General features: G+C 72.8%; 50 protein-coding genes. 35 read left to right on the top strand and 15 right to left on the bottom strand.

Features of this window, described 5'->3' with window-relative positions:
- Positions 1-105: 105 nt before the first annotated feature.
- From ACZ5WK_RS31335 to ACZ5WK_RS31315, 5 genes are all read left to right on the top strand, one after another.
- Entirely contained in the window at positions 106-942 is an 837-nt protein-coding gene (locus ACZ5WK_RS31335; RefSeq protein ID WP_465552423.1) for a class I SAM-dependent methyltransferase, read from the top strand.
- Positions 943-1,537: 595 nt separating this feature from the next.
- Complete coding sequence (locus tag ACZ5WK_RS31330; protein ID WP_465552421.1) at positions 1,538-2,326, top strand: class I fructose-bisphosphate aldolase; 789 nt, start codon at positions 1,538-1,540, stop codon at positions 2,324-2,326.
- Positions 2,319-3,590, top strand: coding sequence for a nucleotide sugar dehydrogenase (locus ACZ5WK_RS31325; RefSeq protein ID WP_465552486.1), 1,272 nt, complete (start codon positions 2,319-2,321; stop codon positions 3,588-3,590). Before ACZ5WK_RS31330 ends, ACZ5WK_RS31325 begins: the two co-directional genes overlap by 8 nt.
- Positions 3,591-3,614: 24 nt before the next feature.
- The gene (locus ACZ5WK_RS31320) at positions 3,615-4,661 is read left to right on the top strand and encodes an NAD-dependent epimerase/dehydratase family protein (RefSeq protein WP_465552419.1); all 1,047 of its coding nucleotides are present in this window, start codon (positions 3,615-3,617) and stop codon (positions 4,659-4,661) included.
- Entirely contained in the window at positions 4,658-5,707 is a 1,050-nt protein-coding gene (locus ACZ5WK_RS31315) for a zinc-dependent alcohol dehydrogenase (RefSeq protein ID WP_465552417.1), read from the top strand. The genes ACZ5WK_RS31320 and ACZ5WK_RS31315 overlap by 4 nt, the downstream gene beginning before the upstream one ends.
- 149 nt (positions 5,708-5,856) lie before the next feature.
- Here ACZ5WK_RS31315 and ACZ5WK_RS31310 read toward each other — a convergent pair whose 3' ends face one another.
- Positions 5,857-7,410, bottom strand: coding sequence for an amino acid adenylation domain-containing protein (locus tag ACZ5WK_RS31310; protein ID WP_465552415.1), 1,554 nt, complete (start codon positions 7,408-7,410; stop codon positions 5,857-5,859).
- A gap of 54 nt (positions 7,411-7,464) precedes the next feature.
- Positions 7,465-8,175: a hypothetical protein gene (locus tag ACZ5WK_RS31305; protein ID WP_465552413.1), complete on the bottom strand. Its 711-nt coding sequence runs from the start codon at positions 8,173-8,175 to the stop codon at positions 7,465-7,467.
- Between the two features lie 445 nt (positions 8,176-8,620).
- Between ACZ5WK_RS31305 and ACZ5WK_RS31300 the strand changes: the two genes are divergently transcribed.
- From ACZ5WK_RS31300 to ACZ5WK_RS31240, 13 genes are all read left to right on the top strand, one after another.
- Positions 8,621-9,619: a zinc-binding dehydrogenase gene (locus ACZ5WK_RS31300; RefSeq protein ID WP_465552411.1), complete on the top strand. Its 999-nt coding sequence runs from the start codon at positions 8,621-8,623 to the stop codon at positions 9,617-9,619.
- Between the two features lie 101 nt (positions 9,620-9,720).
- On the top strand, positions 9,721-10,764 hold the full coding sequence (locus ACZ5WK_RS31295; RefSeq protein ID WP_465552409.1) for a Gfo/Idh/MocA family protein: 1,044 nt from the start codon (positions 9,721-9,723) through the stop codon (positions 10,762-10,764).
- Entirely contained in the window at positions 10,761-11,519 is a 759-nt protein-coding gene (locus ACZ5WK_RS31290; protein ID WP_465552407.1) for a sugar phosphate isomerase/epimerase family protein, read from the top strand. Before ACZ5WK_RS31295 ends, ACZ5WK_RS31290 begins: the two co-directional genes overlap by 4 nt.
- On the top strand, positions 11,516-12,925 hold the full coding sequence (locus ACZ5WK_RS31285; protein WP_465552405.1) for a polysaccharide deacetylase family protein: 1,410 nt from the start codon (positions 11,516-11,518) through the stop codon (positions 12,923-12,925). The genes ACZ5WK_RS31290 and ACZ5WK_RS31285 overlap by 4 nt, the downstream gene beginning before the upstream one ends.
- Positions 12,922-13,950 (top strand): alpha/beta fold hydrolase, encoded by a 1,029-nt coding sequence (locus ACZ5WK_RS31280; RefSeq protein ID WP_465552403.1) that lies wholly within the window; start codon positions 12,922-12,924, stop codon positions 13,948-13,950. Before ACZ5WK_RS31285 ends, ACZ5WK_RS31280 begins: the two co-directional genes overlap by 4 nt.
- A gap of 54 nt (positions 13,951-14,004) precedes the next feature.
- On the top strand, positions 14,005-15,225 hold the full coding sequence (locus ACZ5WK_RS31275) for a glycosyltransferase family protein (protein WP_465552401.1): 1,221 nt from the start codon (positions 14,005-14,007) through the stop codon (positions 15,223-15,225).
- Entirely contained in the window at positions 15,222-16,406 is a 1,185-nt protein-coding gene (locus ACZ5WK_RS31270; RefSeq protein ID WP_465552399.1) for an N-acetylglucosamine-6-phosphate deacetylase, read from the top strand. The genes ACZ5WK_RS31275 and ACZ5WK_RS31270 overlap by 4 nt, the downstream gene beginning before the upstream one ends.
- Positions 16,406-17,506, top strand: coding sequence for a Gfo/Idh/MocA family protein (locus ACZ5WK_RS31265; RefSeq protein ID WP_465552397.1), 1,101 nt, complete (start codon positions 16,406-16,408; stop codon positions 17,504-17,506). The genes ACZ5WK_RS31270 and ACZ5WK_RS31265 overlap by 1 nt, the downstream gene beginning before the upstream one ends.
- Positions 17,503-18,252 carry a 5-deoxy-glucuronate isomerase gene (locus tag ACZ5WK_RS31260; RefSeq protein ID WP_465552395.1) on the top strand — a complete coding sequence of 250 codons (750 nt, stop codon included), beginning with the start codon at positions 17,503-17,505 and terminating at the stop codon, positions 18,250-18,252. Before ACZ5WK_RS31265 ends, ACZ5WK_RS31260 begins: the two co-directional genes overlap by 4 nt.
- A gap of 40 nt (positions 18,253-18,292) precedes the next feature.
- Positions 18,293-19,459, top strand: a complete 1,167-nt coding sequence (locus ACZ5WK_RS31255) for a glycosyltransferase (protein ID WP_465552393.1) — start codon at positions 18,293-18,295, stop codon at positions 19,457-19,459.
- 70 nt (positions 19,460-19,529) lie between these two features.
- Positions 19,530-20,600, top strand: a complete 1,071-nt coding sequence (locus ACZ5WK_RS31250) for a phosphotransferase enzyme family protein (protein ID WP_465552391.1) — start codon at positions 19,530-19,532, stop codon at positions 20,598-20,600.
- Positions 20,495-21,892 (top strand): condensation domain-containing protein, encoded by a 1,398-nt coding sequence (locus ACZ5WK_RS31245; RefSeq protein WP_465552389.1) that lies wholly within the window; start codon positions 20,495-20,497, stop codon positions 21,890-21,892. The genes ACZ5WK_RS31250 and ACZ5WK_RS31245 overlap by 106 nt, the downstream gene beginning before the upstream one ends.
- Positions 21,889-23,733, top strand: coding sequence for an AfsR/SARP family transcriptional regulator (locus tag ACZ5WK_RS31240; protein WP_465552387.1), 1,845 nt, complete (start codon positions 21,889-21,891; stop codon positions 23,731-23,733). The genes ACZ5WK_RS31245 and ACZ5WK_RS31240 overlap by 4 nt, the downstream gene beginning before the upstream one ends.
- On the opposite strand, the gene ACZ5WK_RS31235 is transcribed toward ACZ5WK_RS31240, so the two are convergent.
- On the bottom strand, positions 23,688-26,039 hold the full coding sequence (locus ACZ5WK_RS31235; protein ID WP_465552385.1) for a lantibiotic dehydratase: 2,352 nt from the start codon (positions 26,037-26,039) through the stop codon (positions 23,688-23,690). The genes ACZ5WK_RS31240 and ACZ5WK_RS31235 overlap by 46 nt on opposite strands.
- Positions 26,040-26,254: 215 nt before the next feature.
- Here ACZ5WK_RS31235 and ACZ5WK_RS31230 point away from each other — a divergent pair, with 215 nt between their 5' ends.
- From ACZ5WK_RS31230 to ACZ5WK_RS31200, 7 genes are all read left to right on the top strand, one after another.
- Positions 26,255-26,512, top strand: a complete 258-nt coding sequence (locus ACZ5WK_RS31230) for an acyl carrier protein (RefSeq protein WP_465552383.1) — start codon at positions 26,255-26,257, stop codon at positions 26,510-26,512.
- Positions 26,513-26,600: 88 nt separating this feature from the next.
- Entirely contained in the window at positions 26,601-27,812 is a 1,212-nt protein-coding gene (locus tag ACZ5WK_RS31225) for an MFS transporter (RefSeq protein WP_465552381.1), read from the top strand.
- Between the two features lie 210 nt (positions 27,813-28,022).
- A complete protein-coding gene (locus ACZ5WK_RS31220; protein WP_396325209.1) occupies positions 28,023-28,439 on the top strand; it encodes a hypothetical protein in 417 nt (138 codons plus the stop codon).
- 41 nt (positions 28,440-28,480) lie between these two features.
- On the top strand, positions 28,481-31,291 hold the full coding sequence (locus tag ACZ5WK_RS31215) for an NACHT domain-containing protein (RefSeq protein WP_465552379.1): 2,811 nt from the start codon (positions 28,481-28,483) through the stop codon (positions 31,289-31,291).
- A gap of 279 nt (positions 31,292-31,570) precedes the next feature.
- Entirely contained in the window at positions 31,571-32,239 is a 669-nt protein-coding gene (locus tag ACZ5WK_RS31210; protein WP_465552377.1) for a DedA family protein, read from the top strand.
- An 82-nt stretch (positions 32,240-32,321) separates the two neighbouring features.
- Positions 32,322-32,999, top strand: coding sequence for an O-methyltransferase (locus tag ACZ5WK_RS31205; protein WP_465552375.1), 678 nt, complete (start codon positions 32,322-32,324; stop codon positions 32,997-32,999).
- A gap of 82 nt (positions 33,000-33,081) precedes the next feature.
- Complete coding sequence (locus ACZ5WK_RS31200) at positions 33,082-33,981, top strand: Gfo/Idh/MocA family protein (RefSeq protein WP_465552373.1); 900 nt, start codon at positions 33,082-33,084, stop codon at positions 33,979-33,981.
- A gap of 107 nt (positions 33,982-34,088) precedes the next feature.
- On the opposite strand, the gene ACZ5WK_RS31195 is transcribed toward ACZ5WK_RS31200, so the two are convergent.
- Positions 34,089-35,186 (bottom strand): hypothetical protein, encoded by a 1,098-nt coding sequence (locus tag ACZ5WK_RS31195; protein WP_465552371.1) that lies wholly within the window; start codon positions 35,184-35,186, stop codon positions 34,089-34,091.
- 158 nt (positions 35,187-35,344) lie between these two features.
- Here ACZ5WK_RS31195 and ACZ5WK_RS31190 point away from each other — a divergent pair, with 158 nt between their 5' ends.
- From ACZ5WK_RS31190 to ACZ5WK_RS31180, 3 genes are all read left to right on the top strand, one after another.
- Positions 35,345-36,373 carry a phosphotransferase family protein gene (locus tag ACZ5WK_RS31190; protein WP_465552369.1) on the top strand — a complete coding sequence of 343 codons (1,029 nt, stop codon included), beginning with the start codon at positions 35,345-35,347 and terminating at the stop codon, positions 36,371-36,373.
- Positions 36,373-37,602 carry an acyl-CoA dehydrogenase family protein gene (locus ACZ5WK_RS31185; RefSeq protein ID WP_465552367.1) on the top strand — a complete coding sequence of 410 codons (1,230 nt, stop codon included), beginning with the start codon at positions 36,373-36,375 and terminating at the stop codon, positions 37,600-37,602. Before ACZ5WK_RS31190 ends, ACZ5WK_RS31185 begins: the two co-directional genes overlap by 1 nt.
- A 130-nt stretch (positions 37,603-37,732) precedes the next feature.
- Positions 37,733-39,040: an alpha/beta hydrolase family protein gene (locus tag ACZ5WK_RS31180; RefSeq protein ID WP_465552365.1), complete on the top strand. Its 1,308-nt coding sequence runs from the start codon at positions 37,733-37,735 to the stop codon at positions 39,038-39,040.
- Between the two features lie 59 nt (positions 39,041-39,099).
- Here the strand turns inward: ACZ5WK_RS31180 and ACZ5WK_RS31175 are convergent, their stop codons facing one another.
- The gene (locus ACZ5WK_RS31175) at positions 39,100-39,513 is read right to left on the bottom strand and encodes a winged helix-turn-helix transcriptional regulator (RefSeq protein WP_465552363.1); all 414 of its coding nucleotides are present in this window, start codon (positions 39,511-39,513) and stop codon (positions 39,100-39,102) included.
- Positions 39,514-39,612: 99 nt separating this feature from the next.
- Here ACZ5WK_RS31175 and ACZ5WK_RS31170 point away from each other — a divergent pair, with 99 nt between their 5' ends.
- Complete coding sequence (locus ACZ5WK_RS31170; RefSeq protein WP_465552361.1) at positions 39,613-40,479, top strand: NAD(P)H-binding protein; 867 nt, start codon at positions 39,613-39,615, stop codon at positions 40,477-40,479.
- Between the two features lie 151 nt (positions 40,480-40,630).
- Here the strand turns inward: ACZ5WK_RS31170 and ACZ5WK_RS31165 are convergent, their stop codons facing one another.
- Genes ACZ5WK_RS31165 through ACZ5WK_RS31155 form a run of 3 tightly spaced genes read right to left on the bottom strand, consistent with a single transcriptional unit; the run spans position 40,631 to position 43,154 of the window.
- On the bottom strand, positions 40,631-41,602 hold the full coding sequence (locus ACZ5WK_RS31165; protein WP_465552359.1) for an NADPH:quinone oxidoreductase family protein: 972 nt from the start codon (positions 41,600-41,602) through the stop codon (positions 40,631-40,633).
- The gene (locus ACZ5WK_RS31160; protein ID WP_465552357.1) at positions 41,599-42,399 is read right to left on the bottom strand and encodes an SDR family oxidoreductase; all 801 of its coding nucleotides are present in this window, start codon (positions 42,397-42,399) and stop codon (positions 41,599-41,601) included. The genes ACZ5WK_RS31165 and ACZ5WK_RS31160 overlap by 4 nt, the downstream gene beginning before the upstream one ends.
- The gene (locus ACZ5WK_RS31155; protein ID WP_396325222.1) at positions 42,396-43,154 is read right to left on the bottom strand and encodes an SDR family oxidoreductase; all 759 of its coding nucleotides are present in this window, start codon (positions 43,152-43,154) and stop codon (positions 42,396-42,398) included. Before ACZ5WK_RS31155 ends, ACZ5WK_RS31160 begins: the two co-directional genes overlap by 4 nt.
- A gap of 256 nt (positions 43,155-43,410) precedes the next feature.
- Here ACZ5WK_RS31155 and ACZ5WK_RS31150 point away from each other — a divergent pair, with 256 nt between their 5' ends.
- Positions 43,411-44,040 (top strand): TetR/AcrR family transcriptional regulator, encoded by a 630-nt coding sequence (locus ACZ5WK_RS31150; protein ID WP_465552355.1) that lies wholly within the window; start codon positions 43,411-43,413, stop codon positions 44,038-44,040.
- A gap of 62 nt (positions 44,041-44,102) precedes the next feature.
- Here the strand turns inward: ACZ5WK_RS31150 and ACZ5WK_RS31145 are convergent, their stop codons facing one another.
- The gene (locus tag ACZ5WK_RS31145) at positions 44,103-44,948 is read right to left on the bottom strand and encodes a class I SAM-dependent methyltransferase (protein ID WP_465552484.1); all 846 of its coding nucleotides are present in this window, start codon (positions 44,946-44,948) and stop codon (positions 44,103-44,105) included.
- Positions 44,949-45,348: 400 nt separating this feature from the next.
- Here ACZ5WK_RS31145 and ACZ5WK_RS31140 point away from each other — a divergent pair, with 400 nt between their 5' ends.
- From ACZ5WK_RS31140 to ACZ5WK_RS31130, 3 genes are read left to right on the top strand one after another with little or no spacing between them, the layout of a single operon-like run.
- The gene (locus ACZ5WK_RS31140) at positions 45,349-45,612 is read left to right on the top strand and encodes an ABC transporter permease (protein ID WP_465552353.1); all 264 of its coding nucleotides are present in this window, start codon (positions 45,349-45,351) and stop codon (positions 45,610-45,612) included.
- A 27-nt stretch (positions 45,613-45,639) separates the two neighbouring features.
- Entirely contained in the window at positions 45,640-46,431 is a 792-nt protein-coding gene (locus ACZ5WK_RS31135) for a hypothetical protein (protein ID WP_465552351.1), read from the top strand.
- Between the two features lie 6 nt (positions 46,432-46,437).
- The gene (locus ACZ5WK_RS31130; RefSeq protein WP_465552349.1) at positions 46,438-47,847 is read left to right on the top strand and encodes a hypothetical protein; all 1,410 of its coding nucleotides are present in this window, start codon (positions 46,438-46,440) and stop codon (positions 47,845-47,847) included.
- Positions 47,848-47,980: 133 nt separating this feature from the next.
- Here ACZ5WK_RS31130 and ACZ5WK_RS31125 read toward each other — a convergent pair whose 3' ends face one another.
- The 4 genes from ACZ5WK_RS31125 to ACZ5WK_RS31110 form a co-directional block, all read right to left on the bottom strand.
- Positions 47,981-49,048, bottom strand: coding sequence for a M14 family metallopeptidase (locus ACZ5WK_RS31125; RefSeq protein WP_465552348.1), 1,068 nt, complete (start codon positions 49,046-49,048; stop codon positions 47,981-47,983).
- 6 nt (positions 49,049-49,054) lie between these two features.
- A complete protein-coding gene (locus ACZ5WK_RS31120; RefSeq protein WP_465552346.1) occupies positions 49,055-49,369 on the bottom strand; it encodes a hypothetical protein in 315 nt (104 codons plus the stop codon).
- A 95-nt stretch (positions 49,370-49,464) separates the two neighbouring features.
- Positions 49,465-50,208 carry a TetR/AcrR family transcriptional regulator gene (locus ACZ5WK_RS31115; RefSeq protein WP_465552344.1) on the bottom strand — a complete coding sequence of 248 codons (744 nt, stop codon included), beginning with the start codon at positions 50,206-50,208 and terminating at the stop codon, positions 49,465-49,467.
- A gap of 97 nt (positions 50,209-50,305) precedes the next feature.
- Entirely contained in the window at positions 50,306-51,103 is a 798-nt protein-coding gene (locus ACZ5WK_RS31110) for an SAM-dependent methyltransferase (protein WP_465552342.1), read from the bottom strand.
- Positions 51,104-51,297: 194 nt separating this feature from the next.
- Between ACZ5WK_RS31110 and ACZ5WK_RS31105 the strand changes: the two genes are divergently transcribed.
- A complete protein-coding gene (locus tag ACZ5WK_RS31105; RefSeq protein WP_465552340.1) occupies positions 51,298-52,926 on the top strand; it encodes a purple acid phosphatase family protein in 1,629 nt (542 codons plus the stop codon).
- Positions 52,927-53,082: 156 nt separating this feature from the next.
- Here ACZ5WK_RS31105 and ACZ5WK_RS31100 read toward each other — a convergent pair whose 3' ends face one another.
- Complete coding sequence (locus ACZ5WK_RS31100) at positions 53,083-53,478, bottom strand: guanyl-specific ribonuclease (protein WP_465552338.1); 396 nt, start codon at positions 53,476-53,478, stop codon at positions 53,083-53,085.
- A 267-nt stretch (positions 53,479-53,745) separates the two neighbouring features.
- Here ACZ5WK_RS31100 and ACZ5WK_RS31095 point away from each other — a divergent pair, with 267 nt between their 5' ends.
- Positions 53,746-54,645 (top strand): aminoglycoside phosphotransferase family protein, encoded by a 900-nt coding sequence (locus tag ACZ5WK_RS31095; protein ID WP_465552336.1) that lies wholly within the window; start codon positions 53,746-53,748, stop codon positions 54,643-54,645.
- Between the two features lie 89 nt (positions 54,646-54,734).
- On the opposite strand, the gene rox is transcribed toward ACZ5WK_RS31095, so the two are convergent.
- Positions 54,735-56,201: a rifampin monooxygenase gene (rox, locus tag ACZ5WK_RS31090; protein ID WP_465552334.1), complete on the bottom strand. Its 1,467-nt coding sequence runs from the start codon at positions 56,199-56,201 to the stop codon at positions 54,735-54,737.
- Between the last annotated feature and the right edge of the window lie 376 nt (positions 56,202-56,577).

Genomic DNA, 56,577 nt, shown 5'->3' with positions numbered 1-56,577 from the left:
CCGCTGCCCACCGGCGCGCCGGTGCGTCGCGCGCCCGGTTCGGACGCCCCCGAGTGTCAGAATCGGCGGGTCCATGCCGGGAGAGCAGGTCCGAGGGAGCGCGTGATGAGCAGCGGCGAGCGGCCCGAGCTGGGAGAGGTACCGGAGACGGCGCTGTGGACGCTCTGGCACCGGGCGGTGGAGGCGCGCCGGCCGGACGGGCTGCTGCGCGATCCCAAGGCGGTCGAACTGGTCGACCGGATCGACTACCCCTTTGCCGAGCGGTTCGGTACGAGCGACACCCAGTCGCAGTTGCAAGCACTCCGCGTGGGGTGCTTCGACCGCGAGGTGGCCGACTTCCTGGCCCGCGAGCCGAGCGGCACGGTCGTCTGCCTGGGGGAGGGGCTGGAGACGCAGTACTGGCGGGTCGACAACGGCCGCGCCCACTGGCTCTCCGTCGACGTCCCGGAGGCGATGGCGCTGCGCGAGCGGCTGCTGCCGCCCGGTCCGCGCCAGCGCTACCTGGCGGCCGATGCCACTGACGTGTCGTGGACCGACGAGGTGGACCGCGACCGGGGGGTGTGCGTCACAGCGCAAGGCTTGTGCATGTATCTCCCGCCCGCCCAGGTGAAGGCGCTGATCGCCGGCTGCGCCGAGCGGTTCCCGGGAGGCTCGCTGGTCCTCGACGCCGTGCCGCGCTGGTTCGCCCGCCTCACCGTGAGCGGAAAGATCCGCACCCAGGGCTACCGGGCACCTGCCATGCCGTGGGCGATGGACGCCGGTGAGCGCGACAAGCTGCGCACCGCGAGCCCGGCGGTGGCAGCCGTCCGCGACGTCCGCCCGACCGGCGGCCGTGGCCTCCTGGGCGTTCTCCTGCCACTCGCCCTGACAATCCCGGCGCTGGCAGCCCGCCGCCCCTCCGTCACCGTCCTGGACTTCGCCGCGCGGCGCGGGCCGTCGTAGACGGCGCGGACGAGGCGGGCGCCGACGAGCAGGGCGGCGGCGGCCGCGGCCACAGCACCTCGGGGTGCAGCAGCGCGTCGGTTGCCCGCGGCGGGGCCCACGGGCCGCCACCGAACCGGGAGTTGGCAGTCCGGCCCTCGACACCCCAACGTCACCCTGACAAGCCGTCGTCCGCATGCACGGCGTCGTCGTCCGGGATCCGGCGGAGAGTCGAACCGCTTCCCCGATGCCTCGTCGCGTCACGGCATCACATGCACGAACGCCCGGTGATGGCCGGCGGAACTGACCGGAAAGGCAGTCGAAACTGTCCGGAAAGGCAGCCGACGCTGACCCGACCGGTGCCCTGACACCTGTTCTTGCCACCCCTTGGCTCGGTCAAAATCTAGTGGCGACCCTCACCGGGCATCAGGGCCGAACGGCCGTGACCCGCCGTCCGAATGCCGTGCAGAACACACGCATTCCGAGCCTGACCGACCAAGGTCCCGAGACCGACCAAGTTTCTCGAGACCGACCACGTACTCGAGACCGACCAAGTTCTCGAATCGGCCGCACCGCACACGGATACGGCTTGCGGCCGGGAAGGAGCGATCAGCTGATGAACTCAGCGATAACGACCACGAGCCAGCCGGTCTTCAGCGGGCGCGACATTCGCATGCGCAGGATTCTTTCTCCGGCCACGGGACGCACCCTCGTCGTCCCCTTGGACCACGCCATCACCATGGGGCCGGCGAATGGGCTGGAGAGCCCTGGGGCCATCATCTCCGCCGCGGCCCGGGGCGGGGCGGACGCCGTGATGCTGCGTCCTGGGCTCACCGGGTGTCTCTCGGTGCCGGGGGCCGAGAAGCTCGGCGTGATCATGGCTCTCACCGGCCGGCTCGCCACGGGCGTGGACCACGTGCAGCTCAACACCGTCGAGCACGCGGCGGCGCTCGGCGCGGACGCGGTGTGCGGCGAGTTCAAGTTCGGGTCGAGCGGCGACCTGGAGAACGCGCGCGTCGTCGCGCTGCTCGCCGAACGCGCGCACGAGCTGGGCATGCCCGTGATGGTGACCGTGTACACGCGTCCGGAGGCGGAGGCCGCCCTCGGTAAGGGCGCTTACGCCCACGCCTGCCGGATCGCGCAGGAGATCGGCGCCGACATCGTGAAGACGTCGCTTCCGGATGACGAGGAGATCATCCGCTCCTGTGTGGAGGCCACCTCGGTGCCCATCGTTCTCGCCGGCGGCCCCTCGGGCTCGGAAACAGCGCTCCACGACTTCCTCCGGTCCACCGCGCGTCTCGGCGTCCGCGGCGGCGCCATCGGGCGACGCGCGTGGGGCGCGGCGGACCCGGTCGCCGAGATCCGCCGCCTGGCCGCGGCGGTGCACGGGGGCGATGATGAGTGACGAACTCGCCTACGACCTCCTGGTCGTCGGGCTCGGCTACGTGGGCCTCCCCCTCGCCCGCGAGGCCTTACGCGCCGGCTTGCGGGTGTGCGGATACGACACGAACCCCCGCGTGGCGCTCCGGCTGAACGCCGGAGCCTCCCACGTCGACGGTGTGAGTGACGACGACGTCGTCGAGATGCTGGCGGCCGGATTCCACGCCGGCGGGGACGGGGAGGCGGTTCGCGCCGCCGATGTCATGGTGCTGTGCGTGCCCACCCCCCTGACCGCCGACGGGGTGCCCGATCTGACGAGCGTCGTCACGGCCGCACGGCTGGCGGCGCGCCGGCTGCGGCCGGGGATGCTGGTCGTCCTCGAGTCCACGACCTATCCCGGCACCACGGATGACGTGGTGCGGCCCATCCTCGAAGAATCCGGGCTGGTGGCGGGGGAGGACTTCGCCCTCGCCTTCGCCCCCGAGCGCATCGACCCCGGCAATGCCGAATTCGGGATAGGCAACACCCCGCGGATCGTGGGCGGCCACACCCCGGGGTGCACGCGGCGCGCGCTGGATTTCTACGGTGCCTTCGTCAAGGAGGTCGTGCCGGCCAAGGGCACCCGAGAAGCCGAGATGGCCAAGATCCTCGAGAACACCTACCGGCAGGTGAACATCGCGCTGGTCAACGAGCTCGCCATGGTGAGCCACAGCCTGGGCGTCGACGTGTGGGACGTGATCGCCTGCGCCCGGACGAAGCCGTTCGGGTTCGCCAGCTTCATGCCCGGTCCCGGGGTCGGCGGCCACTGCATCCCGGTCGATCCGCTCTACCTGTCCTACAAGGCCAGGGAGCTCGGCGTCACGACCCGGATGATCGACCTGGCGCAACAGATCAACGACGGCATGCCGGAGTACGTCGTCCAGCGCGCCGCCGCCCTGCTCGCCCGCGCCAACGGCGACCTCGCGCGGGCCGACGTGCTCCTCCTCGGCGTCACCTACAAGGCGGACGTGGCGGACCGGCGGGAGTCCCCCGCCGACGACGTGGTGCGGCAACTCAGGAGCCGGGGTGCGGCCGTCCGGTACCACGACCCCTTCGTCGACTCCTGGTCCGTCGACGGCCGGGTGGTCGACCGCGTCGACGGGCTGGAGGCTGCGCTGCGCGCCGCCGACGTCACGATCCTGCTCCAGTGGCACGCGCAGTACCGTGCGCAGTTCGACGAGAACGCACCGCGGCTGCTCTTCGACACCCGGGGCAGGCTGGGCGGCCGTCCCGGTGTCGCAGTGCTCTGACCTGCCCCGTCGATTGGGAGACCCATGTCTACTCTTCAGCTGTCACCCCGACAGCGCGCCACGCTGCCGGACACCTGGCTGGTCACCGGCGTGGCCGGATTCATCGGATCGCACCTGCTCGAAACCCTGCTCGGTGCCGACCGCCGGGTCGTGGGACTCGACAACTTCGTCACCGGTACGACGGCGAACCTCGAAGACGTCAGGGCGCGCGTCCTGCCCGAGCAGTGGGACCGGTTCCGGCTGGTCGAAGGCGACCTGAGGTCGCTCGAGAACTGCCGGGACGCCGTGCAGGGCGTGGATGTCGTGCTGCACCAGGCGGCGTTGAACTCCGTGCCCCGTTCGCTGCACGAGCCCGACAAGGTGATCGACGTCAACATCGGCGGTTCCGCGAACCTCTTCCGGGCCGCCGGGGACGCCGGGGTCGCCCGTGTCGTGTACGCCAGCTCCAGTTCCGTCTACGGCGACGTCTCCACCGCGACGCGCCGCGAGGACGTGCTCGGCAACGCCATGTCGCCGTACGCCGTCAGCAAGCGGGCGATGGAACAGCTCGCAGCCGTCTACCAGGGGATCTACGGCATCCCGATGACCGGACTGCGTTACTTCAACGTGTTCGGGCCGCGCCAGAACCCCGACGGACCGTACGCGGCGGTGATCCCGCGCTGGATCCGGACGCTCCTGGCCGGCGACGCCCCGGTGATCTACGGCGACGGCACCCAGTCGCGGGACTTCACCTATGTCGAGAACGTCGTGCGCGCCAACATCCTGGCAGCCACCCGGGCCTCGGAGACATCCGGTGCCCCCGCGCCCGGCGTCTTCAACGTCGGCACCGGGCAGGGCACGCCCATCAGGACGCTGTTCACGCTCCTGCGCGGCCTCCTCGCCGACCACGCCGGCGTTTCCGCCATCGAGGCGGAGACGGCGGCACCCAGACAGGGCGACGTGGCATCGGCGCTCGCGGACCTCGGTCTCGTCACCGAAGCTCTGGCCTACCGGCCCCTGGTCGGGTTCGACGAGGGCTTGCACCGCACGGTCGAATGGTTCACCGGATCGCTCGTCGGGCGCGGGGCATGACATACGAGGTGCCGCCGCGGATGCGGGCCGCCGTCTGGTCCGGACCAGGCCTCCCGCTCACCGTCGAGACCGTGCCGACTCCGGAGATCGAGCACCCCGAGGACGTCCTGGTCCGGGTCCGAGCGGCGATGTTCGGCGCCGCGATCGCGCGGGCGGTGACCGTGGGCCATCCCAGGATCGCCCCGCCCGCGGTCCTCGGAACCCTGGTCGCGGGCGAGGTCGTCCGGGTCGGGTCGGCGGTGGCGCATGTCCGCCGAGGCCAGCCGGTCACGTTCGACCCGCATCCGCCGTGCGGTACGTGTGCCGAGTGCCGCGACGGCCAGCAGGCGCTGTGCGGCGCCAGGCCCGTGGTCGAGCCGGGTGCGCACGCCGAGTTCGTGCGGATCCGGCCTTCACCGACCACGCACGTCACGCCGGTGCCCACCGGCGTGCCCCTCCCCGCCGCGATGCTGACCGAGATCGTCGCATGCGTCCTGGACGCCACTCACACCGCCGGGATCGGGCCGGGCCAGGACGTGGCGGTCATCGGGTGCGGCCCGGTGGCCCTGATCCAGATCCAGCTGGCACGGTTGCGAGGGGCACGCCGGGTGTTCTGTTCGGTGAACCACGCCGACCGCAGCGCCCTCGTCGCCGAGTTCGGCGGCATACCGGTCCCGGCGGACGACCGGTTCCAGGAGCGGATCGCCGAGCTCACCGACGGGCGGGGGGTGCACGTCGTGGTCGAGGCCGTCGGCACGGCCGCCACCTACCGGACGGCGTTCGACGTGGTCCGGACAGGCGGAACGGTCGTCGGCTTCGGCGGCTGCCCGCCGGGGACCGAGATCCGCCTCGACCCCAACGAGGTCCACTACCGCCGGCTCACGTTCGTCGGGAGCTACCACTACCGGCCGGGGGCGTTCGAGGAGGCGCTCGGGCTGGTGGCGTCCGGCCGGCTCCGCCTGGAGCCGCTGATCACCCACCGGGTCGGTCTCTCCCGGATCAACGAGGCGGTTCGGATCAGCGCTCAGCCGGACTGCCTGGTCCTGGTCGTCGAACCGGGGCGCTGAACGCCGTACACCGAGCGGCCCGGCCCGGTGGGGTTCCCTGGGTCCGCCCACGCAAGACGCTCGGCTGGGAGACCCCGGCCGAGCGTCTGTCCGAACGGCTCGCGGCTCGACCCACCGACCACGGGTGGCGACGACCGCTGGAACCGCCTTCAGCGTGCGGGCCCCCCGGCCGGGTGCGCGAGACCGGTGAGGGTGAACGAGTCGGCTGCGACGCCCAGGTCCTGGGCGAGCCGTCGCCGGTCGACCTTGCCGGCCACGGTCATCGGGAGGAGGTCCCGGATGACGATCCGACTGGGGACCATGTAGCCGGGGAGGAGGCCGGTCACGTGGGCACGCACCGCGTTGCGGTCTATGCCGGCTCCGGCGCACACGCCGACCAGCAGTGAGGCAGCCGCCGTGTCCCGGTCGACCAGGCACACCGCGTCCTGTACCCCCGGGACGGCGCGGAGCGCTCTTTCGACCTCGCCGAGCTCCACGCGGTTGCCGTGGACCTTGACCTGGTCGTCCTCGCGGCCGACGAGCACGATGCCGTCCGGAGTCACCACGGCCACGTCGCCGGTCCGGTACATCCGGGTCGAGCCGCCGGCGAACGGATCCGGGAGGAACACCTTCTCGGTCAGGGCCGGGTCGTTCCAGTATCCGGCCGCCACCTGCCGGCCTCCGATCCACAGCATGCCGGTCCCACCGGGATCGACCGGCTCCAGGCGCTCGTCGAGCACCCGGAGGACGTTCCCCTCGCTGGGCGCGCCCACGCTGACCGGGCCGGTCGCCCCGGGGGCGACGTCGCACCGCGACACCCAGACGGTCGCCTCGGTCGGCCCGTACACGTTCACCAGTCGTGGGCCCCCGGAGCCCGTTCTCAGGCTCGGGACCAGGTCGAGCGGGAAGGACTCGCCGCCGATGAGCAGCGTCTGCGCCGTGCGGAGCCGTTCGTCGGCGCCGGGCTCGGAGAGCAGGAGGCGAAGCAGCGTCGGTGCGCACTGCATGTGGGTTATCCGCCGCGTCGGGTCCAGCACCTCGTCCACGAGTTCGGGGAACGTGTTGCCCCCGAGCCGGACGAGATGCCCGCTGACCGCGGGCCACAGGATCTCGCCGACGCTCGAGTCGAACGTCACGCTGCTGGCCGCGAGCCACACTTGGTCCCGGCTCTCCCCGATCTCGCGGTCCATCGCCTGGAAGTATGCGCGGAGCCCCTCGTGGGTGACCGCGACTCCCTTGGGGCGTCCGGTGGTGCCGGAGGTGTACGTGACATAGGCGAGGCCGCGGCACCGCATCGTGCGCGTGGCCGTCCGGCCGACCACATCGCCGGTGTCGAGCAGGAGCGCCGCCGTCCCGGACGGAAGCCGGTCGACGAGGTCCGACGTGGTCACGACGAGGTCGGGCGCGGCTGAGGCCAGCACCGTCGCGAGACGCTCGTCGGGGTGGGACGTGTCGAGCGGCAGGTAGGCGCCGCCGCAGTGGTGGACGGCGAGCACGGACGCCACGAAGTCGCGCCCCCGGTGGCACAGCACTGCGACGAGGGCGTGCTGCCCGGCGAGATCGCCGATCCTCGCGGCGAGAGTCCGCACGCGGCTGCGCAGTTCCGCGCGGGTCACCAAGCCCGCGCCGTCGTCGAGACATGGCCGGTCGCCGGCCCCGTACGCGGGGCCGAGAAGCCGGCGGACGGTCTCGGGAGCGGCCGATCGCTCGCTGGCAGAGATCATCGTGCCTCCTGCAGTCGACGGATGAATGGCGGGTGAACGGTCGCGGGTACGGTGTCACCGCAGCGCGGCGACGAGGTCCGAGCCGCAGAGCGCCGAGAAGAACTCGGACGCGGGGACGTCGAGACGGTCCACGCCGTCCGACAGGGGGATGAAGCGGGAGCCCTGAACGTCGCGGCTGAAGACCGAGCGCAGGTCGACGTCCAGCCGCGGCAGGCCGGCGGTCGCGGACGCCAGGACGAAGCCGAACCACGACGTGTTCATCCGGAGCAGTTCCGCCCGCGCCGCGTCCGGCAGGCTCGCCAGTGTCTCGTCGAGCCTGGTCCTGAGATGGGCGGTACCCAGTGAGAACGCCTGGTCGACGGGGACGTCCCGGATGTCCGGGGCGTCGGGGTCGGTGTCGCGTCCGCCGGCGAGCCGGTTCAGGACGATCTGGCACTGCTCCCGGCTCAGCTCGGCCGGATCGAGGAGGACCACCTTGGTGACGGGAATCCGGCAGGACACGGCCTCGGCCAGTGCGAGGGCGAAGCCGGCGCCCAGGCAGTAGCCCATCACCGTGCACTCCTCGTCGTCCGGGCCGACGAGTTCGTCGGCGTAACACGACGCCAGATCGGCCAGCGTGAGCAGCCGCTCCGCCAACGCCGGCGCCCGAAGCGGGTCGACCTTGACCGGCGTCCCCCAGACCGGACTCGAGTCGAACGCCCGGTACGTCTTCCGTGGCATATCGGCGGTGAACTCGACCTGAATATTCAGCGCTCTATTCGACACGCGGACAGCGTCCTTTCGCGGCGAGGCAGGCCGCAATGAGTCAGGGAATCCCCAGCGGGTGGTGCGGCTTTCAACGGCGGAATTGGGCCGGATTTCTCGGGGCTCGGACCCGGACACTGCGACCCGGCGGCGCCGTAACCCGGTGGTGCGATGCGGCCGGCCGGGCCGTGATCCGCTGATGGACCCAGACCGTACAACGCCGTGCTTTCGCGAGCAAGGTTCTTGGACGAACGCGCAGGTCGAGTCGGTGGAACCGGCGGCGCTGCCTGAAAGGGCAATCGGCGCTGCCCCGGATGGTGCCCCGGCGGCTGTTTCGGCGCCGTCCGGCAAGCGCAAAGTTTCTCTGCGGAACACATTCGGCGAGAAAGGAAGACATTAGAGTGGAAGCGTCTATCCAGCCGACCGGAAACCGGGTGACCAGGGAAAACAGGGGTCGGACATGGAGGTGACCACGACGAGCCGCGCCGTCATCACCGAGCCGCGGCAGGTGGAGATGCGATCGGTCCCGCTGCCCGCGGTGGGCCCGCACGACGTCCTGGTGAGGGCGCGGAAGTCGCTCCTGAGTTCCGGCACGGACCGCGTGTGCTTCCGCGGCGACTACGCGCCGGGCACTCACTGGGCGCAGTGGATCACCTACCCGTTCACGCCGGGATACAGCATGGTCGGCGAGGTGATCGCGACAGGATCGGCGGTGCGGTCACTCGCGGTGGGCGACCGTGTGGCGACCCGGGCCGGCTACCAGACGTACGCCGTCGCGGAGGAGTCGAGGTCGTACCGGATCCCGGACGAGGTGTCCGACGAGGACGCGGTGTGGTTCGCGTTGTCGGCGATCGCCCAGCACGCCGTGCGCCGCGGCGAACCGGGGCTCGGCGACCACGCCGCGGTCGTCGGCCTCGGGCCGCTCGGCCAGCTGGTGGCCCGGTACGCGGCCGTGGCCGGGGCGGCGACGGTATGGTGCGTCGGAGGCGACGAGACGCGGTTGGCCGCGGCCCGCCGCGCAGGTGCCGCCACGGTCACGGCCGCGGAGGCCCGCGACCGGATCCTCGGGGCCACCGGCGGCGTTGACGTCGTCTACGACGTGACGGGATCGCCGTCCGTCCTGGCGGCGGCGTCCGAGTACACCGCCGTCGGCGGCACCATCGTCCTGGTCGGCGACACGCCCTTCCCGGCTCAGCAGGTCATCGGCGGCGAGGTGCTGCGACGCAGCCAGACCGTCGTCGGGGTGCACGACAGTCACATCCAGCGTGCGGAGCGGACGCCGGTCGTGCGCTGGCCGTTCCGCCGCAACGTGGATCTGTTCTTCGATCTCGTCGCCCAGCGGCGGCTCGACCTGGCCGGGCTGGTGACCCACCGCTTCGCCCGGGGCGACGTGGCCGGCGCGTTCCGTCGCCTCGACGACGACCTGACCCCCACGATCGGCATCCTCGTCGACTGGACCGAGTGACGCGGACCCGCCCCTGCCATCCTCTCCGTCCTGAGTGGCGGAAACCTTCCCCTTTGCCAACCTCCCGGCTCGAAGGCCGGGGTTCCCTCGGAGGTAGTTCGATGACGTTACGCATCGGGTTTGTCGGTACCGGCTTCATAGCCAAGGAGCACCTGAAGCGAGTGGCACCGCTCTCGAACGTCGAGGTGGCAGCGCTCTGCGACATCGACAGCGGGGCCGCGGCCGCCGCAGCCGCTCTGGCATCCGAACTCGGGCACGCGCCGGTCGTCTACCGCACCGTGCAGGAGATGTTCGACGAGCAGGACCTCTCTGCGGTCTTCATGTGTCTGCCGCCCCACGCCCACGGAGCCGCCGAGCTGGCGGCGATCGAGGCGAGGGTGCCGATGTTCGTCGAGAAGCCGGTGTCCGTGGACCTGGCACAGGCGATCCGGATCAACGGTCTCCTCGATGCGGCCGGCCTCATCGCCGCGGCGGGGTACCAGACCCGGTACTCGGCCGTCATCGACCACATCGAGCAGGTGCTGGACGGCCGCCGGATCGCCATGGCGGTCGCGCACCGCTACACCTCGTGGCCCAAGGCCCCCTGGTACGCCGACATCGCCAAGTCCGGCGGCCAGGTCCTGGAGATGGCCACCCATCAGGTGGACATGCTCCGATACCTGATGGGCGAGATCGACACGGTCTACGCCATCGGCCGCCGGCGCAGCGCCGACAGCCCCGACACGGAGATCCTCGCGGCCGAGGCCGCCTGCTTCGGCTTCGCCGACGGCGCGATCGGCAGCCTGACGAACAACCTGATCTCCGGCCACGGCAAGCCGCAACGGGCCAAGGGCCTGCACCTGTTCGCGGACGACGTCACCATCTCGGTGCTCGGGTTCGAGGGAGAGGCCCGGACCGTCCAGGTCATCGCCGGCGGCGACGTGACGGAGTCGGTGTTCGACGACGACTCCATGGCGAAGCAGGACGTGGCATTCCTGCGTGCCGTCGAGGAGAAGGACCCCGGACTCATCCGCTCCCCGTACGCCGACGCCCTGAGGACGCTGGCCGCGACCGCGGCCCACCGGGAGTCCGCCCGCACCGGCACTCCGGTCCGGGTCGGCGATCTCCTGTCGGCCGAGGCACGGCGGGGAGGCGATGAGTCGTGACCCACGTCGGCTTGAACCTGGATTCCGTCGACGCCTCCCGGGGCCTGGACAGGGTCTTCGGAGAGATCAAGCGGCTCGGTTTCAGCTTCGCCGAGGCGTCGGCGAAGATCGAGACCGGGGCGGCGACGCTCAGCGCCGTGGCCGACACCGCCGCCCGGCACGGCGTGGCCGTCCGATCGGTCGTCCTCGCCGAATTCGCCGCCCTGCCGAAGCTGCCCGCACCCGAACGGCACGAGACGGTGGCCGGTCTCGGGGGTCTGATCGAAACGTGTGCCGCCGCGGGGTACGGCCCGATCCTGATCCCCGCACGTGTCGTCGAGGACGAGTACGACCGGTTCCGGGTCTACTCGGAGGCACTGGACGAGCTCGCACCGATCGCGGACGCGTCGGGGGCCTCCCTCGCCGTCGAGTTCGTCGGCGGCGCCGACCCCTACGAGGTCGCCCGCCTGGTGGAGCAGAGCGCTCACGACAACGTCGGGCTCTACTTCGACATCGGCAACTGCCTGTATGCCGGAGTCGATCCCGTCGCCGCGCTGTCCGATCTGCTGGGACTGGTCCGGCAGATCCACCTCAAGGGTGGTCCGGTGACCCCGTTCGCTGCGATGCCGCTCCGGCGGGTGCGGGAGATGCTGGAGGAACGGGACTACTCGGGGCTGTGCGCGCTGGAGATCGAACCGGCGTGCGCCTTCGAAGTCCTCCGGGACGCGGCCGCCACGTTGTGGATGAACGACTTCCAGAAGGCCGATCCCCGATGACGCCGACCGCAGAGCGGCCCCGGGTCGTCCTCTCCTTCGACGTCGAGGACGTCGTGACGGCCGAGAGCGACGACGCAATCGTGTGGCTGGCCGACCTGATCGGGCGCCACGGGATGTCAGCGGGCTTCTTCCTCACCGGAGACAAGGCGCGGGCGCTGGCGGAACGGGGCCGGACCGATGTCGTGAACGCCCTTCGCGGACACGACATCGGCTTCCACTCCGACCGTCATTCGAGACACCCCACGATCTCCGAATACCTCGAGACCCGCACGTGGGACGAGGGCAGGGCGGAGGTGATCGCCCGCGAGGCGTCCGGGGCGGACTTCCTGCGCGACCTCACCGGCCGGCGGCTGTGGGCGTTCGCGACGCCCGGCACATCCTGGGGGCCGCAGATCCCGGCCACGGTCGCGGAGTTGGGCATCTCGTCGCACGTGCACTCGTTCAGCCGCATCCCGTCGGACGACCAGCCGCACTGGTACGCCGGCGCGCTCTGCTTCGCCCGGCGTTCGATGATCGGCCCGGTCGAGGACGACCTCGCCGACGCCGCACGGTTCGCGGCCCTCCTGGCCCGGATCCGGCTGCTGGTGGCCGAACGCGCCGCCGCCGGCGGCGTCGTCCACCTGTACATCGGGCATCCGACGATGTTCGTGAACGCGGAGTTCTGGGACGCGGTGAACTTCGCGGACGGCCGCAATCCGGACTCGCCGATGCTGCGCCGACCCGTGGGGAGGTCCCGGGAGTCGACCTCTCTGATGCTCTCCAACCTCGACCTGCTTCTGACCGAGTTGAGCGGCTTCGCCGATGTCGTCCCGTTCTCCGAGGTCGTCCAGTCCCTCGCCGGCGCCCGCCCCGGGTTCGACGACGGCCGGCTGGCGGCGGCTGTCGGTGAAGCCCGCGAGGCGGGGACGGTGACGGTGACGTCCACGTGGGCTTCACCCGCGCAACTGACGTACGTCCTGTGCCGCGAGCGGGCAGGCCGCGGCCTCGTGGCCGGTGACCCGCTGCCGGAAGTACTGGGACCGACCGATCCCGCCGGTCCTCGGGAGCTCCCGGCGAATCCGCCGGCCGTCCGCCCGGCGACCCTGCGCGCCCTCGCGTCCAGCCTCTGTCAGCACGTCGAGACGCGGGGAACGCTGCCCCGGTCGGTCGCCCACTCCGACACGGTGCTGTCGATAGGGGCGCTCTACCGCACGCTGGTCGACGCCTGGCGGCGGCCGGAACCGGCCGAAGCCGGCTGGATCCCCGTCCGGACCGGGCGCGACGCGCCGGACGTCGGCGCCGAGATCGCCGAGCACTACGCGAGGCGATCGACCCGGTGGCTGCACTCCCCGGCCCTCGATCCCGCGCCGCTGGCCCGGCTGGCGGACGCACAGAGCTGGTCGTTGCGCCGAGGAGCGGCGTCGTGACGAGCCCGGCAACCGGGAGGCGGCACCCCCGGACCCCGCTGCACCACCAACTGGCGTGGATCTGGCAGGAAGTCCTGGGCTGCGATCGTCCGAACCTGGACGACGACTTCTTCGCGCTGGGCGGATCGTCGATCAACGCGGTGGTCTGCGCCACCGAGGTCAACGCCCGCCTGCGGTCCCAGCTGTCGCTGATCTCCTTGTTCGAGGCACCGCTTTTCGAGCAGTTCGCGGACATGGTGCGCGACGGGGGTTCGAGTGCGATGTCCTCCCTCGTCATGTGGCCCGACGCGCCAGGACCCTGTCTCGTCTACGTGCCCAGCGCCTGGGGCCAGGACTTCAGCGCGCAGCGGTTCCTCAGGCCGTTCGGGCGGCGCGCGCTGGCCCTGCGTCCGCCGGGGCTCGAACCGGGCGAGACGCCGCTGGCCGACCTCGAAGACCTGGTGGCCTTCGCACTGGACGAACTCCGGGCCGCGGGGCAGCGGGAGGTCTTCCTCGTCGGCTACTCGTCAGGCGGCTTCATCGCCTACGAGGTCGCGCGGCGGGCCGCCGCCGAGGGGCTCGAGGTCCACGGGGCGCTGCTGCTCGACCCGGGCGAGGTGCCGGACCTGGGGCGGATGGCGGAGGTCGAGGCGAACGCCATCGCCGAGATCATCGACCAGGTGCACCGGGACCGCGTCCGTCAGGGCGACCGGATCCCGGCCGGGCCCGCGCTTGCGGCCGATCGGATCACGTCGTCCGGTGCCGCCCGGGCTCTCGACGACGCGCTCCGGGCGCTGGGCGTCGATGCCGACCTCATCGGGCACTACCAGCGCAGGCTCGGCGTCTTCACTGCCCACGTGCGCGCGCTCCAAGGGTTTCCGGTCAACCCTTCCACGCTGCCCGTCACCATCGTCGCCGCCGAGGGGGCGGACGTCGCCGCATGGCGGCACGCCGTTCCCGCGCTCACGGTCGTGGCGACGGAAGTCCCCCACGCCGACCTGCTGTCGGACGCCGCGCTCGCCGAAGGCCTCGCGAGCAGGTTCTGAAGTCACACAGGCGGAGCCCCCCACCCACGCCCACCACGAGGAGAAAGCCGGACCATGCCCGACGAACGCCGCAGGGTCGCCCTGTACTGGCACAACGGCCGCAGCCTCGGCCACACGTCCAGCACGGCCAAGGTCGCCCACTACCTGCTCCGCTCGCCCGAGCCCTACTCGATCGCCGGCGTCACCGGGGCGTACCGCGGCCTGGACCTGCTCCCCGCCGAGGTCGACGTCGTCAAGATCCCGTCGTTCGCCAACTTCGACGACCCGACCGGCTGGAACCTGCGGCCGCGGCTCGCCGTCCCCGAGGACGTCCTGCATCGGGTCCGCAGGGATCTGATCACGGTCTTCCTCGATCACTACCGGCCCGAGGTGCTGCTGAGCGACCATATTCCCCGGGGCGCCGAAGACGAGCTCGTCCCGGCCCTGGAGGCCGGGTACGCCGAACACGCGGTGCTGACCCTGCGCGGCGTGCTGTTCGACCGGGCGAAGACGACGCGCGAGTACTTCTCGCCCGACCAGAGCCCGTGGATCCTGGACCACTACTGCCAGTTCAACGTGCACACCCACCGGGAGGTCTTCGACCTCGCGGAGTACTACGACGTCTCGAAGGAGGTGGCGGACCGCCTCCACTACACCGGTTATCTCGCCGAGCCGTATCCGTTCAGCGCCGCTCAGTCCCGCGAAGCGCTGGGCATCGACCCCGACGCGCGTCTCGTCGTCGCCGCCATGGGCGGCGGCCAGGGTGCCGGCGGTCTGTGGCGGGCGCTCTCCGCGGCGCTCCAGCGCCGACGCGGGCAGTTCGACCGGGCCCTGCTGGTGCCCGGGCCCTACCTCGAGCCGGGGGACCGGCTGGCGCTCGGGCAACTCTGGGCGGAGGACCCGGGCGTGGAGATCCGCGACTACGAACCGGACCTCCTGCCCTGGCTGCGGGCCTGCGACCTGTTCATCGGGGCCGCCGGGGCGAACATGCTGGGCGAGGTCCTGGCGACCGGGGCCAATACCCTGGCCATCCCCCGCCAGTTGCGGGAGTCGGAGCAGCACATCCACTCCGAGCGCCTCCAGGACCTGGGGCTGCTGCGCAAGGCCGACCGCGCCGACGTCCTGGCCGGCGCCCTGGACGACCTGGTGCCGCGGGCGCTCGCGGACCCCTTGGCCCCCGACGGCACCCGCTACCTCTGGGATGGCGGATCCTATGACCGGCATCTGCCGGGCGGCCCCGTCGGCACCCGGTGCGCCTGTACCCCGTCCGGGGCACGGCCGGCGGCGGAGCGATGAGCGCAGGCGGGTGCGCCGTCATCCGTTCGGGGACGGTGATAGGCGCCCGGAGCGGGCGGTCAGGCGTCGGCGACGTCGTGATCTGCCGAGGCGTGGTCCGCGACCGCTGCCCGCACGACGACGACCGCTTATGCGTCGACGCGAGCGGCTGCGTGGTCGGTCCGGGGCTGGTGGACGTGCATGTCCACGGCGCCCTCGGCCACGACTTCACCGAACCCGACGCGGCCGCGTGGCGGGCGATCCTGGGAGCGCACCTGAGCGCCGGCACGACGACCGCGGTGGCCACGCTGGCGAGCGCCGCGCCGGCCGTCACCGCCGCCGCCCTGGAAACCGCTGCGGCGCTGCTGACGGATCAGGGTGCACCGACGCTGGCGGGCGTCCATCTGGAGGGGCCCTGCATCGACGCGGCCCAGCGCGGAGCCCACGACAGCAGTGGGCTGCGATCGCCGGCCGAGCTGCTGCGCGAGCTCACCCCGCTGCCGGCCGTGCTGCGGATGGTCACTCTCGCGCCGGAGCTCGCCGGAGCCGACGAGCTCATCTCCCACCTGTCCGGGAACGGGGTCCGGGTCTCGGTCGGCCACAGCAGCGCCTCTCCCGAGGTGCTGGAGCGGGCCCGCAGCCTCGGCGCGACCCATCTGGCGCATCTGTGGAGCGGCCAGTCCACTCTGACGCGTCCCGGCCTGGCCCGGATCCCCGGGCTGCTGGAGGCCTCGCTGGCGTCCGAAGGCCTGTCCGCGGAGGTCATCGCCGACGGCCGTCACCTGCCGGGGACGCTGCTGACCATCGCGTTGCGCTGCTTCGGGCCCGACCGGCTGTGCCTGGTGTCCGACGCGACGGCCGGAACCGGACTCGCCGTCGGCCGGACCTTCCGGGTCGGGGCCGCCACCGGACGCGTCCACGACGGGTACGCGGCCACGGAGGACGGCGGGAGCCTGTGCGGAAGCGTGCTGCCGCTCGCCATGACGCTGCCTCGGATGCGGGCCCTGACCGGGGCTCCGGTGGCGGACGTCCTGACGATGGCGACCGCGACACCGGCCCGCACCGTGGGACTGTATCCCCGTAAGGGAGCGCTGCTGCCCGGATCCGACGGCGACGCGGTGATCCTCACTCCCGATCTGGAGATCCGGGACGTGATCCTGGCGGGCCGTCCGGTACCGGCCGTCACCCCGGACGGTCTCTGATGGCCAGGCCGATACGGGTGGTCCTGATCGGAGCCGGCACCCGGGCCCGGAAGCTGTACGCACCGTGGCTCGCCGGCGCCGCGCCGTTCACGGAGATCCGCGCGACCCCGGTGGCCGTCGTCGACCCGGACCCGGACGCCGCCCGCAGCATCGCGTCCGATCTTCCGGGCGCCGCGGTCGGCCACTCGTCCGACGTCGACCGGATCCTCGCCGACACCCGGCCGGATCTGGTGGTCGTCGCCTCGCCGGACGCCACACACCGGGACCACGTGGGCCGGTCCCTCACCGCCGGCTGCACGACGTTCGTGGAGAAGCCGCTGGCCACCACGGTGCGCGACGCGTTCGACCTCGTCGCGGAGGCCGACCGAGCGTCCGCGAAACTGCTCGTCGGGCACAACCTGCGGTTCACGAACGTCCACGCGGCGGTCTGCGAGTGGCTCGCGCAGGGACGGATCGGAGCCGTGGTCGACGCCGAGTTGCACTACACACTCAAGCCTTCGCACGCGCGGAGTTACTACACCCGGTGGCACCGGACCCGCGCCGCCTCCGGCGGCCTGGAGGTCACCAAGTCCTGCCACCACCTGGACCTGCTCGCCTGGTGGCTCGATTCGCGCCCGGTGAGCGTCCAGGCCGTCCTGAAGCGCGATCGCTACCTTCCGGGACTGGACAGCATCCCCACCGACGCGGACATCCATGACGGCATCCGCGCCGACATCCGGTACGAGTCCGGTGCGACGGCACGCTATTCGCTGACCGCCGACGCGCCGCGCGAGGGGTACCGCTGCACGCTGCGCGGCACGAGCGGCAGCTGTGTCATCGACTACGACACCTCCGACGGCCCTCACCGTGTGCGGTTCGATTCCGACCCGGGCGGTCGCGTCGTCCACCGGATCGACCGGGAGTACGGAACCCACGCCGGCGCCGACGCCCGCATGCTGTCGGCCCTCGTGGACACCGTCGTCGACGGCGGGCGGCGGGATTTCGCCACCGCCGTGGACGCCGCTCTCGCCGTGGCCACGGGCGTCTCGATGTTCGAGGCGAGCGAGCGAGGACAACGCATCAGCATCCCCCACCCGGTTTCCCACGGAGCAGCGGAATGACGACGACCAGTGTGCACACTCCCAACGGTTTGCGGCTCACCCACCACCGGCTCCGGACCGGCGAGGACCTCAGGGTCTGTGCCGCCGTGGACCAGGAAGTGGCGTTGATCCTGATCTCCGGGGAGCTCACCGCCACCGTGGACGGCGAGCGCCACGTGGTCGACCGGACCGACCCGTTCACCGCGCCCGCGGCCGGATGGCTCGTCCCGCCGGGTGCCGCGCTCACCGTCGCGGGAGGCCGGTCGGCCGCCGACGTGGGGGTGATCTCCTCGCCGGCTCCCGCCACACGCGAGCCGGCGCGCATCACGCCGATCACCGTTCCGGAGCCGGAGGTCCGCGGCAGGGGGTCGTGGGAGCGGCATGTCACGACCTTGCTGCAACCCCCGCAGACGTGCGGCGTGCTCCTCGGAGAGACACTCGCCCACGACGGCCGATGGTCCACCTATCCACCCCATCGGCACCAGCTCAGCGACCCGCCGCAGGAGACCGCGCTCCAGGAGGCGTTCCTGTTCCGGGTGCGGCCTGACACCGGGTTCGGGATCTTCCTCACCTACGACGGATCGGTGCGGGACGCGCACACCGAGATCGTCACCGACGGCATGCTGGCCGCCGTACCCAAGGGCTACCACACCGTCGCCGTCGCGGGCGGACACGACATCTACTACCTGTGGGCGGCCCACGGGAGCGCGGACAACCACTTCGCCCTCCGCACCGACCCGGCCCACGAATGGCTGCTCGACCGCTGAGGCGTGCGGCAGACGCAGCAACCCCTTCCCGGAGACTTCCATGACCCCTGACACATCAGCAGATCCGATCGCCGACACGCCCGCTGCACAGCAGGCCCCCGCCGTCGTCCTCCTCCTGCGCCACTTCACGGTCGGCGGGCTCGAACGCGTCCTGCTCTCCCACGTCCGCATCCTCATCGAGGCCGGGTACCGGGTCACGGTCTGCGTCCTCGAGCCCGGCCGCGGCAACGTCCTGGTCGCCGAACTCCTTTCCGAGGCACGACTGGTCGTCGCCCCGCGCGCCCGGCTGCGCCGTCTCGCCTTCCTCGAGCGGCTGGTCCGCGACACCACGGTCCTGATGCAGCTCGGGGACGGCCGCCTGTATCCGTCGATCCGCCCCGCACTCCGCAACGCCCGTACGGTGGTCAGGTTCTGCCATTCCGACTACTCCCACAACCGCACCCGCCGGAGGAACCTGCTCGACCGCGCGCTCTCCCGCGGCGAGGACTACATCGTCGCGGTCGGCGGCCGCTCGACCCGGTTCCTCCTCGACGACGTCGGGGTGGCCGCCGGGAAGGTCCGAACCCTGACCAACGCCGTGGAGCCACGTTCCGCCCCGGCCGAGCCGCCGTCCTGGGACTGGTCCCGGGACCGCTACTTCGTCGCGATCCAGAGCCTGTACCCCCACAAGGGGCACGACGCGCTGCTGCGCGCGTTCGCCCAGGCGGCGGCCCGGACGGACGAGGTGATCCGTCTGGTCGTCATCGGCGAAGGCGACCAGAACATCCCGCTCTACCTGCTCGCGAACCAGCTCGGCGTCGCCGACCGGGTGGTCTGGCTCGGCGCCGTGTGGCGGCGGGACCTGGTGGACAGCGTCCTGGCCGGCGCCGTCGGGTTCGTCTCGATGAGCCGCTTCGAGGGGGTGCCGATATCGGTCCTGGAAGCGCGCCAGCACGGCCTCCCCCTCGTTCTGACGGACATCCCGGGCCACCGGGACGGCGCCGGGGCGTCGCCGGCCGTCTTCACGGCGGTCGACGACGTGGACGCGTTCGCGGCCGAGCTCCTGACGGTGCTGCAGGCGTCGGCCGAGCCGGATGCCCGACGCCATGTCGATGGCACGATTCTGACCGAGGAGTGGGAGCGCTACCGGCAAGGTTTCCTGGACATCGTCGCCGAAGCCGGCGGCGTCCGTCCCACACCTCCCGCGGCCGGTCGGGCAGCCCGGTGACATCTCACGGATGACTCGGAGCCGAGTCGATCGGACCGGGTCTCTGAACGGTTTTGTGGAAAGGAAGCACATGGCGTCTCTCGGATTCTCCGACCTGAGCCACGATGCACAGCTCGACCGCCTCGAGAGCCTGGCGCGGGACGCCTTGTCCGAGCACTACGGCTTCGACGGCGCGTTGTTGGCCATGGAAGCCCAACAGTACGAGGACAACGCCGTGTGGCGGGTCACGGAGCGGGGATCCGACGCGGCGTTCATGGCCCGGCTGTCCGTTCGCGACGGCCGCTCCGCCCGCCAGCAGCAGAGCGAGATGAGGTGGCTGGAGTCGCTGGCGGCCTCCGGCACCGTCGCCGTCCCCGGGCCGGTCAAAGCCGGCGACGGAAGCTTCGTGGTGCCCGTGGCGGTCCCCGGACACGGCGAAGCCTCCTCCCTCGCGGTGTTCCACTGGGTGCCCGGAACTGCCGACCCCCCGTACCGGCGACCGGGGACGGCCGAGAGCATGGGCTCGGTCACCGCCCACCTGCACGAAAACGCCCTGGAGGTGTCCCTCCCGGACTTCGACCGCCCGGTGTGGGACGCCCGGACCATCCTCCTCGACGGTCACGCCCTGACCTCCGAGGCGGCCCGGCGACAGCTCGGCGGCCAGGGCGTGGCCACGTTGCGGGACATCGCCGCGTCGATCACGCCGCTGCTCGAGTCCGGCGAACCGGGCGACAGCGGCCGGATCCACGCCGACCTGCACCGGGGGAACATGATCGCCCTGCCCGACGGCAGTGTGGGCGTCATCGACTTCGACGACTGCGGCACCGGCCACTTCCTCCTCGACATCGCCACGGTGCTGTCCTCCGTCTACCGGGCCGCAGGAGGCGAACCGGAGGCCTACGCGGCGTTCGCCGACGCGTACCTGGCCGGCTACTGCCGGGTCCGACCGCTGCCGAAGGGCTTCGACGACCTTCTCGAGGCACACCTGCTGCTACGCGACACGATCATTCTGAACTTCGTCACGGCGGCGGTGCCGGTCAACGCGGCGGTCGCCGAATGGGGCCCGCAGCGGATCGCCGGAATCCTCGCGTCGATGGCGGAGCACCTGGAAGGCCGGCCCTATCCAGGAACGATTCGTCGGCAAGGAGCACATCCCCAGTGACCATGAATCCCGGCCGAACCGCGGTCCGCCCACCGGCGACTGCGGGACAGACCTCCATGTTCTTCGCCGAGCAGCGTGCGCCGTCCGCCAGTGCGTACAACGCGCCCACGGTCATGCACATCCGAGGGCCCGTCACGGATGCCGACCTGGCGGCGGCGGGTCGGCGGCTGATGGGGCTGACCCCCGGGCTGCGAGCACGCTTCGGCATAGACCCGGACACCGGAGGGGTGGTCCAGTGGATCAGCCGCGAGGTCCCGGAGGTGGAGACGGTCGAACTGCCCGGCCTGAGCCCGGAGGCGCTCGCGGACTACGCGGTGAGCCGGGCCGGTGAGCCGTTCGAGTCCGACGAGGGCGCGTTGGCACGGGTGATCGCGGTCCGGCTGGGCGGCGACCGCACCGCCCTGATCGCGATCACCCACCACCTGGTCTACGACGGTGTCGGCTATCTCGCGCTCGTCCGCCGCATGGGCGACGCGGTCGCCGGCTCGCTCGTCGGACAGGACGAGGCCCGGCATCTCGACCTCGTCCGTCGGGTGGTGTCCGCGGAACGGGCCGCCCGCGACGAGGACGCCGAGCACTGGCATCAGCGGGTGCCGCTCGGCGTCCGCCCCGCCCCGTGGGAATCCGGCGACGGCGGATCAGCGGCCGACGACGGCCGACGCCTGGTCCCGCTGACGGCGGCGCAGACCGCTCGGCTCCGGCACTGCGCCGACGAGATCGGAACGGGCCTCTTCGCGTACCTCATGGCCGCGGTCCATCGTGCGATGCCGGTGGCCTCGGGGGATCCCACCTACGTGTGCGCGGCGACTTCGGTCCGGCCCCGCGAGGGCGACTGGAGCGACGTGCTCGGCTACTTCGTCAACGAGGTCCCGCTGCGCGCGGACTCGCGTGACGCGCCCCCCGGAGAGCTGGCGAAACGGAACGCCGGTCTGTGGCGGGCCGATCTACGCCGCCGCACCTTCCCCTTCACCGATCTGGCGGGCCGGACCGCACCCGGCAGGGACGCCCGGGCCACCCGGCTGAACAGCGTCATGGCCAGTTATGTGCGACTGCCCGAGGTGATGGAGCGGGAGGCGGGCGGCTTGGCCATGTCCACCACGATCTACCCCCGGTATCCGTCGGCGAAGAACGACCTCGGAGTCCGGTTCTTCCAACGCCCCGACCGCCTGGACATCGAGGTGCAGTGGGGCCGGAGCCTCCCCGCGGGACTCGGGCGCCGGTTCACGCACACGCTCACAGAAGTGCTCACGGAGTCGCGCACCGAACCGCGTCAGGAGGCGCTCGAGACATGACGGCGAGCACCGGTCTGCGCTTCGAGGTCCTCGGGCCGGTGCAGGTCACCCACGGCGAGCGGCAGTGGCCCGTCCGCTCCCGCCGGCAGCGGGCGATCCTCACGGTTCTGTTGCTGAACCGCGGCAGGACGGTCGGCCTCGACACGCTGGCCGAGGCGGCCTGGGCCGGCCCGGCGCCGCCGACGGCCCGCAACCAGGTCCAGATCTGCATCTCCGCGATCCGCAAGTCACTGAGCCGGCTCGGGGGCGTCGGCCTGCTGCACACCACGCCCCCCGGCTACCTCCTCGACGTGTCGGCCGAACAGGTCGACCTCGAGCTGTTCCGGGACCGGACCGGCCGGGCCGCGGCCGCGGCCGACCGGGGTGACCCGACCGCGGCTGTCGCGCTGATGCGGCAGGCCGTCGCACTGTGGCGCGGCCCGTTCGGCGCCGATCTGGAGAACATCGCGTTCACCGGGACCATCAGCCGCCTCGAGGAGGAGCTCCTGGCGGCCTGGGAGTCGTACAGCGACCTGGAGCTGGGCCTGGGGAGACCGGAGCAGCTCCTCGCCGGGCTCGCCGAGCAGGTGGAGCGGTATCCGTTCCAGGAACGGCTGCGCGTCCGCTACGCCGAGGCCCTGTCCCGTACCGGTCGGCGGGCCGAGGCGCTGGAGGTGTGCCGGGCCGGCTGTCGGCTGCTCGGTGACCAGCTCGGGCTGCCGCCGGGGGCCGAACTGCGGGCGCTGGAAGCGGATCTCGCAGCTCCCGCGCGTGCGGACGCCTCGCCCGTCCGGTCGGGGATCGTGAGCCGATCGCCGGCGGTCCCCCCTCGCCAGACGCCCCGTGACCTCGACGACTTCACGGGACGTCGCGGCCTCGTCGAGAAGGTCGAGGCGCTCTTCGCCCGGCGGGCCCCGGTCGTCGCCCTGCACGGCGCCGCGGGCAACGGCAAGAGTGCGCTCGCGGTGCACGTGGCGCACCGGTTGGCGGAACGGCGCTTCCGGGACGGGCAGCTCTACATCGATCTGCGGGGCAGCACTGCGGACCCGGTGCCGCAGGCGGACGCGCTGCGCCGCTTCATCCGGGCGTTCGGGGTCCCGTCCGACGCCGTCCCCCGCGACGTCGACGAGCGCGCCGACCTGTATCGCAGCCTGCTGGCCGCCCGCGACGTCCTCGTCGTCCTCGACGACGCCGCGTCGGAGGCGCAGATCCGCCACCTGGTGCCGGGCGGCAGCCGATGCGGCGTGGTGATCACCGCCCGGACGCGGCTGCCGGGGCTTCCCGGACCGCACTGGGCCGAAGTCGGCGCGCTGTCCGATGACGACGCGCTCGGCCTGCTGACCGCGGTGATCGGGCGGGGCCGGGTGGCCGCCGAGCCGGGGGCCGCGCGCCGCCTCGTGCGCCTCGCCGACGGCCAGGCGCTCGCGGTCCGGATGCTCGCGGAACGGCTCGCGGCCCGACCGCGCCGGCAGCTGGCCGAGATGCTCCTCAGCATGCAGGATCCGAGGGCGGCGTGGAGCACGCTGCGTCTCGGAGACCGGGACGCGTTCTCCGGGATCGAGGCGGAGTTCCGGGCACTCCCCGCGGAGATGCTCAGGACGGTGCTCCTCACGGCCGGACGCGCGGGCCCGGCCGACGCGGAGAGCCTGGCCGGGGCCCTCGAGAGTCACCGGTCCACGGCCCAGCACATCGTGGAGCGCCTGGTGGACGGGCATCTGCTGCACGAGGTCCCCGGCGGGTCGCCCGGCCGGGTCCACTACCGGGTCCCCAACCTGGTCCGGGCCTACCTCTACGGGCACACGGACCGGACCGTCCATCAGGGATTCATGGCGGAGCAGACCAGGCGGAGTTCCGACGTGTAGCGTCGCCCCTGCGCATCGGGGAGCCAGCACTGGTCGGGCGTCGGGAGCATCTCGCTCACCCGCAGCGAGCCGTCCCGGTCGGCGGCGAGCGACCCGCGGACCATCTTCGCGGCCAGGCGCACCGAGGCCGGGCTGGCGAAGTCGAGGAACATCGGCTTGATCTCTCCCGTGACCAGGAAGAACACCTGCTGGGGGAGCCCGTTCTCGCGCTGCCAGCGCCAGGCGGCCAGGAACTGGGCCGCGTCGTCGGCGACGGCCGGCCAGGTGAGGCCGGCGCACTTGAAGGACCAGGACTCCCGGGCGACCACCAGCTCGTCCACGGTGATCCGGGGGCTGTGGGAGCCGGCTGCGGTGAGACCGAACGCGCTGACGATGACGCCCGAGAGGTACTCGCCGACGAACTCCAGGAGGTCCCCCCGCAGTTCGCCGTTCCGCTCCGCCACCGTCAGCCGGTCACCGACCCTCCTGACCACGAGGTCGGCGGCGGGCACGATCCGGCCGGGCACGCCCGTCGTCCGCGCGTGCATGGACCAGTACGCGTAGTCCTCGCTCAGGAGCGCCGGCGGATACGTCCGCGAGGTGACGCTGGCCGAGTAGCGCGACGGCACCGGCACGACCCGGCGGCCGGCGTGGAGCGCCGCCGCACACGCCATCTGCCGGGCGGGGTCGGGGTGCGTGTTCACCAGGGGGCGGGATTCCAGCGTGTTCATCGCCGGATGCACCTCGCCGAGGACCACGAAGAAGTCCCCGCGCGCGATCGCCTCGGCGTCTGCGGCGGCGATGAGGAGGTCCGGCGAGTGGTTCTGGGCGGAAGACCATCGCGCCGGCCCGCTGGGGAACTCGGCGCGGACCCGGTCGGCGATGTCGCGGGCCCGGACCCGGTGCCGTCCGGCACCGGGCTCGGCGGCCAGGATCCCGGTCCACTTCGCCCGCAGCTCCTCCGACAGGTCGGCCACCAGCTGCGGCATGCTGCGGTGTCCGAACTCCAGGCCCCTGGTGGCCGCGCCCACCAGGTGGTCGAGGGTGACTTCGCCGTCCCCCGACTTCACCCGAAGGCGTTCGTGGAGGACGCAGAGCCAGTCCTCGTACTGCGCCCCGACGCGGTCGACCAGCCAGGCCGCGCTGTCCAGGACCAAGCCCAGCGGCTCGGCGATCCGATCGAGCACGCCGGCTCCGAGGACGAGGTCGAAGTCCCGGGTGGTGTCCTCGTAGACCAGCGTCCTCCCGGCGTAGGTTTCACCGCTGCGCCGCACCGCGCTCTCGCCCGTGATCCGTTCGAACGCGCCGTTCAGGTCGTCCATGGCGCGCTCCAGCGCCTCCACGTCGCCGGCGCCGGCCGCGATCCGGTCCCGGCCGGCGATCAGCTCGTCCAGGTCCGACAACATCCTGGTCCGCGCCGGTCCGTCCGCCAGCTCCAGGATCCGGTCCCGCAGCCGGTGCTCCGGATACGCCTCGAACGGTCCGGCCAGGCTCATGACGACCATCCCGCGCTCCGCCAGGGCGCCGAGCCGTCGGAGTGCGTCGCCCTCCGGCGAGGTCTCCGCGAGCTGGGCGACGGTTCGCGATCCGTCGCAGCGGAGCAGCAGGTCCAGGTCCTCGGCCGACAGGTCGGGGGTCCGGCCGCGCGGGCCGCGCACTCCGGTCTCCCGGACCGACCAGTGTTCCGCGACGACCGGCCGCAGGCCGGGGACGATCTCCGGGTCCTGGGACCACAGCCCGGCCAGGGTGTCGATGACCCACCATTCGAAGAACACGGCCCGGGAGCGGACCAGCGCGGGCCCGGCGTCCACCGTGAACGTGGGGCCGCCCGGTGCGATCCGCGCCCAGGCCACCGGGCCGAAGAACCCGACGGTGTCGTTCTTCGTGGTGTAGCGCTGGATGTAGCTCGTCAGCGCTGTCATCCGCCGCCGACGCTTCCCATCGGACATGTCCTCGTCGGTGACGAGCTTCCTGAGCGTCTTCGCCGCCTGAAGGTTCTGCCAGGTCAGCGCCTCGGCGTAGAGCGGACCGGCCAGGAGCTCACGCATCGTCGCGACCGAGCGGTCCGCCGCGGCGGCGAAGACCGGGGCGAACTTCCCCTGGTCCCCCTGGTCCGGCTCACGGTCCGCCGCTGCCGCCAGCTCCCGATCGCCCAACGCCAGGGCATCGGCCACCGGGAACCCGGCGCCGCGCAGGACGAAGTCGGGCTGGATCCGCCACCGGGTACGGCCGAGATCGATCAGACCGGCCGCGCCGTGGTCGGAAGACCGTGCCCCAGAGTCCGACGCGTCCCCGTCCGCAGAGATCGGAACCTCCTCGTGATTCAACGCCCTGCCCCTCCATGAGCGGTCTGCGGGGCTCGCCAGGCTTCGGCGAGCTGGACCCGCGGGTACCCTCCCAGGATCTTCGGAGGCGCTTTCGACACCTTTTCGCCGGACGGCGGGCGAAAGCGAGGGGAAAGGCCGTCTTCCTAGCATCCACCTCGCAAGGCACCCCGATCAGCGCTGCTCCCGAAGCAGCCCCAGGAACAACCGGAGGCTTCATGGCGACCACGACGGAACACGGGCCGGTGGTGGCGGACATCATCGGCATCTTCGCCGACATCCTCGACGCCGACGGTGAGATCAGCCCGGACTCGGACTTCTTCGAGTCCGGCGGGAACTCGGTGCTGGCCGGCGTCCTCGTCGCGAAGCTCCAGAAGGCGTTCCAGGCGAAGGTGACGATCCGCGAGGTCTTCGCCGCGAGCACGCCCGTGCAGCTCGCCGACGTCGTCGTCGCCCGTGCGGCCGCGCCCCGCTGACCGTCGGCCTCCGACCGCGCCAGAGGCCGACCCCAGGCGCACGGCCGCGACCGGTCGGCGGGACCTTCGGCTGTACCTCACCGGTCAGGTGGTCTCCAGCCTCGGCTCGTCGTTCACGGCCTTCGGCCTCCCACTGCTGGTGTTCGAGCTCACGGGCTCGGCCTGGAACCTGGCCCTGACGACGCTGTCGACGTTCCTCCCCTTCGTGTTGTTCGGGCTGGTGGTGGGCGCGTGGGTCGACCGGGTGGACCGGCTGCGCGCGCTCGCCTGGTCGAACGCGACACGAGGCGTGGTCATCGGCATGATCCCCGGCCTGTGGCTCGTCGACGGCCTGAACGCCGTCTGGCTGTACGGCATCGCGTTCGCGAACACGTCGCTCGGCCTGGTGTCCCGAGCGGTCGACGGCACCGCGGTCCCGGCGCTCACCGGGAGGAGCAACCTTGCGGCGGTGAACGGCAGGCTCCAGGGGTGCTACGCGGTCGCCTCCGTGTTCGGCCCGGTCATCGCCGGCGCTCTCGTCGGCGGCGGCATGCCGGTCTCCTGGGTCTTCGGTTTCGACTCGGCTTCCTTCTTCGTCTCGACGCTCGCACTGAGGATGATCCGGACTCCCTTCAACGGACGCCGCCGCCGTACCGGGGCGACGGTCCGGGCCGACATCAGCGCCGGTGTACGCCTTGTCATGGGGCATCCTGCGCTTCGGAACGTCGCGATGCTGTCGGTCTTCTTCAACATCCTGAGCGGGACCATCTGGTCGCAGATCGTCTACTTCGCCCATGTGCACCTCGCCGCCGACGGCACCCAGGTCAGTCTGCTGTTCGCTGCGGACGGCGTCGGCATCGGTGCCGTGACCTTCGCCGCGGGCCGGATCACCCGGCGCCTCTCCTTCCGCAGCGTCATCCTGGGCATGCCCACCGCGTGGGGCTGCCTCATCTTCGCCATGTCCCGCAGTTCCTCGTTCTGGCCGTCCTGCATCCTGTGGGCGGCGGCCGCCGGGCTACCCGTCCTGTTCGCCGTCCGCACCCTCACACTCCGCCAGAGCATCGTGCCCGAGGAGTACCTGGGACGAGTCCAGTCCGTCGCCATGGTCATAGCCGGCGCCGGACAGCCGATCGGCGCGCTGGGCGGCGCCTGGCTGATCCAGCGGACCGACCGGGTCGCGGACGTCTACGCGGGCATCGCGCTCGCCGTCGTGGTGAGCACCCTGTCCTTCTGGGCGGGCCCGCTCGGCAAGCCCGACAGAGTTCTCGTCCCGGACGTGCCGGCCGAGGGATGCCGCGGTGAGGCTCGACCGTCCGCTTGAGGTGCGATGTCCCGTCGCGGACGCCTCGCTCCGAGGGGGGCGTTGCCGCTAACCGGAAGGAGGAGGTCATAGGCCGAAGTCGCCCACGGCTTCGTGCATTTCCGGGCGCGCGTTCGGGTACGCGTCCTACGATGGTGCTCCGGGCACGGGGCCTCGGCACGGGTGAGGTGGGGGCCGCCGGCACCGTGGTCGGTCAACAGGGGAGGACGGATGGATCCGCTGGCACTGGCAGCCGGATCCGCGTTGGTGGGCGCCATGGCCACCGACGCGTGGCAGCAGGCGCGTTCGGCGACCGTGGCACTGTGGCGCAGAGTCCGGCCGGAACATGCCGACGACGTGGGGAGCGACCTGGACGTTCTTCGCCGTCAGGTGCTGGCCGCGCGGGTGGCCGAGGACGCCGATACCGAGCAGGCACTGGCCGCGCCGTGGCGCCTGCAGCTCCAACAGCTCCTGCGCACCGTGCCGGGATTCGCTGACGAGCTGCGCCGCCTCCTCGACGATCACCTGTTGCCGATGCTGCCCGAGGAGCGACGGGAGGGGCCCGCCCAGGTCGTCATGCGGGCGGAAGCCCACGACCACGCACGAGTCTTCATGGCGGGCCGGGACCAGCACATCACGGGTGAATGACCGAGCCAGGGGATGAGGTCCCCCCGTCGCGGGTGACCCGGATGGAGGCGACCGCGCACGGCCGGGCGAAGGTCTTCCAGGCGGATCGGGACATTGTCATCCGCACCATCAACATCAGGGCCGGGAAGAGCGTCCCGCTCGTCGCCGCCCTGCTTGTGGCCGTACCGCTGGTCGTACTGGTTCTCTCCTTCGTGCCGGTCGGCCAGGTGCTGGGAAGCCGGGGCGGGGTCACCTGGCTGATCGTGGGGATGGCCGCGTCGGCGGCGGCGTCCCTTCCGCTGCGCAGAGAGTGGCAGCGGCTGCGCCGGGCCCGGTTGAGCACGAGTCCGGAGCTCAGACAGCGCCTCGCCGAGCAGATGGACGCAGCTGCCGAGAACCTGGCCCATGAGGTGCGCCGCGAGTGCGAGCGGGAGGAGGCCGTCCGCCGACTCGGCCACCCGCAGCCCCTCGCGGTGCGTTGGCTCACCGCGGAGGCCTTCTCCGATCACTGGGCCAGCATCCGGGCAGGTGAGTCCGACGAGCCGCTCGACCTCGCGGGAGACTCCCGCGACGTGGCCGCGCTCTACTCCCGTGTGCCCTCCGGGCGCCTGCTCATGCTCGGCCCGGCTGGGAGCGGCAAGTCCGTCCTCGCTCTGCGCCTGGCCCTGGAGTGTCTGACGCTGCGACAGCCCGGCGCACCGGTCCCGGTGATCCTCCGGCTCGCCTTGTGGGATCCGACCACGGAAGGCTTCGCCGCTTGGGCGGTGCGACGCCTGGCCGCCGACTACCCGGCACTGGCAGCACGGAGTGTCGGCGGGTCGCGCCTCGGCGAGGAACTCCTCACTGCGGGGCGGCTGTTGCTGGTCCTCGATGGATTTGACGAGATCGACTCCACCGTCCGTGCCGCCGCGCTGAAGGCGCTCCGCAAGGAGCTGCGTCCATCGGACCGCTTCGTCATGACCAGCCGGATCGCCGAATACGACGAGGCGAGCAGGGCAGTGGGTTCGGCGCTGCCGGGAACGGCCGCAATCCGGCTGCAGCTCCTGTCGTTCGACGAGGTGGCCCGGTACCTGCGCCACAGCGCCGGCACGGCGACAGCCTCGGCCTGGGATGCGGTGCTCGCCCGGCTCACCGGTCCGCAGCCCGGCCCGCGGACCCGGGCGGCGCGCGAGGCTCTCTCCACTCCGTTGGGAGTCGCCCTCGCGCGCGCCGCGTACAGCAACACCGGACGCGACCCTGCCGAGCTGCTGGACATCCGGCGGTTCCCGGACAGCACCGCGATAGGGCACCACCTGCTGGACCAGCTCCTGCCCGCGCTCTACGCCGACCGCCCGGAGGAGGCACTGCGGCATCTCTCCTACCTCGCTGCCCGACTGGAGTCCCGGGGCGAACAGGACCTGGCCTGGTGGCGGCTGGGGTGGGTGTCGCGCGTCGTCGGCCGGGCGGTCGGCGCGCTGATCGCCTCGGCCGTGGTGGTCGGCGCCGTCCGGTACCTGTTCGGATCGGCTCAGGTGGATCTTGTCGAAGGGACAGCTCTGCCGGTCTGGCTCGTGTGCGCGGTACTCGGGCTGGCCGGTGCCCTCGGCCTCGTCGTCTCGTTTCCCGAACTGCCGTGCACACCCCGCTTCTTCAGCCGCCCGAAGTCGTTCGTTCGACTTCTGTTGACCTTCATTCTGCCGTTCGGCGGCCTGCCGGTGCTGGCCGGCGCGGCGATGGGGGTTCCGGCGCTGGCCGTTCCGTGGTCCCTGCCCGTCGTCGGCCTCACCCTCGCGAACCTGTTTCCCAGGTGGCCGGAGGCGGCGGCGAGCAGCCCTCGCGAGGCTTTCCGGTCCGACCGCCGGGTGACCGTGGTCTCGCTGGGCCTGGCAAACATCGCCCGCTTCAACACGCCGGTGCTGCTGGCGGCCGGGGTCTGCGCGTTGCCCGTAGCGATGCTGCTGACGTGGCGGGATTCCGGCGGACGAGACGCGGTCGGTGCTGGTGACTGGGCCGTCGCCGTCGGCGCTTCGGCTCTCGCTCTCATGGTTCTCGGGGCGTCACTGTCGGCGTGGAGCGCCGCCGTGGCCTCCAGGGTCTGGCCGTGGCTCACAGGCCGTCTCCCCTGGGATGTGCCGGGGCTTCTGGACGACGCGCACCGGCGTGGCATCCTGCGCCAGGCCGGCATGGTCTACCGGTTCCGCCACCTCACGCTTCAGCAGCGGCTCGCCGCCCAGGCCGGACACGTGCCGTTCCACCGCGTGCCTTCCGCCGCGGCAGGGCGCATCCGGCGGCTCGCCAGGAAAGCCGCCGCGGCGCTGCTGACCGGCACGACCTTTCTCGGCGGAGTCGGCATGTGCACCGTCACGGCGGAGCTGCCAGGCGCGCCGGGGCCGCGACTCTCCGTGCCGCCGGCTTGCGAGCTTCTGGGCCCCGTCGAATTCCAGAACGTGCTGAGCGCCAGTCTCCACCCGGACGACTCCGTGACGCCGGCAGGCCGCCCGTGCATGTGGCTGCAGGACCGAGACCGAGAACTCCGCTGGCAGAGTGCGTTTCTCCAGGTGGAAGGCTATGAGCCCCGTGGTGGCAAAAGCGCGGTGCAGGCCGCGGAGTGGCACTTCTCGGCCGCTACGGACCAGGACTACCAGACCTCCCGAATGACCCGCCGCGTCGTCGGACTGGGCAACGAGGCCATCACGACGGTGGCGCAGCGCAACGCCGCGGTGACAGTCGTCGCCCGAGTCGACAACCTGATCCTCACCCTCGAGCTCATCCCGGAGCCCACGGACGCCTTCACAACGGACGACGAGGTGCAGCGCAGCGCCGGGGCTGCCGAGCGACTGGCGTACCTCGCCCTCGAACGGCTCGGCCCGCCCGGCACCCCGGCCGCGGGCTGAACGTGAGGTCGTCGTCCTCCGGTCCGCGGAACGCGCGGAGCGCCCGCAGGACGCCGAACCCGCGGGAAACCCGCCGGCCGGTGCCTGAGCTGGAACTACGACGGCGCGTCGTACGTCGTAAAGGCGGGTGATCGGCCGGGGGGGACAGGCCGCCTCGGCACGTTAGGCTGAACTTTCGGGGTGCGGCCTGGGTGCCGCCATCGGATCGACGCCGAGACCGCCGGCCAGGCACCGCCGCGTGCCGCCACCGCGGCTCGTCCTGCCACGGAGGTACTGGCCTTGCACATCGACGCCTGGATCGAGAGCGTCCCACCGGGTGCGGTCTACGCCCTGGTCGCCCTGATCATCGGGCTGGAGTCCCTGGGCATCCCGCTGCCCGGGGAGATCGCGCTGGTCTCGGCGGCGCTGCTGTCCGCGCGCGGTGTGGTCAGCCCGGTCTGGGTGGCCGTGTGCGCGATCCTGGGGGCGATCATCGGCGACTCGATCGGCTACTCGATCGGGCGCAAGGGCGGGAAGCCGCTGTTCGAGAAGCTGGGGCGGAAGTTCCCCAAGCACTTCGGGCCGGACCACCTGGCCACGGCCGAGCGCTCGTTCCAGAAGTGGGGCATGTGGGCGGTCTTCTTCGGCCGCTTCATCGCGCTCCTGCGCATCTTCGCCGGGCCGCTGGCGGGCGCGCTCAGGATGCCGTACTGGAAGTTCCTGATCGCCAACGTGCTCGGCGGCGTGGTCTGGGCCGGCGGCACCACGCTGCTGGTGTACCAGGTCGGCAAGGTCGCCGAGCAGTGGCTGAAGCGCTTCTCCTGGCTGGGCCTGGTCCTGGCCGTGCTGGTCGGCATCTCCTCGGCCTGGCTGATGAAGCGCCGGGCCGCCAAGGCCGCGCGGGAGCGCGAGGCCGAGGACGCTGCGGCCGCGACCACCGCCGCGGAGCCCGCACCCGCCGTCGACTGACGGACCGCCGGAGCCGGCACACCGCCGGGGTAGCATCGAGCTACCCCGGCGGTGGCATGTAAAGCGGCAGGTGGAGGGCACAATGGCGGAGCAGGCGCAGCAGACGTGGGACGCGGTGGACGCGTACTTCTCCGAGAAGCTGGTCGGCCGTGATCCGGTGCTGGAGGCCGCGGTGGCCGCCGCCGACGCGGCCGGGCTGCCGCGGATCGCGGTGGCCCCCAACCAGGGCAAGCTGCTCCACCTGCTGGCCCTGACCCAGGGCGCCCGGCGGATCCTGGAGGTCGGCACGCTCGGCGGCTACAGCGCGATCTGGCTGGCCCGGGCGCTGCCCGCGGACGGCAGGCTGATCACCCTGGAGATCAGCCCGGCCCACGCCGAGGTCGCCCGGGCCAACCTCGCCCGGGCGGGGCTGCAGCAGGTCGCCGAGGTGCGGGTCGGCCGCGCCGCCGACGCGCTGGCCGCCCTGGTGGCGGACGGCGTCGAGCCGTTCGACCTGGTCTTCATCGACGCGGACAAGACGGGCAACCCCGAGTACTTCGCCCGCGCGCTCCAGCTGACCCGGCCCGGCGCGCTGATCGTCGTCGACAACGTGGTGCGCGGCGGGGCCGTGGCCGACGCTGGCAGCACCGATCCGGCGATCACCGCCACCCGGCGGCTGCACGACCTGATCGCCGCCGAGCCGCGCGTCGCCGCGACGTCGGTGCAGACCGTCGGCAGCAAGGGCTACGACGGCTTCACGCTGGCCCGCGTGCAGAGCTGAGTCAGGGCCCCGGACACACTCACGGTCCACGGGCAGACCGGCCGGTGGACCGGCAGGCACGAGAGCAAGGAGCACGAACGGCATGCGGATCGGACTGCTGGGCACCGGCCCCTGGGCGGAGCGGGTGCACGCGTCCGTCCTGGCGGAGCACCCCTCCTACGAGTTCGCGGGCGTCTGGGCGCGCCGCCCCGAGGCGGCCGACGCGCTCGGCGCGGCCCACGGCGTCCCCGGGTACGCGGACCTCGACCGGCTGCTCGCCGAGGTGGACGCCGTCTCCATCGCCCTGCCGCCGACCGTGCAGGCCGACCTCGCGGTGCGCGCGGCCGAGGCCGGCTGCCACCTGCTGCTGGACAAGCCGGTCGCGCTGACCGTCCCGGACGCGCGGCGCGTGGTCCGGGCGACCGAGGCGCACGGTGTCGCGTCGGTGGTCTTCTTCACCGTCCGCTTCGGCGGCGAGCAGATCCCGTGGATCGAGAAGCAGGCCGCCGCCGGCGGCTGGTTCACCGGCCGCTCCGACTGGCTCGGCTCGGTGTTCGCCCCGGACAGCACCAGCCCGTACGCGGCCTCGCCCTGGCGGCAGGAGAAGGGCGCGCTCTGGGACGTCGGCCCGCACGCGCTCTCCGTGCTGCTGCCGGTGCTCGGCGACGCCACGCGGGTGACGGCTGCGGCCGGCCCGCTGGACACCGTCCACCTCGTCCTGCGGCACGCCGGCGGCGCGTCCAGCACGCTCGCGCTCAGCCTGACCGCGCCGTTCGCGGCCGGTGGCACGGGCATGGAGCTGCGCGGGGAGTCCGGCGTGGTTCACCTCCCCGAGCGTGGCGAGGGCCCGGTCGCCGCCCTCCACCGTGCCCTGGACGCCCTGGCGGAGTCCGCCCGTAGCGGCGAGCCCCACCCGTGCGGGGCCGCCTTCGGCCTGCGCACGGTGGAGATCCTCGCCGCCGCCGAACGCTCGCTCGCCTCCGGCGGCCCGGTCGAGGTCTGAGCAGTCGCGGCGCCGTCGGCGCTTCGTGTCACCGCGGCACCGGGCGCCCGGCCCGGCTCGGCCCCCGTGCCCGGCTCCCGCCACGCCCCGGCGGTGGGGTCACGCCGTCACGCCCGCCCCGCCGTCCCCGGGCGGCGGTCGGCCGGGCGGGCCGGGGGGATGGACGGGGCGTGGAAGTCGCGCGGGCCGGTCCAGAGGGAGGGGACGGCGTCGCTGCGGCGGGCCAGCTCGTAGGCCAGGGCCTCGTAGTTGACGCGCCAGCCGTGGAAGTGCGGCCACGCGTCGGCGGTGGCGCGGTCACGGGGGAAGCCGGCCGCGGTGATCATGGCGACGGCCGCGTCGAACTCGGTGTAGGTGAGGCGGATCGGCGTCTCCGGGTCCGGATCGGGGTCGAAGTCGACGCGCAGCGAGCGGGCGATGTCGCGCAGCGCGGTGAAGCCGGCGCGCAGGACGAGGCGTGCCTCGGGCGGGGCCGTGCGCGGGCTGACCGCGAGGTGGATGGCGGCCGCGTCCATGACGGCGACCAGGCCGACGACCCAGCTCCGGTTCGGCTGCGGGGAGCGGAAGGAGAGCAGCACGGGGTAGTTGGAGTGGCTCTCGCCGATGTCGGCGGCGAGCCGCTCCCAGTCGCGGTAGAGCTGGGGGAGCGCGGTCTCGGTGTCCACCAGGGACTGGCGGGCGAGGAGCTCCGGCCCCCAGGCGGGCTCGCCGGCGCGGGACTGCAGGAGGGTCACCTCCACCTCGCGGCGGTTGTAGGCGCTGTACAGGGTGGGCAGGTAGGCGATCTGCAGGGCGATCACCAGCGGGCCGCTGGCGGCGGCGAGGAAGTCGATGACCGAGAGGTGGAGCCGGTCCCCGCTGGCGAAGCCGAGGGTGAAGAGGCTGGACCCGGCCTCCCGGAAGGACACCGTCCAGTCCAGCTCCGAGGTGCCGTGCAGCAGCAGCGTGTAGGCGACCAGCATGCTGCCGAGCCACACCCCGAGCATGCCGACCAGGATCAGCGGGGCCAGCCAGGTCTGTGCCCGGTCCTGTGCGCGGTAGGTGCCGAACGGTGTGGCGGAGAGCCGCAGCAGTGTGCGCAGCATCCGCCAGAGCCGGTGCACCAGGGACGAGTACAGGCCGCGCGGGACGACGAGCGTGCGCAGGATGCTGGCGATGGTCAGCAGCAGGAGCAGTACGCCGGCCAGGGTGTGGATCAACCTCATGGCGCCCATTCTGGCGGTGGTGGCGGGCGGGCGGCCGCCCGGGCCGCCGGCCGGGCGGCCGGTGCGGCGGCATTGACAGGGCGCACCCCTCGGCTGAATGCTAAGCAAGCGCTTAGTCAGCACGCCTCGACCAGGCTTTCGACCAGGAGAGTGAGCCCATGCCCGACACCCCCGCCGACCCGCCCGGGCTGGACCTCGCCCGGCTCCGCGCCCACCTGGAGCGGGAACTGCCCGGCACGGTGAACGGCCCCCTGCGGGCGGAGCTGATCGAGGGCGGCCGCTCCAACCTCACCTACGTGCTCACCGACGGCGCCGCCCGCTGGGTGCTGCGCCGGCCCCCGCTCGGGCACGTGCTCGCCACCGCCCACGACATGGGCCGTGAGTACCGCGTGATGACCGCCCTGCGCGACACCGGCGTGCCCGTCCCCGGCACCCTGCTGCTGGACGCCGGCACGGAGGTGCTCGGCGCGCCCTGGTACCTGATGGAGTACGTGCCCGGCACCGCCCACCGGGACGTGGCGCCGCTGGCCGCGCTCGGCGCGGAGCGTGTCCACGCGCTCGGCGAGCAGCTGGTCGACACCCTCGCCACCCTGCACCGGCTCGACCCGGCCGCGGTCGGGCTCGCCGACTTCGGCCGCCCGCAGGGGTACCTGGAGCGGCAGCTGCGCCGCTGGTCCACCCAGCTGGCCGCCTCCCGCAGCCGTGAGCTGCCCGACGTCGACCGGCTCCACGACCTGCTCGCCGCCCGGCTGCCCGACTCCCCGGCACCCGCGCTGGTCCACGGCGACTACCGGCTGGACAACGTCCTGGTCGACGAGCACGACACCATCACCGCCGTCCTGGACTGGGAGATGTCCACCCTGGGCGACCCGCTCACCGACGTCGGCCTGCTGGTGATGTACACCGAGCTGGCCGGCGTCGGCGGCGGCATCATCCCCTCCGCCGCCACCGCCCCGGGCTTCCCCCCGGCGGGCGAACTCGTCGCCCGCTACGCCGGGCTCACCGGACGCGACGCCGCCGAGCTCGACTGGTACGTCGCCTTCGCCTCCTTCAAGCTCGCCGTCGTCGCCGAGGGCATCCACTTCCGCTTCCGGCAGGGCCGCACCCTCGGCGCCGGCTTCGAACGGGCCGGCGAGATGGCGCCCGTCCTCGCCGACCACGGCCTCACCACCCTCAAGGACCGCTGATGGACTTCGCCCACGACACCCGCACCCTCGAACTGCGCGAGCGCCTGCTGGCCTTCATGGACCAGCACGTGTACCCCGCCGAACCCGTGCTGGAGGCCCAGCTCGCCGACCCGGCCCGGGAGGCCTGGGCCGTCCCGCCGATCGTCGCCGAGCTCCAGGCCGAGGCGCGCAAGCAGGGGCTCTGGAACCTCTTCCTGACGGACCGGCAGGGCCTGCCGGGTGACGGGGGCGCCGGCCTGACCAACCTCCAGTACGCGCCGCTCGCCGAGATCACCGGCCGCAGCCCGCAGCTCGCGCCGCCCGCACTCAACTGCGCCGCCCCCGACACCGGCAACATGGAGCTGCTCGCCCAGTTCGGCTCCGACGCGCAGCGGGAGCAGTGGCTGGCACCCCTTCTCAACGCCGAGATCCGGTCGGCCTTCGCGATGACCGAGCCCGACGTCGCCTCCTCCGACGCCGCCAACATCGCCACCCGGATCGAGCGCGACGGCGACGAGTACGTCGTCACCGGCCGCAAGTGGTACATCACCGGGGCGATGAACCCGCGGTGCCGGATCTTCATCGTGATGGGCAAGACCGACCCGGCCGCCGACCCGCACCGGCAGCAGAGCATGATCCTCGTCCCGCGCGACACCCCCGGCGTCACCGTCCGGCGCGCCATGAAGGTGTTCGGCTACGACGACTCCGACCACGGCGGCCATGCCGAGGTGCACTTCGACGGCGTCCGCGTGCCCGCCGCCAACCTGATCGGCGAGGAGGGCTCCGGCTTCGCCATCGCCCAGGCCCGGCTGGGGCCCGGCCGGATCCACCACTGCATGCGGGCCATCGGCATCGCCGAGCGCGCCGTCGAGCTGATGTGCCGGCGGACGCTGGACCGGGTCGCCTTCGGCCGGCCGCTCGCCGAACAGGGCGTCGTGCAGGACTGGATCGCCGAATCCCGCGTCCGGATCGAGCAGTTGAGGCTGCTGGTGCTCAAGACCGCCTGGCTGATGGACACCGTCGGCAACCGCGGCGCCCACACCGAGATCCAGGCCATCAAGATCGCCACCCCGAGCACCGTCGAGTGGATCCTCGACAAGGCCGTCCAGGCCCACGGCGCGGCCGGCGTCAGCCAGGACACCCCGCTCGCCCAGCTCTGGGCCGGCAACCGGACGCTGCGCCTCGCCGACGGACCGGACGAGGTGCACAAGCGCTCGCTGGCCCGGCGCGAGCTGAAGCGGTACCGCTGACCGGTGTCATACCGGGGTAGTACCCGGCGGGTTGGCACCGCAGTATGACGTTCGTGCACCACCCCGGCCCGTACTGTCGGCGTACGGGCCGGCCGGCGGACGGCGGGCCACCACGACGGGGAGCCGGGGCATGACGGGGAGCTGGGGCACGATGCACGGACGGGGACAGGGGCGGGCGGCTCGGACGGGGATCGCCGCGGTGCTGGCGGCGACGGCGCTGCTGGGCGTGGCGGCCGCCCCGGCGACGGCGGTGACGGCACCGGCCGTGACGGAACGGCAGGCCCAGGCCGGGCTCCCGCAGCCCACCGGGCCGTACGCCGTCGGCACCACCGCGCTGCACCTGACCGACCTCGGGCGGCAGGACCCGTGGCAGCCCGGGCGGCTGCGCGAGCTGATGGTCAGCTTCTGGTACCCGACCACCCGACCCGCGTACGGCGACGATCGGGCCCGCTACATGGAGCCCCGCGCCGCCGGCCACTTCGGGGGCAAGGACGGTGCCTCCGTCTTCAACTACGGGGCGGAGCCCGGCCGGACGGACTGGTCCGGAGTGCGCACCCACGCCCGGCAGGACGCACCCGTCCTGCCCGGCGGCGGGCCCCGCCCGGTGGTGCTCTACTCGGCCGGGCTCGGCGACCCGCGCACCTGGGGCACCGGCCTGGCCGAGGACCTCGCCTCCCGCGGCTACGTCGTCGTGACCGTCGACCACCCCTACGACGCCTCCGAGGTGGCGTTCCCGGACGGCCGCCTCGCCGAGTCCGTCCTCCCCGGCATGGCGGGCCCCGGCCTGGACGTCGGCGCCCTGCTGCGCAAGGCCATGCAGGCCCGGGTCGACGACACCCGCTTCGTGCTTGACGAGCTCGCCGCGCTGCGCACCGACGGCCGGCTGCCCTCCCGGCTGGGCGCCTCGCTGGACCTCACCCGGATCGGCATGGCCGGCCACTCGGCGGGCGGCTTCACCGCCGCCCAGACCATGCACGACGACCCCCGGATCGTGGCCGGCGTCAACATGGACGGCCAGCTCCACTTCCCGGGCCCGGACGGCACGGGCGTGCACCTGGGCAGTGTCGCCGAGGACGGCCTGGACCGCCCGTTCCTGCTGATGGGCACCGGGAGCGACGACTCCGGCGACTACCACCACCAGCCCGGCTGGGACGCCTTCTGGCAGCACACCCGGGGCTGGAAGGCCGACGTCACCCTGACCGGCTCCCGGCACGGCTCGTACACCGACGCGCAGTCGCTGCTGCCCCAACTCGCCCGCCAGGGCGCGGTGTCGGGGGAGGCCGTGCGGGCCGACGTCGGCGACATCCGCCCGGACCGGGCGGTGCTCGCCACCCGGGCGTACGTCGCGTCCTTCTTCGACCGCTGGCTGCGCGGGCACGACGACCACCTGCTGGACGGGCCCTCGCCGCGCTTCCCCGAGATGGAGTTCGCCCGCTGACGCCCGCTGACGCCCGTGTGCCGGTGCCGGCGCCGACGCCCGCCGGCGCCCGCGCCGCGCTAGCGGATCTCCGAACCCGGGTTGGCGGCGTCCCAGGCCTGCCGGGAGTCGACGATCGTGTCGTGGTGGTCGTAGGACCAGTCCGCCATCGCCCGGACAAGGTGGGTCAGGCTGTGGCCGAGCGGCGTCAGCTCGTACTCCACCTGTGGCGGCACGGTCGCGTGGACGGTCCGCGACACCAGGCCGTCCCGCTCCAGCCGGCGCACCGTCAGGGTCAGCATCCGCTGCGAGATCCCCGGCACGGCGCGCTGGAGCTCGCGGAACCGCCGTACGCCCTGCGCGAGTTCGACCACCACCAGGACCGACCACTTGTCGCCGAGCCGGTCGAGCAGGTCGCGGATCCCGCAGTCCACGCCGTCCTCGCACCAGACCACCGGCCGGGGGGTGGTTACCGCGGTGTGCCCCACAGACATGGAAGTGCCTCCTTACGTCGGACGCCCAGGCTACCGAGGATGGTCGCAGAGCAGGGCGCGGTGTTCGGACGCGGGCCCAGGAACGGTTCTGGAGGAATCATGCTTCTCGTCACCGGTGTCAACGGCGGACTCGGCACCCTGGTGCTGGAGCGGCTGGCGAAGCTGCCCGGCGGCCTCGACGGCGTGGTGGCCGGCACCCGCACCCCCGAGCGGGCCCCGGCGCTCGGCGTCCCCGTCCGGACGGTGGACTTCGACCGGCCGCAGACCCTGGCCGAGGCCTTCGCCGGGGTGCGGACGCTGCTGCTGATCTCGGCCGGCTACGGCGAGGACGACGTGGTGATCGCCCGCCACCGGGCCGCGATCGAGGCCGCCGAGCGGGCCGGCGTCCGGCACGTCGTCTACACCAGCCTCTCCGGCGACGGCGACCACCTCGCCTACGCGCTCGCGCACCGCTGGACCGAGCGCCGGCTGCGCGAGTCCGGGACGCTGCGCTGGACGATCCTGCGCAACGGCCTCTACGCCGAGCTGCTGGGCTTCCTCACCTCGCCGGACCGGGACGGCGTGATCACCGCGCCGCTCGGCGACGGCCGGCTCGCGGCGGTGGCCCGCGCGGACCTCGCCGAGGTCGCGGCCACGGTGGCGCTGGCCCCGCAGGGGCACGCCGGGCGGGTCTACGAGCTGGTCGGCGAGGAGGCGGTCGGCGGCGCCGACGTCGCGGCGGCCCTGACCCGGGCGAGCGGGAAGCCCGTCGAGTACCGGCCCGGCACGCTGGCCCAGGCGCGGGCGGCGGTCGCCGCCTCGGGCGCCGAAGCCTTCCAGGTGCCGATGGTGGCCGGCACCTACTCGGTGATCGCGCACGGTTTCCTGGCCGGCCCGGGCAAGCCGGGCGACCTCGCCGCGCTGCTCGGCCGGACGCCGCGCCCGGCCCTGGACGTCATCGCCGAGGGCACGGACGCGGCCTGGTGAGCCGCCCGTGAGCCGGCGTCACCCGCCGACCCGCTGAGCCGGCGTCACCCGCGGGGCTGCTGAGCCGGCGTCACCCGCCGACCCGCTGAGCCGGCGTCACCCGCGGGGCTGCTGAGCCGGCGTCACCCGCCGCCGACCCGCCGAGCCGGCGTCACCCGCCGAGGACGACCACCCGCCCGGTGCTGCGCCCGTCCGCGACCCGCTGGACGGCCTCGGCCGCCCCGGCCAGCGGCAGACGGGCGCTCACCAGCGGGCGGACCACGCCGGCCTCGGCCAGCTTGGTCAGCTCCTCGTGCGCGGCCCGGACGGCCTGCGGGTCACGGGTGTTGTAGAGGCCCCAGTGCAGGCCGAGGACGCCGTAGTTCTTCACCAGCGCGTGGTTGAGCGCCGCCGCCGGGATCTCGCCGCTCGCGAAGCCGACGACGACGATCCGGCCCTCGAAGGCGATGCACTTGGTGGACCCGGTGAACGCGGCACCGCCGACCGGGTCGAAGACGACGTCCGCGCCGCGCCCGCCGGTGGCCTCCTTGACCGCGGCGACGAAGTCCCCGGCCGTCCGGTCCACCACCACGTCGGCGCCCGACTCCCGGGCGACGGCGGCCTTCTCGGGCCCGCCGGCCACGGCGATCACCCGCGCCCCCGCCGCCCGTCCGAGCTGGACGGCCGCACTGCCGACCCCGCCCGCCGCCGCGTGCACCAGCAGCGTCTCGCCCGGCCGCAGCCCGGCCCGCCGGTGCAGCGCGAACCACGCGGTCTGGTAGCCGATGTGCAGCGCGGCCGCCTCGGCGTCGTCCAGCGCCCCGGGGGCCGGGAACGCGGCCGCCGCCTCCAGCAGCGCGTACTCGGCGAAGGCGCCGCCGGGCAGCACCGGGTTGCCGATCACCCGCTCGCCGGCGCGCTCCCCGGCCACCACCTCGCCGCACAGCTCCACCCCGGGGGTGAACGGCAGCGGCGGGCGCACCTGGTACTGCCCGCGCACCATCAGCGCGTCCGGGAAGTTGACGGCCGCGGCCCGCACCCGGACCAGCAGTTGACCCGGCCCGGGGACCGGCCGGGGGACGTCCTCGACGAGCCGCATGGCCTCCTGCGGCTCGCCCAGCTCGGTGACCTGCCAGGCCCTCACAGCGCCTTGCTCCTCTCCAGCCCCTGCTGGAGCCGGTTGACGCCGGCCAGCCAGCGGTCCGGCTCGGTGGCGCGGACGGCGTAGTACTCGGCGACCTCGGGGTGCGGCAGGACGAGGAAGCGCTCCCGGCGCACCGCGTCCAGGGTCGCCTCGGCGACGTCCTCGGCGTCCAGCGCGGTGGGCGCCAGCAGCGCCTCGCCGACCGCGCCGGTCGAGGTGAGCATGTCGGTGCGCACGCCCTGCGGGCAGAGCGCGTGGACGCGCAGGCCGCGGTGGCGGTAGGTGGCGGAGAGCCATTCGGCGAAGGCCAGTGCACCGTGCTTGGAGACGGCGTACGGGGCCGAGCCGAGCATGGTGAGCAGCCCGGCGGCCGAGACGGTGGCCACGAACCGGCCGGTGCCGCGCTCCAGCCACCGGGGGAGCAGCAGGTCGGCGGCCCGGACGTGGGCGAGCACGTTCACCTCCCAGGCGCTCGCCCAGACGGCGGCCGGGGCGCCGGCCCCGCCGACCGGGGCGACGCCGGCGTTGGCGCACCAGACGTCGATCTCGCCGAGTGCCTCGCGGGCCCGGCCGACCAGGGCGGCGACGCCCTCGGCCGAGGCGGCGTCCCCGGGGGCGGCGGTGCCGCCGGTCTCGCCGGCCACCGCGCGGGCGGCCGCGGCGTCCAGGTCGTTGACGACCACCCGGGCGCCGGCCGCCGCGAAGGCGCGGGCCAGCGCGGCGCCGATGCCCCGGCCGGCGCCGGTGACCACCACGCCCTGGCCGGCGAAGTCCGTGGTCTCCCCGGTGCCGCTCACAGCCCGCCGCCCAGGGTCACGCCGCCGTCGACCACCAGGGTCTGGCCGGTGATCCAGCCCGCGTCGGAGGAGAGCAGGAAGGCCACCGCGCCCGCGATGTCCTCCGGCACGCCGAGCCGGCCCAGCGGGTAGGCGGCGGCGACCTCCTCCTCGCGGCCCTCGAAGAGCGCCTCGGCGAACCTGGTCTTCACCACGGCGGGCGCGACGGCGTTGACCCGGATGCCCTGGCCGCCGAGTTCGGCGGCCAGCTCGGTGGTGAGCCGGATCAGCGCGGCCTTGGACACCCCGTACATGCCGATCCCGAGCGAGGAGCGGATGCCCGCGACCGAGGCCACGTTGACCACCGAACCGCCGTGCTCGCCCATCCATGCGGCGTGCGCACGGCGCGTCCAGGCGAGCGGGGCCAGCACGTTGACGGCGAGGATCTTGGCGGCGGCCGCCTCGTCGGTGTCCAGCACCGGGCCGTAGACCGGGTTGATGCCGGTGTTGTTGACCAGGTGGTCCAGCCGTCCGAAGGCCTCCAGGGTGCGGGCGACCGCCTCGTCCTGGTGGGCCGGGTCGTCGGCCTTGCCCGCGATGCCGATGGCGACCTCGGGGCCGCCGAGGTCGCGGACGGCCTCGGCGAGCGGCTCGGCGTTGCGGGCGGTCAGGCAGACCCGGGCGCCGCGCGCGACCAGCTCGCGCGCGATCCCGAGGCCGATGCCCCGGCTGGATCCGGTGATGACGGCCACCTGGCCCTTGAAGGAGTGCACCACGGAGGTCCTTTCACGTGCTCCGGCCGCGGGGGCGGCCGGTCGGTGTCGCCGGGGCGGTGTCGCCCGGGGGTGTCGCCCGGGTGGTCGTTCCCGGCCGGTGGCGGCCCGGCCGGGTGTCCGGGTCGGGCTCTGACTAAGCGCTTGCTTAGCATGCTGTCGGTGCGGGACCCTGTCAACAGTCCGCAGCGCCCGCCCGTCACCGACGACGGACCGTGCGACCGGAATGCCTGTACGACCGATCTGGGAGGATGGCGCCATGACCAGCACGCCCATCGCCGACCTCTGGCCCGCCCTGCCCGGCGGCGCCGACGCCCGCCCGGAGGCGGCGTACCGGCTGCTCCAGGCCGCCGTCGAGTCCTTCGCCGAGCGCGGCTTCCACGCCACCACCACCCGCGACATCGCCACCGGTGCCGGTATGAGCCCGGCCGCGCTGTACATCCACTACCCCTCCAAGGCCGCCCTGCTGGCCGAGATCAGCCGGGCCGGCCACGCCGCCACGCTGGAGCTGGTCCGGTCCGCGGTGGCCGGCGGGGGAGACCCGGTGGCCCGGATGCGGCGGCTGGTCGAGCAGTTCACCGCCTGGCACGCCCGGGCCCGGACGGTCGGGCGCGTGGTCAACTACGAGCTGCACGCGCTCCCCGAGGACGCGTACGCGGTGGTCGCCGCCCTGCGGCTGGACATCGAACGCGAGGTCAGCGACCTCATCGAGGAGGGCGCCGCGGCCGGCGCCTTCGAGGTCGCCGAGGTGCGGACGGCCGCCCGCGCCGTCACCTCGCTGGGCATCGACGTCTCCCGCTGGTACACCGGGCGCAGCAGCGAGACACCGGAGGAGCTCGGCCGGCGCTACGGCGACCTGGTGCTGCGGATGCTCGGCGCGCGGGTCTGACAGCTGGGGTCTGATGGCTCAGGTCTGACGCTTCAGGGCTTGACGGCTCAGGGTCTGACGGCTCAGGGCTTGACCGCGGTGTGCACGTACCAGGAGACGTGGTCCCGGATCTGGTACATCTCCACCACCGACCGCAGGCCGAGCCACCGCTCGGCCGGGCCGAACAGTCGCAGCAGCGCGTACGGCGCCCGGAAGTACGCGTAGAGCGCGTCCGAGGTCGGGCGGTAGCGGGCGGTGGCGTCGAGCGCCTCCTCGATCCGGAAGCCCGCCCCGGTCAGCAGGTCGTTCAGGCTCCGGGTGTCGTACCGCTTCGCCCCCGGGAACGACATGGCGTCCAGGTACGGCTCCAGCACCGCGCGGTCCTGGGGGCTCATCTCCTCCGCCGGCGCCCCGACCGGCCCGAGGATCACCAGCCGGCCGCCCGGCCGCAGCACGCGGTGGAACTCGGCCAGGGCGCGCGCCGGGTCGTAGGCGTGCACCAGGGTCTCCATGGAGTACGCGCCGTCGAAGGAACCGTCGGCGAACTCCAGGTCGTGGTAGTCGCCCCAGGAGAAGGTGGTCCGGTCCTCCAGCGCGGCCCGGACGCTCAGCCGGCGGGCCTCCCGGACGTGGAAGTCCAGCACGTCCACGCCGGTGATCCGCAGGCCGAACCGCTTCGCCAGCTCCCGCGCGACCACGCCCGCGCCGCAGCCGGCGTCCAGCACCCGCGAGCCGGCCGGCAGGGCCAGCTTCCGGCCGAGGACACCCTCCAGCTGTCGCTGCGCCCGCCAGCAACGCCATTTGGACTGCCCGGGCTCCGTCCACCCCCAGTGCCGGGCGTTGCGGCAGACCGCCGTGTAGAACAGCCGGCTGCCCGGCCGTCCGTAGACGCGCCGGAGTCCGGTGAGATCGAGTTCGCCGCTGGCCATCTGCACCCGCCCGGTGATCCGCTGCCGTGCGCCGCCGTCTGCGGCGCGCCGCCGTCCCGCCCAAGCTACCGATGCGCCCCCGCCGGCGCTGGCCCGATGCGCCCGTCCGGGTGTCGCGGACGGGGGCGGCCCGCCCTTGACCGGGCTCGGAGGTGCGCGGAGACTTGTGTACAAAGTATGCGTGCCTCGTAGGTGTACGTGCCCCCGTCCGCACCGCGGATCCGGGACCCGACCACGTACCCGAAGCGAACCCCTCCCCGTGGGCGGTCTGCCCCCCGACCGGCGGCCCCGACGGGGCCGACACCCGACCCGGGCCGGTGCGGCCGGTCGCGCCCGTGAGCGATCACAGCGGGCGTGGGCGCCACGCGGGGCCCGGGCGGCAGAGAGGGGAGGCGCCGAGATGCCCTTCCACTCCAAAAGTCCGGTCCGCCCGCTCTTCTGGCTGGAGATCGCCCTGGGGAGCCTCTCCGGGCTGCTCTTCCTGGTCACCCTGGTCTGGCGGGACTGGATCGAGCTGCTGCTCGGTCTCGACCCCGATGCCGGCAGCGGCGCGGCCGAGTGGCTGATCGTCGCCATCACTGCCACGGTCACCGTCGCCTGCGCCGTCGGTGCACGGACCGAGTGGCGCAGGACCCATCCGGCCGCCGCCCGGGCAGCGCGGTGACGGCCGACCCAGGGAAGGAAAACCACCATGCCTGATGGCACGCCTGCCGTGACGCCGGAGTCCATACCCGACCTGGTCCGGCAGGCCCCACTGAGCTTCGTCGGCAGGGTCACCCGGCTGGGCGGCACGCCCATGGCGGCCGTCACCGCCGACGAGCGGACCGCGGTCGTCCAGGTCGACGAAGTGCTGCACGCACCCGAAGCGTTCCGCAGACTCGCCGGAAGCGAGGTCACCGTCCAGCTGTCCGCCGACCTCGCCCCGCCGGCGGTCGGCGATACGGCCGCGTTCTTCACCAAGGGCGCGGTCTACGGCGAAGGGCTCGCCGTGGACGAGGTCGGACGGCTGCCCGCCGACGACGTCCAGCCGCACCTGACCCTCGCGGCCACCACGGCCGACGCGATGCCCTTCTCGGCCGTGCTGCGCGGCATCAGGGACGAGGACATGACCACCCACGCCGGTGAGGCGGACGCGGTGGTCATCGGCACCGTCGTGGGCCTGGAGAAGCTGCCGGGCAACGAGGGCCGCCCGATCTCCGAGCACGACCCCGACTGGTGGCGGGCCCAGCTGGACGTGAGTCACGTGGAGTCCGGGGACGTCCCCCCGGGACGGCTCTCCGTCCTCTACCCCAACAGCCGGGACATCCACTGGTACCGGGTCCCGAAGCCGAGTCCGGGACAGCAGGGCATGTGGATCCTGCACGCCACGGAGGGCGCCGAGGACGAGTCCGCCGCCCTGCGCGATGCGGCGCGATTCCAGCTGCTCCATCCCGACGACTGCCAGCCGACGCGGATGCTCGCGGTGCTGCAGGAGCGGAGGTGAGCCGTCGTGCCCACACTGAAGATCGTCAACATCACACCGAGGTCGCTGAGCGGTGACATCAGCCAGAAGGGTGAGCCCAACCTCGCGGTCAACCCCGAGAATCCCGACGAGCTCGTCGCGACCGCCTTCACCCCCGACCCGATGGGCGGCCCGCTCGCGCCGATCTACGTCTCGACGGACGGCGGCGACACCTGGGTGCTGAGGAACGTCGTCCCCGGTGGTGTCCCCGGCACCGGGACGGCCGACATCACCGTCGGCTTCACGCCCACGGGCGGCACCCTCTACGCGGGGATCCTCAACGCCCGGCTGAGCACCGCGACCCGTCTCCGGATGCAGATCCTGCGGACGCCGGACCCGCGATCGACGACGCCGATGCAGATCCTCGTCGACCGCGGCGGGCCGGACCAGCCCTGGGTCGTCACCGAGGCCGTAGCGAACGGCAACGGCCGTGGCCGGGTCTACGTCGGCAGCAATGACTTCGGTCTGAGTGGCGGACGCACCGCCTCCGTGGATGCCTCGGACGCCTCCCCGGCCGCGCCGGCGCCGTCCGGGTTCGTGGCCACGCCGATCGAGCGGCGCTCGACCACCGGCCAGGACGGGCCGCCCGTGCGGATCGCCGTGCATCCCGACGGCACGGTGTACGCGGTGTTCACGAGCTGGCAGAACCGGACCGGACCCAACCTCCGCAACATCACCTTCGATGTCGTGGTGACCCGGGACGACAGCGGGGGCGTCGGACCCAACCCGTTCCGGTCCCTCACCGACTCGAACGGGATCGCCGGCCAGAAGGCCGCGGCCCAGCGGTTCGTGGTGTTCGACGACGAGATCGACGGGCAGCGCCTCGGCGGTGACCTGACGATCGCGGTCGACCCCCGCGACTCGGCAAGCGTCTGGGTAGCCTGGTGCGACCGCGTCGGCGGGCCGGCCGGGGTGGACAACACCCTGCATCTGCAGCACTCGGCCGACCGGGGCCGGACGTGGTCCGCCGCCCGCACACCGCCCGTCAACTCCGTGCCCTCCACGGCCATCAACCCCGCGCTGGCGGTCAACTCCGACGGCCTGGTGGGGCTGCTCTACCAGGAGTTCGTCGAGGACCAGTGGCGGACGGTGCTGGAACTGACGGCCGACGGCTGGCAGACGGCGCCGGCACGGCAGGTGCTGCACCAGGCCGCGCTGAGCCCGTCGGTGGGCCTGAACGGGAAGCCGTTCCTCGGTGACTACATCCGGATGATCACGGTCGGCCGGGACTTCTACGGCGTGTTCGCGGGCGACAACCTCCCGGACAACGCCAACTTCCCGGCCGGCGTGACGTACCAGCGCCGGGCCAACTTCGTGACCCGTCAGCTGTTCGACATCGATGGCGTCCACCGGGTGCCGACCTCGCTCGACCCGTTCTTCTTCCACCGGGCCGCGTAGCCCTCGGCACTGCCGCGCCGCGTAGTCCACGGCAGTGCCGCGTAGTCCACGGCACTGCCGAGGCGCCCGCCGGCCGGCGGGCGCCTCGATCGCAGTTCAGACCACTGTGGTCGGTCGGTGTTCGGTCCGGGGCTCAGAGCGCCGCCAGGCAGAACTGGACGAGCCCGGCGTCGACGTCGAGGACGATCTGCTCCATCTCGGGCCAGAGCGGCTGGAAGATCGTGCCCCACTCGACGGTGAAGGCGAGGATCTTGCCCTTCTCCGGGTCGACGAGGTGGCGCGAGAACGCGTAGTCGTCGCTGGTTCCACTGGTCGGGTACAGGTGGAACCCGGACATCGGCTTGTAGGTGCGGCCGCGCACGCCGTGCAGTCCCCGGCAGAACTGTTCGGCGAGCAGGGCGGCGTTGTCGGCGTCGACCTTCTCGATGAACTCCGCGTAGGCGAGGTCGCCGGCCACGCCGCGCTTGCCGTCGAACATGGGGTTGCGGAAGTTCATGGCCGGTTCGATGGACTGGTTCTCGTCGTCGCCCCAGACGAAGAGGATGTCCTCGGCGTGACTGTGCACGTCGACGAACCAGCGCGTCCGCGGGAACTCGTCGAGGAGCCAGCGGACGTTGCGGGTCTCGGGCTCGGAGAAGGCGTGCGGGCCCTCGTACACCTGGCGGTCGCGCGGATCGGCCGAGACGCGCGGGCCGGCGGTCGGCGCGAAGGCGGTGGTGAAGTCGAAGAGGAAGTCGAAGTTGCGGTTGATGTCGACGCCGATGCATTCCGGGCGGCCCCCGGCGTTGGCCGGGTTGCGGTTCTTGCGCCACATCGCGTCGACGCTCTGGCTGTAGCGCCGGCCGTCCGGGTTGACGAGCGGGAAGATGACGAGGTCCCGCTCGTTCAGTACGCGTTGGACCTGGTCGGCGGTGAAGGTGGTACCGCCGTAGGCGAGACCGGTGTGGGAGTCGTAGGCCTCCAGCAGGTCGGCCGCGAGGTGGATCAGCACCTCGCAGCTGCCCCACTCACGCGCGTGCAGACCTCCGGTCAGGACGACGCAGTCCTTGGGGGCCAGGGACTCGGCGCCGATCCGCAGGGCGTGGCTCGTCCGGCCCTCGACGGTGCGTTCGGGCAGCTCGATCAGGCCGGAGAGGGAGGGGAACGCGGTGGAGAGGCTGGCCACGGCGGACTCGACCTCGGTGACGTTCAGGTAGGACATGGCGGGTCAGTCCCTCACCTTGACGGCCAGGCCGCGCGGACGGGCGTCGGCAGGGGCGAACCGGTCGCCCTCACCGACCTGGGCCTGGGCGAGGCGGCCGGCCTCGGAGGCGTTCTGGATCTCCTCGACGGTCACGCCCTCGCGTTCGAGGGCCGTGACCTGGTCGGAGGGGACGTAGGCATCGATGCTGCAGCGGCCGTCCGGCTCCCGGGTGGGGTGGCCGCCGACGTCGGGGCGGACCTCGCGGAGCAGCGCGCGCAGGGTGTCGGCGTCCTTGGCGGTGACGCGGACACGGAGAATGTCGTAGCGGGCAGTGGACATGGCGACCTCTTTCGGGCGCCGTCGGGTCTCACATCAGCGATTCCGACGGCGCGGGGCGCTGATGTACGTGTATGTCCGATGTGTACCTCGTATCCTCAGCGTGCGCTTCCGCCGTAGAAGGAGTCAAGGGGATCCTGCGGCATCCCGCCCAGCAGGCGGTCCAGGCCGGCCAGCAGCTCGCGTTCCTCGTCGTAGTCGGAGAGCCGCGGGACGAGTGCGCGCAGCCGGGGGTAGTCGGCGGCGGGCAGCCGGTGCAGGCCCAGGCGCAGCAGCGGGTCCGGCTCGTCGGGGTTGTCGACCACCTGGCGCTTGTCGACCAGGAGGAAGCCGACGTTCCAGGCGACGAAGGCGCGGTAGACGGTGAGCGCGGCGGAGTCGTCGAACCCGGCCCGGCCCAGCACGGCGAGGATGTGCTCGGTGAGCTGGAGCGCCGGCGCGGGGCGGCGGGCCACCGGGACGATGAGCGGCCGGGTGGCCACCAGCGGCAGGATCGCGGGGTGGGCGTGGGCGACCGAGGCGAAGGCGCGGGCGATCCGCTGCAGCTCCGCGCGCCAGGCCGGGACCGCGGGATCGGCGGGGGTGGCGCCCCGGACCGCCTCGGCCGAGCTGCGCAGCCGGTCGTTGATCTCGGCGAAGAACGCCTCGACCAGCCCGTCGAGCAGCGCCTCCTTGCCCGGGGTGTAGCGGTAGAGCGCCATCGACTCGACGCCGAGGCCGGTGGCCAGGCGGCGCATGGTCAGTGCCGCCAGCCCCTCCTGGTCCACCAGTGCGACGGCGGCCGCGAGCACCAGCGGGCGGCTCAGGCGCCGCCGCTTCTCGGGACCGTCCAGCTCCACCATGTCCGCACTCCTCGCACGCCGGTCAGGCGGATGGGACGAGATGGGACCAAGGATACAAGGTAAATATCGGGCATACGGCCCACGCGCCGGTCGGTCCTCAGTGCTTGCGGCCGACGCCGGCGTACATCCAGCGGGTGGTGCCGGTGGTCGGGCCGTCCGGCCGCCAGAGCGGGACGAAGTCGACGCCGGGCTCCAGGAGCTCCCAGCCGTCGAAGAGCCCCTCGACCGCGGTGCGGCCGCGGTCGGTGATCCCCGACGCGGTGTTGTCCCAGGTCTTCGCCACCTCGGCGGCCCGCTGCGGGTTGCCCTCGGAGGTGCTGTGGGAGACCAGCAGGTGGCTTCCCGGGGCGAGCCGGCTGTGGATCGCCCGGACCGCGGCGCGGGCGTGGTCGTCGTCGACGAAGTGCAGGACGGCGAGGAGCAGGACGGCCACCGGCTGCGAGAGGTCGATCAGCCTGCGCAGCTCGGGGCGGTCCAGCAGTTCGTCCAGGTCGCGGAGGTCGCCGGTCAGGACGGTGGTGGAGCGCTTGTCCGAGAGGAGGGCCCGGCCGTGGGCGAGCACGATCGGGTCGTTGTCGATGTAGACGACCCGCGCGTCGGGGGCGATCTCCTGCGCGACCTCGTGCACATTGCCCTGGGCGGGCAGGCCGGAGCCGATGTCGATGAACTGGCGGACGCCCGCCTCGACGCAGAGCCGGACGGCGCGGCGAAGGAAGGCGCGGTTCTCGCGGGCCGCCTGCGGGATGTCGGGGGCGGCGGCGATGGCGTGCTCGGCCGCGGCCCGGTCGGGCGGGAAGTTGTCCTTGCCGCCGAGCCAGTAGTCGTAGATGCGGGCCGGATGCGGACGGTCGGTCTGGAGGTCGGTCACATCGCTGGAGCCTCTGGCGTCGAACATCCGGTCCCCTCCGGTGAACTGAACGGCTGTCATCCGCGCGGGGCGGGACGTCGGCCGGTCTGGCGTCCACGCATGATAGCGGGCCCGGTCCGCGGCGGTGCCGGCCGCGTCTCCCGTGGATAGGGGTTCATCTCTGCATGTCCATGACGTTAGAGTGCTGCGACGTCAACAGCCCACCGGGGGAGTGGAGTTCCATGGACATCGCGCGCAGGTCGATCCTCAGAGGCTCCTCGGCGGCCGGTGCCGCGCTGGTGGCGGCCGGTGCGCCCGCCGCAGCGGCGGCGCCCGCCCCGGACGCGGCGCCGGGTGCCACCCCGCTGCTCCAGTCCACCCCGCACCGGCTCGGGGCGCCGAGCGTGAGCGGGCTTCACCTGCAGTTCGGGACGGACGCCTCGTCCGAGATGATCGTCTCCTGGATCACCCCGCAGTCGGTGCGGCGTCCGCACGTCCGGCTCGGGTCGCCGGACGGCGGCCTCGGCCGGGTGGCCGACGCCGAGACGCGGACCTACCGGGACGCGCTCTCCAAGGAGGAGGTGTACGTCCACCACGCCCGGCTTTCCGGGCTCCGTCCGGCGACCACCTACCTGTACGCCGCCGGCCACGAGGGGGCGAGCCCCGAGACGGGATCCTTCACCACCGCGCCGCGCGGCCGGGCCGCCTTCACCTTCACCAGCTTCGGCGACCAGGCCACCCCCAACCTCCGGCGGCAGGTCGTGTTCCCGGACGGCGTCCCCTCGCCGCTCGGCCGGTACCCCGTGTTCACCAGCAGCCAGGTCGGGACCGCGGCGTCCGCCGACATCGTGGCGGCCGTCGAACGGGTCGGCCCGCTGTTCAACCTCGTCAACGGGGACCTCTGCTACGCCTCGTACAGCGGCCGCCACGGGCAGAGCCGGGTCGCGACCTGGGCGGACTGGTTCATCAACAACAGCCGCTCGACCAGGCTGCGCCCGTGGATGCCGTGCGCCGGCAACCACGAGAACGAGGCCGGCAACGGCCCGATCGGCGCCGAGGGCTACCAGACGTACTTCACGCTGCCCGACTCCTCGGCCTCCCTCGACGAGGAGACCCGCGGGATGTGGTACGCGTTCACCGTCGGCGCGGTCCGCTTCATCAGCCTCGCCAACGACGACGTGGCGATCCAGAACAGCGGCGAGACCTACCTGCGAGGCTACTCCGGCGGCGCCCAGCAGCGCTGGCTGGAGCGTGAGTTGCGGGCCGCCCGGGACAGCCGGGCGGTCGACTGGATCGTCGTCTGCATGCACCACCCGATGATCTCCAGCTCCCTCCACGGCAGCGGCAGCGACCTCGGGATCCGCGAGACGTGGGGCCCGCTGTTCGACGCCTACGGTGTGGACCTCGTCGTCAGCGGCCACGAGCACTACTACGAGCGCTCCCACCCCGTCCGCGGGACCCTCCCCAACGACACCCGCACCCCGGTGCCGTCCGACACCCGGCTCGACCTGATCGACACCGACCGCGGCACCGTCCACATGATCATCGGCGCCGGCGGCAACGCCGCCACCACCCAGGACGACCTGTTCGAGCAGCCCAAGGGCCGGGTCGTCGTCGCCCTGGAGGACAAGCCGCGCCCGCCCGCGCCGTACCGCGAGTCGATCTGGGTCACCGAGGACGCCCCCTGGGCCGCCGTCCAGGACCGCAAGCACACCCACGGCTTCGCCGCCTTCGACGTCGACCCCGGTGACCGCCGCAGCGGCCGCACCCGCATGCGGGTGACGTACTACACCTTCGACGGCCCGCACGGTGACCTGACCCCGGTGGACACCTTCACCCTGGAACGCAGCCGCTCCGACGTCCGGGGCTGAGGCGGGACGCCCGGAGCCGGGGTGAGGGCGGGGCCTTCGGTCCGCACGGACGGACGGTCGGCGGGGACGGACGGTCGGCGGGGACGGCCACAGCAACCGCACCCGCCGACCGGCCGCCCGGGGTCGCAGGGGCGGGGAGGGAGGGGAGGGGAGCGGTCAGCAGCCCCAGTCGACCTTGTAGAAGCTCGCGTAGTGGTCCGAGGTGTAGTAGTCCTCGTGGTAGACCCGGCCGGTGATGACCCGTCGCGCGCCGCGGGTCGGGCTGCCCGGGGTGATGACGGTGTACTCGTGGTAGTAGCCGGAGGACTTGGAGGGCAGGATGCGCTCCCGGTTCTGGAAGACGACACCGTCCTGCGAGTACGGGAACGGGCCGCCGGCGTCGATCAGGTCCAGGGTGTCCCAGGCCTGGCTCGGCAGGTCGGACAGGCAGACGCTGCCGCTGACGGCGGCGTGGGCCTCGGTGGCGGACACCGCGGTGGGGGCGAGGGTGAGCAGGCCGACAACGGCAACGGAGGCGGCGCGGGTCTTCAACGCGCGTAGAGCAGTTCGCATGACAGCAGTGTGAATCGTTGTCAGGTGCAGGAGGAAGGCTTGCCGGGGTGGTACGGAAACACTTCATTCCCGCGTAACTGTCCCAGAACCGGAACGACTTGTGGCGTACCGCCATCATGAGCGTCCTGGCGCTGCGGTCCTGTCACCCGGGGGTGCCGCCGGTCGGGTCCGGCTGCGGGTACCTGTGGTGCCGGCTGCGGGGCCGGCTGTGGCGCCGGCCCGAAAAGCGGTTGACGCCTCCCGGGGTTCGCGGTCGGATGGCACCCCATGAGCACAGGGCAGATGCACTCCGGCCGGCACCCCATCGACGAGACCCTCGTCCGGCGGCTGGTCGCCGCGCAGTTCCCGCAGTGGGCCGGGCTCGCGGTGGAGCGGCTGCCGTCCGGCGGCACGGTCAACGCCGTCTACCGACTGGGCGACGCGATGGTCGTACGGCTGCCGATGACGAGCGGCGGTGCCGAGGACGTGTCGATGGAGCGGAGGTGGCTCCCGCGCCTCGCGCCCCTGCTCCCCACGGCCGTCCCCGAGGTCCTCGGGGCCGGGGAGCCCGCCGAGGGCTACCCCTGGCCGTGGTCGGTGTACCGCTGGCTCGCCGGGGAGCACCCCGAGGCGGGCGACCTGAGCGAGCCCGTGCTGCTGGCCGAGGACCTGGCCGGGTTCGTGACCGCGATGCGGGCCGTCACCCTGCCGGGTGCGCCGCCCGCCTACCGCGGCGGGCCGCTCGCCGCGCTCGACGCGGCGACCCGGCGGGCGATCGAGGCACTGCGCGGCCTCCCGGAGGAGGGCGTCGACGGTGCTGCCGTGACCGCCGCCTGGGAGGAGGCCCTGCGGGCCCCGGGTTGGGACGGGCCGCCGGTGTGGCTGCACGCCGACCTCATGCCCGGCAATCTGCTGGTGGCCGGCGGCAGGCTGAGCGCCGTGATCGACTTCGGCTGCACCGGCGTGGGAGACCCGGCCTGCGACCTCTTCCCGGCGTGGAACCTGCTGCCGGCCGACGCCCGCAAGACCTTCCGCGAGGCCCTGGGGGTGGACGACGCCACCTGGACCCGCGGCCGGGGGCTGACCCTCTCCCAGGCGCTCATCGCCCTGCCGTACCACCGCAGGACCAACCCGGCGATGGCACGGAACGCCCGGCACGTGATCCGGGCCGTGCTGGAGGAGGGCTGAGGCTCCCCCGGCCGCTCCCGCCGCTCGACGGAACCGGCCGGCCCGTCGCCCCGGCCGAGGCCTCACTCCTTCGGGCCGCGACCGCGCGCTCAGCCGGCGGCGCCGCCGAACCAGCGTGGCAGCACACCGAGCAGATCCTGCTGGTCGTCACCGACCCACGCCACGTGGCCGTCCGGCCGCAGCAGCACCGCGGGGACGTCCAACTCCTCGCTGACGTCGACGACGTGGTCGACCCGGTCCGCCCAGCCCTCCACCGAGAGCAGGCCGGTCCGGTCGAGCAGCAGCCCGCGGCCGCCGCGCATCAGCTCGTACAGGCGCCCCTGCTTCAGCGTCACATCCCGCAGCCGCCGGCCGAGCAGGTCGTGGCCCTCGCCGAGGTCGTAACGGACCCCGACCGCGGTGATCATCTCCGTCACGGAGCGGTTCACGTCCTCGAAGTCCAGCAGCTCGGAGAACAACTCCCGCAACGCCCTGGCGCCCGCGGTGTCCTCGAGCAGCACGCCCTGCGCGAGGGTGCTGCCCAACACGCGGGCGCCCTCCGCGTGCCGCTCGGCGTGGTAGCTGTCCAGCAGCCCCTCCGGCGCCCAGCCGTTGACCTCGGCGGCCAGCTTCCACCCGAGGTTGAACGCGTCCTGGACACCGAGGTTGAGCCCCTGTCCGGCGGTCGGCGGGTGAATGTGCGCCGCGTCGCCGGCCAGCAGCACCCGGCCGACCCGGTAGCGCTCGGCCTGGCGGGTCGCGTCGCCGACCCGGGACAGCCAGCGCGGTGAGTGCGCGCCGAAGTCGGTGCCTGCGAACGCCCGCAGCCGCTCCTTGAACTCCTCGAAGGTCGGCGCGGCCGTCCGGTCCTCGGCCGGCCCTTCGGCGGGAACGATGACGCGGAACACTCCGTCCCCCAGGGGAACGGCGCCGAACCGGACGTGCTTCTTGCGGATCTCGGCCATGACGGCGGCCATCGCCGCCGGCTCCGCCGTCACCTCCACATCACCCAACAGCGTCTCGACCTTGGTGGGCTCACCGGGGAAGCCGACGCCGAGCAGCTTGCGCACCACACTGCGGCCACCGTCGCAGCCGACGAGGTAGCGGGCCTGCAGCCGGGCGCCTCCCCCGCCGGCTACGCCGTCAATGGCGGAGGTGCCCCCACTGGCCAGTTCGACGCTCACCCCGTCCTCGTCCTGGCTCAGCCCGACCAGTTCGCAGCCGCGCCGGATCTCGGCGCCGAGCTCGACGGCACGCTCGGTGAGCAGCCGCTCGGTGACCGTCTGCGGGATGGCGAGGCCGTACGGGTGCGCGGTGTCCACCCGGCCCGGCCAGGGCTTGACGATGGCGGCGAAGAACCCGCCGGCCTGGAACTTCTCGCCGACCGCGAGGAACCGGTCGAGCATGCCGCGCTGGTCCAGCACCTCGATGCTGCGCACGTGCAGGCCGCGTGCGCGGGACTGCCCGGTCGGCTCGGCCAGCCTCTCCAGCACGACCGTCCGCACCCCGGCCAGCTGGAGTTCGCCGGCCAGCATCAGCCCGGTCGGTCCAGCGCCGGCCACGATCACGTCGATCATCACAAACCCCCGTCAACTTCCACAGAACCCGGCTCAGGCCGGTCATTCTGCTGTACGACCAGGGCCTTGCCGCAAGCCCCCTGGTGCGCTATAAGTTGAGAGTGGCAAGGAGTGGGCAACCTCCTTGCCTTTGTCTTTTGTTGAGCGCTGCGGGCGGATGTCCTCCCCGCGAAGCGGCGGCGCGGCCCTGCATGTGGTGTGTCCCGTGAGGCGCGGCCCTGCGTGCGTCGGGTGCTTTTGATCCGGCCGGGGGAGTGGGGGGGGGGGGGGGGGGGGGGGGGGAACCCCCACCCCCGGTCGACGCTTGTGGGGGAATAGGGGGGGGGGGGGGGGACAGTTGAGAGGGTGTTGTTTTCTGGAGGAGGGTCGGGGGAGG

This window comes from Kitasatospora sp. NPDC032757 (genome assembly GCF_055579305.1).
This window is presented reverse-complemented; position numbering and strand designations above follow the sequence as displayed.

Coding starts and splice junctions, on each gene's coding strand:
- ACZ5WK_RS31190 (WP_465552369.1), top strand. CDS start 35,345: ATGCCCGACACCCCCGCCGACCCGCCCGGGCTGGACCTCGCCCGGCTC.
- ACZ5WK_RS31330 (WP_465552421.1), top strand. CDS start 1,538: ATGAACTCAGCGATAACGACCACGAGCCAGCCGGTCTTCAGCGGGCGC.
- ACZ5WK_RS31105 (WP_465552340.1), top strand. CDS start 51,298: ATGGACATCGCGCGCAGGTCGATCCTCAGAGGCTCCTCGGCGGCCGGT.
- ACZ5WK_RS31205 (WP_465552375.1), top strand. CDS start 32,322: ATGGCGGAGCAGGCGCAGCAGACGTGGGACGCGGTGGACGCGTACTTC.
- ACZ5WK_RS31200 (WP_465552373.1), top strand. CDS start 33,082: ATGCGGATCGGACTGCTGGGCACCGGCCCCTGGGCGGAGCGGGTGCAC.
- ACZ5WK_RS31145 (WP_465552484.1), bottom strand. CDS start 44,948: ATGGCCAGCGGCGAACTCGATCTCACCGGACTCCGGCGCGTCTACGGA.
- ACZ5WK_RS31230 (WP_465552383.1), top strand. CDS start 26,255: ATGGCGACCACGACGGAACACGGGCCGGTGGTGGCGGACATCATCGGC.
- ACZ5WK_RS31170 (WP_465552361.1), top strand. CDS start 39,613: ATGCTTCTCGTCACCGGTGTCAACGGCGGACTCGGCACCCTGGTGCTG.
- ACZ5WK_RS31140 (WP_465552353.1), top strand. CDS start 45,349: ATGCCCTTCCACTCCAAAAGTCCGGTCCGCCCGCTCTTCTGGCTGGAG.
- ACZ5WK_RS31110 (WP_465552342.1), bottom strand. CDS start 51,103: ATGTTCGACGCCAGAGGCTCCAGCGATGTGACCGACCTCCAGACCGAC.
- ACZ5WK_RS31220 (WP_396325209.1), top strand. CDS start 28,023: ATGGATCCGCTGGCACTGGCAGCCGGATCCGCGTTGGTGGGCGCCATG.
- rox (WP_465552334.1), bottom strand. CDS start 56,201: ATGATCGACGTGATCGTGGCCGGCGCTGGACCGACCGGGCTGATGCTG.
- ACZ5WK_RS31180 (WP_465552365.1), top strand. CDS start 37,733: ATGACGGGGAGCTGGGGCACGATGCACGGACGGGGACAGGGGCGGGCG.
- ACZ5WK_RS31195 (WP_465552371.1), bottom strand. CDS start 35,186: ATGAGGTTGATCCACACCCTGGCCGGCGTACTGCTCCTGCTGCTGACC.
- ACZ5WK_RS31285 (WP_465552405.1), top strand. CDS start 11,516: ATGACGCCGACCGCAGAGCGGCCCCGGGTCGTCCTCTCCTTCGACGTC.
- ACZ5WK_RS31245 (WP_465552389.1), top strand. CDS start 20,495: ATGGGGCCCGCAGCGGATCGCCGGAATCCTCGCGTCGATGGCGGAGCA.
- ACZ5WK_RS31275 (WP_465552401.1), top strand. CDS start 14,005: ATGCCCGACGAACGCCGCAGGGTCGCCCTGTACTGGCACAACGGCCGC.
- ACZ5WK_RS31265 (WP_465552397.1), top strand. CDS start 16,406: ATGGCCAGGCCGATACGGGTGGTCCTGATCGGAGCCGGCACCCGGGCC.
- ACZ5WK_RS31260 (WP_465552395.1), top strand. CDS start 17,503: ATGACGACGACCAGTGTGCACACTCCCAACGGTTTGCGGCTCACCCAC.
- ACZ5WK_RS31255 (WP_465552393.1), top strand. CDS start 18,293: ATGACCCCTGACACATCAGCAGATCCGATCGCCGACACGCCCGCTGCA.
- ACZ5WK_RS31115 (WP_465552344.1), bottom strand. CDS start 50,208: ATGGTGGAGCTGGACGGTCCCGAGAAGCGGCGGCGCCTGAGCCGCCCG.
- ACZ5WK_RS31250 (WP_465552391.1), top strand. CDS start 19,530: ATGGCGTCTCTCGGATTCTCCGACCTGAGCCACGATGCACAGCTCGAC.
- ACZ5WK_RS31185 (WP_465552367.1), top strand. CDS start 36,373: ATGGACTTCGCCCACGACACCCGCACCCTCGAACTGCGCGAGCGCCTG.
- ACZ5WK_RS31270 (WP_465552399.1), top strand. CDS start 15,222: ATGAGCGCAGGCGGGTGCGCCGTCATCCGTTCGGGGACGGTGATAGGC.
- ACZ5WK_RS31295 (WP_465552409.1), top strand. CDS start 9,721: ATGACGTTACGCATCGGGTTTGTCGGTACCGGCTTCATAGCCAAGGAG.
- ACZ5WK_RS31125 (WP_465552348.1), bottom strand. CDS start 49,048: ATGTCCTACCTGAACGTCACCGAGGTCGAGTCCGCCGTGGCCAGCCTC.
- ACZ5WK_RS31320 (WP_465552419.1), top strand. CDS start 3,615: ATGTCTACTCTTCAGCTGTCACCCCGACAGCGCGCCACGCTGCCGGAC.
- ACZ5WK_RS31100 (WP_465552338.1), bottom strand. CDS start 53,478: ATGCGAACTGCTCTACGCGCGTTGAAGACCCGCGCCGCCTCCGTTGCC.
- ACZ5WK_RS31150 (WP_465552355.1), top strand. CDS start 43,411: ATGACCAGCACGCCCATCGCCGACCTCTGGCCCGCCCTGCCCGGCGGC.
- ACZ5WK_RS31315 (WP_465552417.1), top strand. CDS start 4,658: ATGACATACGAGGTGCCGCCGCGGATGCGGGCCGCCGTCTGGTCCGGA.
- ACZ5WK_RS31215 (WP_465552379.1), top strand. CDS start 28,481: ATGGAGGCGACCGCGCACGGCCGGGCGAAGGTCTTCCAGGCGGATCGG.
- ACZ5WK_RS31335 (WP_465552423.1), top strand. CDS start 106: ATGAGCAGCGGCGAGCGGCCCGAGCTGGGAGAGGTACCGGAGACGGCG.
- ACZ5WK_RS31310 (WP_465552415.1), bottom strand. CDS start 7,410: ATGATCTCTGCCAGCGAGCGATCGGCCGCTCCCGAGACCGTCCGCCGG.
- ACZ5WK_RS31135 (WP_465552351.1), top strand. CDS start 45,640: ATGCCTGATGGCACGCCTGCCGTGACGCCGGAGTCCATACCCGACCTG.
- ACZ5WK_RS31240 (WP_465552387.1), top strand. CDS start 21,889: ATGACGGCGAGCACCGGTCTGCGCTTCGAGGTCCTCGGGCCGGTGCAG.
- ACZ5WK_RS31120 (WP_465552346.1), bottom strand. CDS start 49,369: ATGTCCACTGCCCGCTACGACATTCTCCGTGTCCGCGTCACCGCCAAG.
- ACZ5WK_RS31325 (WP_465552486.1), top strand. CDS start 2,319: ATGAGTGACGAACTCGCCTACGACCTCCTGGTCGTCGGGCTCGGCTAC.
- ACZ5WK_RS31175 (WP_465552363.1), bottom strand. CDS start 39,513: ATGTCTGTGGGGCACACCGCGGTAACCACCCCCCGGCCGGTGGTCTGG.
- ACZ5WK_RS31095 (WP_465552336.1), top strand. CDS start 53,746: ATGAGCACAGGGCAGATGCACTCCGGCCGGCACCCCATCGACGAGACC.